The sequence below is a fragment of the Planctomycetota bacterium genome (assembly GCA_039819165.1).
In the GTDB taxonomy this organism is placed as follows: domain Bacteria; phylum Planctomycetota; class Phycisphaerae; order Phycisphaerales; family UBA1924; genus JAHCJI01.
On sequence record JBCBSM010000001.1, the window covers coordinates 749,731 to 807,401 of the forward strand.

Below are 57,671 nucleotides of genomic sequence, written 5' to 3' on the forward strand. Positions count from 1 at the left end.
CCAATACCGGCGGCATGGGCGCCTTCTGCCCCAGCCCGCTGGTCGACGAGGCGCTGCTCGATCGGGTGCAGGCCGAGGTCCTGCTGCCGGTCATCGATTCGCTGAAGCGGCGGGAGATCGAGTACCGCGGCGTGCTATACGCCGGGCTGATGCTCACCCCCGCCGGCCCCAAGGTGCTCGAGTTCAATGTCCGCTTTGGTGATCCGGAGTGCCAGGTGCTGCTGCCCAGGCTCGCGAGCGACCCGCTAGAGATGCTCCACGCGACGGCGATGGGCGGGGTCGAGGACCTCGATCTCGGCTGGCATCCGGGCGCGGCGGTCTGCGTCGTGCTCGCCAGCCCGGGCTACCCGGAGAAGCCGGTCGTCGGACGGCCGATCACCGGCGTGGACGACGCCGCAGCGATGGACGGCGTGCACGTCTACCACGCGGGGACGAAGCTGGATCGCGACGGCCGGCTCATCACCGCCGGCGGCCGCGTGCTGGGCGTCACGGCCCTCGGCGGTTCGCTGGCCGAGGCCCGCGACCGCGCGTACGCGGCGATCGATCGCATCCACTTCGATGGCATGCAGGTTCGGCGTGACATCGGTGCGAGCGTCGCGGTCGAGTCGAGCGCGACCGGCTAGAAGAAGTCGAAGCCGACGGCCCGGCCTCCGCCGAAGGCCGCGTCAGCGAGCGCGATCTGCGATTCGGATCCCCGCAGATGGCCCGCGTGGGCGAGCTGGCTGGCGGTCAGCATGCCCGTGTACAGCGGTGCGAATTCCCGCACGCCGATGTCGATGGCGTCGCTTGTACCGTCCTTGGTCACCTCGCCGACCCCGTCTCGGATGCGCAGTGCGATGCCGCCGTCGTTCTGGGGAAGCAGATCGTCCGACACCCGAAAACGAATCGTGGCGTCGAGCCCCGCGGGGTAGCCCCGCTCGGCGAGGGCCCCCGGCACGTCGACCAGGCGGAGCATCCACATGTCCCGCAGCTCGATCCAATACCGGCGATCGAGGAGGGCCATGATGAACGGCGAGCCGGGGAAGTCGTGCAGCTCGATCTCCCCCACCACCGATGCGAAGCCCCGCAGAAAGCCCAGCAGCCGCTGCAGTCCCCGGGCAGACGCATACCCGACGTCGGTGCACACCATGAGCATGCCGGCGCTCGTGCCGGTCTGCGGCCCCAGATCGCCCCGCCGCTCGACGCGATAGGCCGCGTAGGCCTCGATGCCGCCGTCCCCGTCCTCGGCGACGAAGACCTCGCTGTCGCCCTGCCGCGGCGTGAACACGCGCCGCCAGCAATACGGACCGCGCTCCATCGCGCCGTTGACGAGCCGGCCGCGGGCCCGGGCGCACGCCGCGATGGCGGGCAGGTCGCCGTCGCGCATCGGTCGCCAGTCGCCGCCGCGGTCGGTCGCCTCGATCATGCCGGCCGGCACGCGGACGTCCCAGAGCTCACCGGCGTCCTGGTAGCCAACGCCGCGGTACAGCCGGTGCATGGCCGAGTACAGCGCGCTGATCGCGACGCCCTCCGCCTGCAGTTCCTTGAGCACGTGCGTCATGATCCGGCGGGCCAGCCCCCGGCCCCGCGCCTCGGGCGCAACAGCGACGCCCGCGATACCGACATGCGACACCGTGCGGCCGCCCATCCAGGCGTCCATCGGCACGCAGACCGCCGTCGCCAGCGGCGCCCCGTCCTCGCACAGCACCCGCACGTGCTCGAGCCCGGTCTCGTTGCGGATCCACCGCTCTGACGCGCTGGCATCGCCCCCGCCGAACGCCCGGGACAGGATCGCCGCCGCGGCCCCGACCTCCGAGGGTCGCAGGGCGTGGTAATCCGCCGCGCCGCTCATGCCCCCGCCTGCGGCTCGGTGGCGAGGTCGTCGTTGGCTGCGGAGTCGTGATGGGCGGCCGGCCGCACGAAGCCCAGATGCAGCGCGCAGTGCTTGAGCTGCATGATGAGCCACTCCTCGTGCTCCAGCTTGCCGATGAGCGGGCTGGGATGTTCCATCCGCTCGCCACCCTCCACGCGGGCGATCTGTAGCCGCAGCTTCTCGAGGCCATCGGCGTCCGAGATGCCGGGCTGCGGGAACAAAGCGCTGGCCGACTTGGGCAGCTTGAAGCCCGCCGGGAATGGCTCGTCGCTGGCCGTGGCCCGGTCCTTGAGCAGCATCCGCGCGATGAACCGCACGGGTGCGGGAGCGGAGCGGTCGAATCCGTCGAGCGCACCGATGAAGAACCGCGCGAGGTGGTCGAAGATCTGGCCCGGCGTCCAGTTGCCGGTGTGCTCCAGGCCGCCCGCATGCATTGCCGCCTCCAGCCCGTCGAGGTCGGCGGAGACCTCATCGAGCGAGGCGAACTGCAGCGATCGCTTCGGGGCGGACTTGGTGTCGACAGAGTGGGTCGTCGATGGCACGGGTCCCTCCAGACCTCCCCATTGGTGGGACGATAGGCCGTCGGGTTTCCCGCGATCGCACGTCCCGCCATCCGCGCCGGATCCGTCCATTGCGGCGGAGGATCGATGCGGAACGGCACGAATTGTGCGGCGGCCGCGTACGCTGCTCACACCGCCGCCAGCGGTGCAGCGCCGGCGATCCGCCGGCCGATGAAGCACCGTAGCGCACCGGGAGGGTCCGCCATGTCGACCGCACGCACGCTGCTGATGCTCTGCCTCGCATGGACCGCCGCGCTCGCGGGCTGCGGCGGCACATCATTCCAGACCGACCTCGCCGCGCTATACGAGCAGGCCGGCCAGAATATCGGTCCCGAACGCAATCCGGTGGTCGTCATCCCGGGCGTGCTGGGCTCGAAGCTCGAGGCCTTCGACGGCCGGTCGGTCTGGGGCGCCTTCGTGTACGGCGCGGCCGACGCGGACAAGCCCGACGGCGCCCGCCTGGTCGCCGTGCCCATGCGGCGCGGCGTGCCGCTCTCGCAGCTGACCGACGACGTCGAGGCCACCGACGTGCTCGACCAGCTCACGCTGGACGTCGGGCTGCTGCGGGGCCTCAAGCTGAGCGCCTACGTCGACATCCTCATGACGCTGGCGGCGGGGCAGTATCGCGACCAGTCGCTCGGCCGATCGGGCGCGATCAACTACGGCGGCGCGCACTACACCTGCTTCCAATTTCCCTATGACTGGCGGCGGGACGTCTCCGAGCAGGTCGTCGAGTTCCACGAGCTGATCCAGGCATCCAAAGCCGCCCACCGGGCGGGCTACGGGCTGCCCGACGACGCTCCAGTCAAGGTCGACGTCGTGGCCCACTCCATGGGAGGCCTCGTGCTCCGCTACTACCTGCGGTACGGCCCCAACCCGCTGCCCGAGGACGGCTCGCTGCCCGCGCTGACCTGGGAGGGCGCCGAACACGTCGAACGGGCGATCCTCGTCGGCACGCCGAACGCGGGATCGGTGCTGAGCCTCAAGCAGCTGGTTAACGGCTGGGACCTGCACCCCATCGCGCCCAACTACCGTCCGTCGGTGCTGGGCACCATGCCGGCGATCTACCAGCTGCTGCCCCGCGCACGCCACAACCGTGTCGTGCATGCCGCGACCGGCCGGCCGATCGATGTCCTCGACATCGAGACCTGGGACCGCTTCGGCTGGGGCTTGGCCAGCGACGAGCCGGATCGAGCGCTGGCCTGGCTGCTCGAGGACGTGCCCGAGGAGGAGCGCGCCGCCGTCGCCCGGGACCACCTGGAGAAGTGCCTCGCGCGCGCCGAGCAGTTGCACGCCGCTCTGGACATCCCCGCCGCCCCGCCGCCGGGGCTGGTCATCCACCTCTTTGCGGGCGACGCCGCCGACACGCCGACCCTCGTCACCGTGGACGAAGCGGGCCGGCTGGCCATCGCCGAGATGGGCCCGGGCGACGACACGGTGACGCGGGCCAGCGCGTTGATGGACGAACGCGTCGGCGCCCCCTACATCCCCCGCCTCCGCAGCCCGATCTACTTCACCAGCGTGCGCTTCCTGGAGGCCAACCACCTGGGGCTGACCAAGTCGCCGAACTTCACCAACAACCTGCTATATCTGCTACTCGAGGACGACGTCCGCGGCTCGGCTCCGCTGGGCGGCTGAGCGCGCGGAGCCCCCCACCCCCAAAGAAAGGCGACGGGCCCGAAGGGCTATCCCTCCGGGCCCGCCATCGGGTCGCGTGCGGCCTGTAAGCCGAGTTCTGTGCCCCGCACCGGCGCGAATGGCCCTCCGGCGCGGGCGACGGCCATTTCTCTCGCCGCGCCGTTGCCGACGCGGTCGGGACCAACCCACGGGGGGCGCATCCCAGCGGTCTACCCGCCGCCCAAACGCCCGGGCCGGGCGCCGGCGGTTGCCCGCCGGGGCGGCTGCTTGACCTTGCACGCGGTGGGGTTTGCCGTGCCCCGGCCGTCGCCGACCGGGCGGTGCGCTCTTACCGCACCCTTTCACCCTTGCCTGTGCGCGGGCCGGATCGGCCCATGCCATCGGCGGTTTGCTTTCTGTGGCACTTTCCCTCGCCGGCTCGCGACCCGTGCCCAGGATCTGGGCGCACGCTCCGACGGGTGGGCGTTACCCACCACCGTTGCCCTGCCGTGCTCGGACTTTCCTCGGACGACGAGATCTCGCGATCCCACCGCCCGCGGCCGCCCGGCCGCACTGCCTGCGTGATAATGATAGGGACTGACCCCGTGGGAGCCGCCGTGGAGCAGACGCTCGGCATCTGGGCCGCCGCCTCGCAGGTGGAACTGATCGCCGCCCTGGCGCGCACGCTGGGCGTCCGGGTCGTCGCCGCAGGGGCACCGGTGCGGGCGCAGGGGCCCGGCGTGGCGGACGCCTTCGGCGCGTCGTACGCCGCCGACCTGCACGACCTGCTCGCCGACGACCGCGCCGGGTGCGTGCTGCTGGCCTGCCTGGACGGAGAGGCCTCGCGATCGTCGGGTCTGCCGCGGGCGATCGTCCGGGCCGCAGCGGAGGGTCGCGCGATCGCGACGCTCGCCCCCATTCCTCTGCCCACCGCCGACGGCGCGGAGGACTGGTACACCCCGGCCGACGGCCGCGTGCCCGCCGAGGCCATCCGCTTCGGCCCGCTGCTGCGGCGCGCCCCCGCCGCCCAAGAGGCGGCCGAGGTGCTCGAGGCCTTCGGCGATGTCCGCAGCGCGTTGATCGCCGGCCATCGCGGCGGCGAGGCGCCGGCCGCGGGCGCCCAGCTGGTCGACGCCCTCGACGTGCTCGTGGCGTACATGGGCGAGCCCGAGCGGGTCGACGCGGCGCACCTCGCGGTCGGGCGGCCGACGAGGACCGGGCGGCAGGCTCCCGCGCTCGACGCCCTGCATGGCGACGTGACGGCTCACTATCGCTTTGCGGATGGCAAGGCCGCCGTCGTGGCCATCAGCGACCAGGCCGGCGGCTGGTCCCGCCGCGCCACGCTCCTGGGGCCGGCGGGGCGGCTGGACCTGGGCGACGGCGGCCACCGCTGGGTCGATGCCAGCGGCCGGCTCGTCGATGGCACCGAGCGACGCGACCGCGGCGACGCGGCCCTGGCCGAGGTCGACGCCCTCGCCGACTTCCTCTCGCCCATCCTGCAGGGCCGCGCCACGCCGCCACTCGACGCCGAGACCCTGGGCCCGCTGGTATCCGCCACGCTGCTGAGCACCCGGACGGGCCAGGCCGAGAGCCCCGCGACCATCCGCGCGATGGCCTGAGGGCCAAGCCGCCCGCTCAGGCCATCGCGCCGGAGAGCTCCGGAAACTTCTCGCCCGCCCACAGCACCCCCGCCGCCCGCCGCTCGGCCCACAGCTGGTCGTCGTGGCCCTTCTTGAGGCGGGCCCGCACGAACGTCTCGTCGGGCGGCAGCCCGGTCGCGGCCGGGTGGTCGTGCTCGAGTGTCGCGCGCGGCTCGAACACCCAGCGGCCCCACGCCTTGACGGTCTCGCCCAGCTCGGCGTCGTTGAACTGGTGGTAGTAGCCCGGGTAGAACAGGTCACCCGGGTGGAAACGCTCGAGGAATGCCCGCCCCATGAGCGGGAAGGCGAGGTCGTAGCCCTGCGGAAGATTCGATTGGGCGAGCCCGACGACGCCGTCGCCATCCGGGAAGCGCTCGTGCAGCGTCCGCATGGCAACGGAGATGGCGTCGGGCGCAAAGCGGACGTCGTCGGTGCAGAAGATCGCGTTGCCCCGCACGAGTTCGCGGAACACCAGGTTGAGCGGCGCGGTGCAGCCCGGACGCGCGTTGGCGCGTGAGGAGTAGACGCACTGGCACATGTCGGCGTTCGCCTCGCACGCCTCGATGGTGGCTGCGTCGCCCGCGGCCACCAGCACCCGGGCCGGCTGCGAGCAGCGTCGCACGCTCTCGATCATGGCCTTGAGTGCGCCGGGGCGTCCGATGGACGCGCAGAAGACATCGACAACGCGGTCGTCGGCGTGGGTCATCTAGTGCTCCATCGCCGTGCGGGGCCGCGCCGCCCGGCGAGCGCGGATGAGATCGGCAGAGTGCTCCGGCGGCGGGCCCCGCCGGCCGCCCGAGACCGAGGCCTTGTGCCGCCGCGACGCCTGGTGGTGCACCAGCACGGGATCACCGGCCGTCTCGTCCTCTTTGGCGGCGTCGACGATCTTGGTGTAGGCGCCCGGCAGCCACAGCGTCCGCAGCGGTGCGCGCCGCACGTGCGATTCCCACGCGACGTCGAGGCTCAGCTGGTCCCAGCGATCGGGCCGCTCGGCGCATTGCGCGCACCACGCGTCCAGCAATTGGCCCGCCGCGGGCGTCGCGCCGAAGAGGGCGGTGCCGCTTGCGAACTGCCAGCCGCCGTAGCGGTGGATCGCAAAGTCGACTTCCGTGGCCCCGAACAGAAGAGGCCTGCACGCGAACCGGGCGTCGATGTCGACCCAGGCGACGCCGGCCTTGCTCTCCCGCCAGCGCGAGCGGACGAATTCGGCCTTCATCGCGCAGTTGGCCTCCCACGTGCCCCGCGGCGGCAGCGATGCAACGTGATGCTCGAGCCCAAGGGCGTTGCAGGACTCCCGGAAGTCCGCCGCCTCGTCTTCGTAGGGGGTGCCGGCGGTGTAGAAGCTCACGATGGGCGGCAGCGCGTCGCCGGTGCGGACGGCTTCACCCGCCGGCGTGCGGGCCCCGAACCACCACGAGGCCGCACCCGCCCCGCCCGCACAGTGCAGCCAGGCGTGCAGCCCGTGCTTGGCGGCATCGGCCAGCGGCCGGTCGGCGTCCCGGATCGCCAGCAGTTCGCCCCGATCGATCGGGGCATCGGACGGCACCGATCCCCCGGCATCGATCTCGATCACGCGATCAATGCGCGAAACATCGATCGTGCCACCAAGGGCGTTGACAAAATCCTCGCGTATCGCCAGGGCGGGCATGCCGAGGTCATCGGGCCGGCCGTTCCCGGTTCTTGAAGCGCGGCTGGTCCCGCGTCGGCGTCCGGGCCGATGACTCCGGATCGACCCCAATCGGGACAAATCGCCGCTCGTGATCTCGCTGCCGCAGGGGCTTGTGGCCAGCGGCGTCGCATCGTGGGCCGTGCGGCTGGCCAACGCCATGGCGGAACGCGGGCGGCCGGTGGCGCTGGTCACCCACGCTGAGGCCCCCACGCAGCGACGTCTCGACCTCGACCTCGGGCCAGCCGTCCGCCATTTGGAACTCACTCGGCTCGGCCCCCTCGATGGGCCCGCCGCCCGCCTTGGCCCGTTGGTGGCGGCGTACCGGGACGTGCTGGAATCGCTGGGCGGGTCCGCCGATCGTCCCGCGATCCTGCTGCCCAACCTCGAAGCGGGTAGCTATGCCATCGCCGCGACGCTGGCGGCAAGCCACGGTGATCGGCTCCGGGTCCTGGGGTGGCAGCACAGCGACACCGCGTTCGATGCCGCCCTGCTCGCCTTCTACGAGCCCATGCTTGCGGGCCTCGTGGGCGTGAGCGCGCACATCGAGGGCACGCTGCGGAAGCGGCTGCCGGCGCGCGCGGGCGACGTACATCGCATCCCCTATGGAGTCGAGATCGCGCCCGCGATGCCCGCGGAGCCAACCGGCCCCCTCCGGCTCGTCTACGCCGGTCGCATCGAGCACGAGCAGAAGCGCGTGGGCGTTCTGTGCGAGCTGGCGGCGGAACTGGATCGACGCGGCATCGAGCACGTGCTGACGCTCGTGGGTGATGGGCCGGCAGCCAAAGAAGTTGATCACCGCCTCTCCCACCGGCCCAATGCCTCGCGGATGCCCGCCAAGGGCCGAGCAGAACTCGCCGAGCTTCTCGAATCGCAGCACGCCTTCGTGCTCGCGTCCCGGTACGAAGGGCTGAGCGTCTCGATGCTCGAAGCGATGGGCCACGGCCTGGCGCCGGTGGTGACCCGCGTTGCGTCCGGCGCCGCAGAAGCGATCGTCGACGGCGACAACGGCTTGCTGGTCGAAGCCGAACGCGACGAGGACGAGGCGACGATCGCGAGCCGGCTCGCCGATGCCATCGAGCTCCTGGCCGGCGACCCCGGGGCGCTGCATCGGATGCGGCGGAGGGCCCATGAGACGGTGCGAGATCGCTTCGGCATCGACGTGCACGCGGACACGTGCGATCGCCTGTTCGAGGCCGTTTGCACGCAGCCGCACCGCTGGTGGCCGCCCGAGCGCAGCGTCGTGTTCGGGGCATCCGCGGACCTGGTGGGCTCGGGCGGCGTGCCCCATGACGCCGTCGAGCGGGCCGCGGCCACGCTGCGGGAACTCCGCGGCCCGGTGGGCGTCTATGGAAGCGGGCGGCACACGCGGGCGATCGCCGCGGCCCTGGCCGACGCGCCGGCGGAGATCGCCTGCGTCATCGACGACGACCAGGCCCGCCACGGCCGCTCGTTGTGGGGCTGGCCGATCGTCTCGCTGCGAGACGCCGCCGCCATGGGAGTGCGTGACGTGCTGATCTCGTCGCACATGCACCGGGGCGTGATGGCCGAGCGCTGCGCGGCCGCGGGACTGCGGCCGATCGAGCTCTACGGCGAGGCGATAGTCGGCGATGGCTGATCTCGTGTTCGCCGTTGGCGTGTGGGCGCTGCTGGCAACCGCCGCGGTTCTGCTGGCGTGGGCGACGTTGTGGGACCGCCCGCGTGGACGCCGCCGCTGCCCGAAGTGCTGGTACGAACTCGTCGGCATCACCGCCTCCGAGGGCGGCACGGCCTGTCCCGAGTGCGGCCGCGTGACCAGGCGAGACCGTGCTCTCCGGAAGACGCGTCGCCACTGGTGGTCGGCCGCGCTCGCGTGCGTGCTGCTCGTGGGCTCGTACGCGAGCTGGGCCTACCCCATCGTCCGCGACCATGGCTGGTGGCGAATCGCACCGGACCTCGTGCTGGTCGCGATGCTGCCGTGGATGGACGAATTCACGGAAGGCTACAGCACCTCCGATGTTGTTGGCAACGACATGTGGCACGAAGTGCTGGAACGTCGCTACGGCCGATGGGATGACGACCGGGGTGGCCACTGGCCGGACGGACTCTGGCTGCACGAACGGTTGTTGCTCCGCGTCACCAGTCGATCGCTCTTGGAGCGTACCGATGAATGGCAATTCCGCAAGCAGGCGGCGTATCTGCTCGCTGGATCGGGTGCAACCTTCCCGAATGACATCGACCGTGGTCTTATGCCGTGGGTCATAACCGAGTACGCCCGGCACGCGTATGTGGCGTCCGATGCATGGATCGTGTACGGCGCGGAATACGTACCGCACGATGCCGAGTACCACAACCAGCCGACGTTCGACGTTGCGTTGTTCTTCGCCGCGTTCGAGGATGGCACATGCGTTCGCAGCGAGCAGGATGCCTATGGCGCCCGAATCGTGTGGATGCCTGGCAGGGCTGGCGGTGGCAGGCAGTGGACGATTCCGGTGAAACCAACCACGAACGGAGCCCCGGTTGGCATTCATGGAGCACCTTGGTGGAGATACGCCATCGACCCTCATCCCGGAACCCTGATCCCGGACGAAGACGGCCTTTCGTCGTTCGGCCCGATCGGCGAGTGGCGGATGGACTTCGCCACGTACGTGGGGTTTGAGCAGGTCAATGGCCGGCCATGCCACGTCGTTCGTAGTGGCGATTTCGGCGACTTCGAGCTCTGGATCGACGCCGAGACCTATCGCATCCGCAAGTACTGCCGCGGCGACGCAATCTACCTTTACGAGGGGAGTGACGATTCTGTGATCGACCCCGCATGGTCCCGATTCGATCCGAGCGATCCCACGCCAACACCCCTCGAGGAACGCCTAGACGAAGTCAACGCGTTGAAGCCCGAGGTTGATTTGCTGGAGTACTTCGAGCCGCGGCCCACCGTCTTTGACGATCCGGGAAAAGGCGGGTAGACGCTACGGCCGCTTCAGGTGCTCCGCAAAGAACGCCAGCAACGCCGGGAACGCCTCCTTCCGCACCCGCGCGTCTGCCTCGCTCAGCGGCGTGTAGGCGTGCCCCGAGAGCGCATGGCCGGCCTCGGCATCGACGATGAGCACGGTGTTAAGGCCCGCGGACTCGCGGCGTTCGGCGATGTTGCGGGCCATGCCGCCCGAGTCCCAGGTGTTGTCCTCGTCGCCGCCAACGACGAATACCGGCTCGTCGATGTCCTCGACGCGGATGCGGGCGGCCTCGACGCGTTCGGGGTTAGCCAGCCGGCCGGCATCGTGCGGCAGGCGGATCCGCACCGCCTGGCCCCGCCGGCCCTTGGCGAACTCCGCACCCATGCCGAGGTAGGGCACGTAGTCCATGGGCGTGCCCTCCCACGAGAAGCTGCTGGGCCCGGGCATGTTGGATCCCCATCCTTCCCAGATCACGTCACTGGGCACGATGGCGGCGACCGCGGCGAAGCCGTCGATCCGGCTGGCGGCAGCGAGCGCGAACTCCGCGCCCTTCGACACGCCCCAGACGCCGATGGCGTCCTCGATGACATCTTCGCGGGCCCGCACCGCGTCCAGCACGTCCGCGAGGCGGTCCACCGGGATGCCGGCGAAGCCCCGAGGCAGATCGGGGAACTGCTGCTCCTGCGTGCCCCACGCGGGGGAGTAGTACGGCACCCCCACCGCGAGGTAGCCCCTGGACGCCAGCAGCGGCGCCATGCCGCGGGAGGCCCGATCGCCCCCCTCGGATCCGCCCAGCAGGATGATCGCCGGCAGCGGCTCGTCGCCCGGCGGGCGCAGCACGAAGGCGCCCTGGAAGGCCTCGCCCAGCGACGTCTCGACCAGGACGTCGGCGCCGTCGTCCAGCCGCAGCCGGGTCGAGGCGTCCACCGTGCCATCGCCGTCGGCATCAACATGCAGCTGGATGGTCCGCCACGGTGTGGTCTCCTCGGAGTACGCCGCGCCGTCGATGGTCTGCATGGTCCAGAAGAAGCCCGCGACGTCGACCCCCGACCAGGGGGCCGCCACGGGCTCGTCGTTGATGGGATCGATCTGGCCTGCGTCGTCGGCCCGGAACACGGCTGTAGATCGGTACCACGACTGCGATCGGCCGCTGTACCGCTCGGCCGCGATGGTCGCCAGCGAGCCGGGATCGAGCCCGGTGACCCGGACGTCGGCGACGTCGCCGAGCAGCACGGACGGCTCGGTCGGTTCGAAGGCGGGCTGGGCGATGGCCGAAGCCGCGGCGAACGCCGCAACCACGGCGGGGATCCCGTAGCACATGTCCAAATCCTCCTCGAACGTCTGGGTGCACCGGATTACCGCGATGCGCCCGGCCCCGCCGTCCTGCCACGATCCGGCGAGTTGGTTGGCTCGCCTCGTCAGGGCGTCGGTGCGTGCACCCCTCCGGCGCGGCGACTCCCGTGGTCGTAGGACCGCCGCGCTACCCAGGGAGGCGACGACCCCGGACAGAGTCCCTTCACGGTCCGTCGTCGTCCTGGAGCACCGCGGCCAGCGTTCGCCTGGCGAGCCGTTCGATCTTCTCGTGACGATCTCGGTAATACGGCAGCTGGATGGCGGCCACGCTGACCGCCCAGCCTCGAGCACGGGTCCAGCTGGCCTCGCTGGGATCGATGACCGACCGGAACGCCCGCCGCGCTCGCGGACCGAGTTCGTACCACGCGCACGCCAGGTCGCAGGCGGGGTCCCCAACCGCAAGGCCCCCGAAATCGATCACCCCGGCGAGCCGGCCGTCGCGCACGATTAGGTTGCCGCCGTGCAGATCGCCGTGGATCCACCTGGGTTCGGCCGACGGCTCGGCGTCGAGCGCCCGCTCCCATAGCGCCAGGAGCCGCCGAACGGGCGCGTCATCGACGATCTGCCGGAGCGCAGCCCGTGTCGCCTCGTCGCGTTCGTCGAGGGCGATGCCGCGACCGAAGTTGTGATTGCCCGGTGCGGGGCCACCCGCGGTTGGCGCCGCCGATAGTTCGGCGATGAATGTTGCCAGATCGCCGGCGAGCGCATCGGGGTGTACGTGCATCGCGGACCAGGCGGCCTCGCCCTCGATCCACGGCACGACCGACCACGGTGCCGCGAACAGCGCGCTCGGACGGCCCGCGAAGATCGGCGTCGGCACCGCGATGGACAGCTCTGGCGCGATCCGCGGCAGCCAGGCCTGCTCTTTGGCGCACTGCGGCACGGCGCGGGGCGATCCGGGAAATCGGATCGCCAGGTCCGAGCCCAGGCGGAACAGCACGTGCGTCGTGCCCCCGTCGGGCTGCGGCACGATCGGGTGGCCCGCGAGCGTGGGGCGCTGCTCGCGTAGCAGGGAGCGCGCCAGTTCGGCATCAATCGGGAATCGATCCGCATTGGTCATCGGCGTGTCCGAGGCGAACGAGGGCTCGAACGCAGCACTGGTGGCGGTGCCGAATGCCGGAGGGGGGACTCGAACCCCCACTCTGTTTCCAGAAGCGGATTTTGAATCCGCCGCGTCTGCCAATTCCGCCACTCCGGCCGGGCATCCATGGTAGCTTGGGGCTCGGACGACCCGAGTCGTTGGGAAACCACGAGACTCCCGCATCTTGCGGCCCACCGGGAATACTCCCTGGCTCGCGAGGTTGGAAGAGCATGCGGTTGTTCCCCTCCAACCCACCTTCGACCCGCTGCGACCGCCGCGATCCGATGCAGGCGGCGCTGAACGGCACGGGACTGGCCCTCTTCTAGCCAGCCGGGCGTCTGGCCCATCCTGCCCCCGCGACCGCGCGCCGCAACCTCTTTCTCGCCCCCAGCCGAGTGCTGCGCAGCGACGTCGCCGCGCGAGCCCGGCCCCCGCTCACCAATTGCAGCGCGAGCGATCGCTTTCGCTGCCGGAGCTATGCCATGGACCCCCGCTTTGTGACCAAGACCGTCCACGCGTTCCTCGACTACCCCGTCGCAATCCTGCTCGTCGGCGCACCCTTCGTGCTGCGACTCGGAGAATCCAGCCCGCTCGCGCTCTGGCTTTCCGTCGCCACCGGAGCGGCGGCCTTCGTCTTGACGCTGCTCACGAACCACAAGCTGGGCGTCGTCCGGGTGCTGCCCTATCGAGTGCACCTGCTGGTCGATGCCCTGGTCGGCGTCGCGTTCGTCGTGGCCCCGTTTGCACTCTCATTCTCGGGACTCGATGCCTGGTATTACTGGGCGAACGGCGCGGCGGTGCTGACGGTCGTGGCGTTGCACAAGCCGGCGGCCAGCTCCGATCTGGCTGCCATCGCCGCATAGCGTTCGATCGAGACGATTCCCAAGAACAAGGATCGGGGGCGCGGACGCAGCACGCGGCCCGCGCCTCACCCTCATGGAGTTCGTCATGCGATTGCCCCAAGCCCTTCGCGAGGCCCGCGGTTGCACGCTCTGCGAGCCCGATCTGCCGCTAGGCGCTAGGCCGCTTCTGCAGGGTTCGGGGCGATCGAGGCTGCTGATCATTGGCCAGGCGCCCGGCGCCGCTGCCCACGAGAGCGGCACGCCCTGGGACGACCGCAGCGGGCAGCGGCTCCGCGAGTGGCTGGGCCTCACGAGCGAGCGGTTCTACGACCCATCCTTCGTGGCACTCATGCCGATGGGCTTCTGCTATCCGGGCACGGGCGCATCGGGCGATCTGCCCCCGAGGCCCGAGTGCGCCCCGCTCTGGCACGATCGCCTGCTCCGCGCATTCCGGGGCGTCTGCCTGACGCTCTACCTGGGCAAGCACGCCCATGCGCGGTACCTGGGGGACCGGTACGCCACGCTGACCCAGGCCGTCGCGGCCTACGACGACCTGCTGCCCGAGGCGATGGTCCTCCCCCATCCGTCGCCGCGCAACAACATCTGGCTCAAGAAGAACGCCTGGTTCCTCGAACTGGCCGTGCCCCGGCTCCGCCAGGCCGTAGGAGAACTGCTGCGCGCCTCATGAACGGACACGAGAAGGACCCGCCAGCACCGGCCGACGGGTCCATAGAAGCTCGACGGTAGATGTCAGGAGGCGGGTTGCGGCTCAGCGGCGGCGCCGGGCCATGGCGCCGAGGCTCAGCAGGCCAAAGACGGCGGCGGTCGCCGGTGCGGGCACGATGGTGATCCGGCCGATCAGTTCGCCCTCGGTAAAGACGTCGGTGATGACGTCACCAGGCGCGGTGGTCACGCCGACGATGCTGTCGAGGTAGTCCGTGGCGCCCGGTCGGCTGAAGAAGAACTGCACGTTCTCGAACTCGTCGGTGCCACCCATTGCATCGATGCCGGCGACAAACGCGGGACCATCGGTGATGTCGTTGACCTCGGTGCCGTTGTCGTAGACGCTGCTGCCGAAGATCTCGATCGTCACCGGGCCGAGGAACGAGCCGGACGAATCGAACAACTCGATGGCGCTGTCGTTGCCGACGAACAGGTCGTTGGTCGGCACGACCATCGATGCGTAGTTGAAGAAGCGATTCACGCTGGTGTCGCCCAGGTCGTAGGTCATCGATGCCGACTCGCCCGGGCTGAACACCGGTGGGCCGCTCGGATCCAGGAACGTCGTATCGAAGCCGCCGGGCTGCTCGGAGGCGAAGCGGCCGCTGAGCACGCTGGTGTCGCCCAGCTCGGCGATCTCGGTGATGCCGGCCAGGTCGCGGGCCATGGTGCCCGACTCGAACACGTCGAACGAGCCATCATGGAATCCGAGCCAGAAAGGGGTAAACGCCATGCCGCCGCTGGGCTGGACGTTCTCGATCAGGACCTGAACATCCTGGGCCATGGCGGGGGCGGCCACAGCGGCCGCGACGCCCATCAGGGCGACGCGCGAACACGTGGTGCGGGTCATTTCTGTGCCTCCTCAAACCGGTGGGACGCACCCCTCCGGTGCGTTCGACGCGTGAGTCGAGGATGGCACAACGGCCTTGCACGCCGCGTGCGAAATTTACCGCAGGCCGCCGCTACTCTCGTCCGCATCCGCCGACCGGAGCCGCGCGGCGATCCGGGCCCGGGCGTCGGCCGGCATGGGTTCGCCCGTGGGCTCCGCGGAGCCGCCGGACGCGAGGTCCGACAGGGCATCCTGGATCTGCTCGGCCTGCCTCCGGGCGTTGCGGCACGACGAGCACAGCGTGCTGTGCACACGCTCGGCGAAGCGGTCGGCGCGGGTCACGGCGGGGTCGCCCAGGTTGGCGCGGATGCGGTCCGCCTGCTCGCACTGGAGCGTGACGACGAACCAGATCGTCCTGGCGAGGCTACCCAAGCGGCTCAACGGCGGCGTCCTCATGGCTGGTGCGCATCCCCGGCATCGCGAAGATGTTCGCCGAGGCGGGTTCGGAGCCGCGCCTTGGCGCGATGCACCAGCGTCCACAGGTTAGTCGGAGTCACCGACAAAACCTCGCAGATTTCTTGCGTGCCGAGGCCATCGAGTTCTCGGAGCACCAGCGCCGTCCGCATGGCATCGGGCAGCCGGTCGATTTCTCGGGCCAGGATTGCGCGGAACTCGGCCCGCTCCGCGGGCATTTTGCCGGCTCCGGGCCACGGATCCTGGTGCTCACGCCAGAACCCATTCTCGAATTCATCGGTCTCCGCCGCCAGCATGTCGGCCAGGGCGCGGGCGTGCCGCGCGTCCCGATATCGGTGCCGCAGCCGATCGAGCACCTTGTGCTTGAGGATGCCGGTGAGCCACGTCCGCTCGCGGGAGCGGCCCTCGAATCCGGCCGCCGACAGCGCCGCCAGCAGGCATTCCTGAACCGCGTCCTCGGCGTCCTCGGGGGCTCCCAGGCGTCGGAGGGCAAAGGCGTACAGCGCATCGCCGTGCTCGTCGAGCCACCGGGTTGGATCCGCCTCGCCCGCCACCTGGGCCTCCCTCGCGGCCGACCGCGGAGGGCAGGGTACAGCCCATCTACACTCGGCGGGTGAGGACCCCGCGGATTGCCCCACGCCTGCTTCGGCCACTGCCCTTCGTGGTGCTCGGCGCCATTGTGGTCGCGTGGATCGTCGGCACCGTGCCCACGGGCAGCATGGCCGCGGCGGTCGAGGCCGGCGAGAGCGTCAAGCGGGCGGGCGACTTCCCCCACTTCTACTTCGCGGCCGACGCGGCCCTCGAGGGGCGGAGCATCTTCGGCGGCTTCGCGAACTTCCGCGAGGGTGGCTACCTGTACCCGCCGTTCCTGGCCGCGGCATTGACGCCGCTGGTGCCGCTCGGGCTGGACACGGCGGCGTTCGTCTGGTGGGTGCTGATCGCGGGGCTGCTCGGCGTGCTGTGGTACGCGAGCGTCCGGGAGATGGCGCGGCGATGGGCGCTGCCGGGCGGTGCGCAGGCGCTTGCCGGCGCGTCCGCGATCGTGGCGGTGGTCTTCGCCGACCCGATCCGGGCCTTCCTGGCGCTCGGCCAGACCGATTCGCTCGTGCTGCTGGGCTTCGCGGCGCCACTCGTGTACCTCGCCCGAGGTGCGCGGCGGGACCGCCCGACACTGGCAGCCATCGGGCTGGCGATCTCAGCGAGCATCAAGTTCCTGCCGCTGGCGCTGCTGCCGTACTTTGTTGCCACGCAACGCTGGGGCGTGCTGTGGCGGTCGATCGCCGGGCTCATCGTGATCGCGCTGCTGCCCGCCCTTGTGCTGGGCTGGTCGGCCAACCTGCGGTACCTGGGGGCGTCGCTGGCCGGGCTGGGGCAGGTGGTCGGCCTGAGCCCGCCGGACATCGATATGCCCGAGCCGCCGACGCTGGCGTGGAGCCGCAGCAGGTCGATCCTCAGCGGCTTCGCGCGGCTGGCCGATTGGTTCGAGCAGCCGCACGCCTACGCCTACGCGGGCGCCGCCCTGCTGCTCTGCGTGTGGGCCGCGCTCGCCGCGTGGCTCTACCGACGCCACGGTCTTGGATTTCTCGGGAGGCTCCTGCGACCGAGCGCCCTGCCCGAGCAAGTCTCCTCTCGGATCGTCGCGCTCGAGATCTGCAGCATCATCGCAGCCATCCTGGCGCTAGGGCCGCAGACCGCCAAGCGGCACGCGATCATCCTGCTGCCGGCGATGCTGCTGGCCGCCCTGTTCCTCGTCGCCGGGCGTTCGCGGCTCTCCCGAGTGCAGTGCGGCATTGGGCTCGGGCTGCTGCTGGTGACGTCGGTGCTGCCGGCGCGCTCCGGCTTCGAGATCGGCTCGATCGGCGCCCTGTGGGACGTCGCCGGCGCCATCGGCGGCTTCGGCTGGGCGATCGCCGCATTCTCGCTGCTGTTGCTCGATGCCGGCCTGCGCGAAGCACGGCTCGCCGAGGATTCGTTGAGCCACTAGGTCCCGAACTCCGGCAGCACGCCGAGCATCAGCCCGCAACGGACGCCACCGCTATCCGAGCGACGACCCCCGCCGCACGGCTCCCGAGCCGTACCGCGCGCGGATCTCGTCGGCGACGGCGTCCACCGCCCCGCTCTGCTGCCGCTCGCGCCCGTCGAAGAGGCCCGGCTGCGCGGCGGCATCCGACGCCAGGGCCTCGACGCCCACGCCCAGGAGCCGCACGGGCGAGAACGGCCACTCGTCGAACAGTTCCCGGCTGATCGCGAGCAGGTCGGAGGTCGCCGTCGTGGTCTCGGTGAGCGTGCGGGACCGGGTGACCGTCGCGAAGTCGGGCGTGCGGATCTTGACCGTGACCACCCGGCTGGACCGGCCCGCGCGGCGGAGCCGCCAGGCGACCCGTTCGCTGAGATCAACGAGCACCGCGTGGCACGCCTCTCTCGTCGTGAGATCGTCGCCGAAGGTCTGCTCGTGGCTGATGGTCTTGACGCCGCGGTCGGTCGAGACCCGCCGGTCGTCGATGCCGCGGCAGCGCCGCCACAGCGAGCCGCCCATCGATCCGAACATAGTCTCGAGCGTCGCGAGATCCAGGCGCCGCAGGTCTGCGAAGGTCCGCACGCCGTGCCGCGCGAGCCGGGCTTCGCCGGCCGACCCAACGCCCCAGAGTCTCGAGATCGGCAGTGGGTCGAGGCGTGCCTGCACCTCGCCCGGTCGGATGACCGTGAGCCCATCGGGCTTGTCCAGGTCGCTTGCGATCTTGGCGACGAGCATGGTTGGCGCCACGCCGACGGATGCGGCCAGACCCAGCTCACCTCGGATGCGCGCACGGATCGACCGCGCGATCCGCACGCCGTCGCCGAGGAGTCGCCGCGAGCCCGTCACGTCCAGGAAGGCCTCGTCGATGCTCAGCGGCTGCACGAGCGGCGTGTGGTCGTGCAGGATCGCGAAGACGCGGTCGCTGAGCTCCCGGTACCGCGCGTAGTTGCCGCGGACGACGATGGCCTGTGGGCACAGGCGCCGCGCGATCGCCGTGGGCATCGCCGATCGACAGCCGAAGGCCCGGGCCTCGTAGCTCGCCGCGGCGACCACGCCACGCCGACCGCCGCCGCCTACCAGCACCGGCTTGCCCCGCAGCGACGGATCGTCCAGCTGCTCGACCGACGCGAAGAAGGCGTCCATGTCGACGTGCAGGATCGTGCGATCGGCAGGATCCGGGCTCGGCTCACCCTCGGCCATGCCTAGATGCTAGAGCGTCCTCATCGTAGTTGGGCCTTATGCGTCAGCTCAGGCCCGCCGGATTCACTCCGGCGCGGCGGTACGAGAGCGAGTGTGCGGCCGGACGGCCGCTACGGAGCGCTCAAAGGAGCTCTAGACGAAGGCCCGCGAATCCCGCACGCCCAGCGCGCGGTAGATCTCCCGGGTCGCCGTCGAGCGGTTGAGCGTATAGAAGTGCAGGCCGGCGACCTTGTGGTCCAGCAGGTCGCGGCACTGCTCGGTCGCCCAGTGCACGCCCACGCGACGGACGGCCTCGGCGTCGTCGCCCGCCCGCCGCAGCGCCCGCAGCAGCGACGCCGGGAAGCGGGCGCCCGCCGCGAGTTCGGCCATCCGACGCATGCCCTTGACGCTCGTGACGGGCATGATGCCCGCGACGATGGGGACGCGGACGCCCGCCAGCTCGCACCGCTCGCGGAAGTCGTAGAAGTCGCGATTCTCGAAGAAAAGCTGCGTGGCGATGAAGTCGGCGCCCGCATCGACCTTGGCCTTGAGGTGGTCCATCTCCTCGAGACGGTTGGGTGTTGCGGGGTGGCCCTCCGGGTAGCCGCCCACGCCGATGCCGAGCTGCGTGCCCCGCTCGAGGTGCCGCTCCGAGAACCCCCGGATCGCCCGTACGACGTCGATGCCATGGCGGAAGTGCTCGAAGGGGTCGCCGCTCGACTGGTCGTAGTTGCCCGGCGGATCGCCGCCCAGCGCCATGATGTTCCGCACGCCCGCGGCCGCGTAGCCCTCGAGCATCTGCTCGACCTCCGCGGGCGTGTGGCAGACGCCGGTCAGGTGCGGGATGGGCGTCAGCGGGCTCTCGCGGCGGATGCGATGCACGAGGTCCCGCGTCAATTCCCGGGTCGAGCCACCCGCGCCGTAGGTCACCGAGACGAACGACGGCCGCAGCGGCACCAGCTCGTGCACGGCGTCGAACAGGCCCTCGGCGGCCTCGGCGGAACGCGGCGGGAAGAACTCGAAGCTCGCCGTCGTACCGTCGCGCTCGAAGATGTCTCGGATGTGGTCGGCCGTCGCGGTCACGCCGGATGATATATCGGCCGGGGCGAGCGCCCGCTTGCCGCGGGGATGATCCGCGGCGGGCACGCAAGGCGTCGGATCGGTGCTCCGGCGGCCTATCGGCTCTGCTGGTGGAAGGCGTAATCGACCCAGGCGTCGATCTTGGCCGACTCCTCGCGGATCAGCTGCCACCGCCGCGTGGCCGCCCGCTGGGCGAGCACCACGAGCAACCTCGCCAGCGGTGACCGCAGCGGCTCGGGGCAAGCCCTCGCCAGCCAGCGGAGGGGCGGCGGTCCGTAGCGGCGGACCATCTCGTCGTCCAGGGCCACGTAGGCCCTCGCCTCGCCCGGATCGCCCTGGCGTCCGCTGCGGCCGAAGAGCTGGCGATCGACGCGGCGCTCGTGGTGGCGGTCGGTGGCCAGCACGAGCAGGCCGCCGGCGTCCCGCGCCGCGCCGTCGATCTTGATGTCGGTGCCGCGGCCGGCCATGTTGGTGGCAACGGTGATCGCACCCGCCTCGCCCGCCTGCTCGATGATGGACGCCTCCGCCGCCTCGTGCCGCGCATTCAGCACTCGGCACGACAGCCCGCGGTCGCGGAGCAGCGTGGCGACCCGCTCCGAATCGCGGATCGATCGCGTGCCCACCAGCACCGGCTGGCCGGCCGCGTGGGCGCGCTGGGCGTCGCTCGCAATGGTCTCGAACTTGTGCGCCCCGCCGGAGGATACGCGATCCGGCCGCTCCTTGCGGATCACCGGCCGGTGCGTGGGCACGCGGACGACCCGGACGCCGTAGGTCCGCCATAGCTCGGGCGCGACCTCCCACGCCGTCCCGCTCATGCCGCTGAGCATCCGATAGCGGCCGAAGTACCGCTGGTAGCTAACGCGGGCGGCGGTGTGTCGCTGCTCGGTGGGCTCGAGGCCCTCCTTCGCCTCGATCGCCTGGTGCAAGCCGAGCTGCCACTGGCGGCCCTCCAGCACGCGGCCGGTCGATCGATCGACGATCGCGATCTCTCGCTGTGCCTCGCCCGCGTCGTCGGCCTTCTCGCGGACCATGTAGTCGTCGTCGCGGGCGTAGAGCTCAACGGCCGTGAGCGCCTGGTTGACGAGCTCCTCGCGGCGCCTGGGCCCGGACCAGAAGGGCGGCAATCGCTCGGCCAGCTCGGCCAGCCGCTCGCGGCCGGCGCGAGTGAAGTGCACCTTGTGCATCCGCTTGTCGACGCGGTAGTCCCGGCCGCGTTCGAGGGCCCGCGCGAGCTCGACGCCGACGCGGTAGTGGTCGTGGGCGGCCTCGCCGTGGCCGCCCGGTGCCGGCAGAGAGATGATCGCGGGCGTCGCGGCCTCGTCGATCAGCACGCTGTCGGCCTCGTCGACGATCGCCACGTGCAGCCCCCGCTGCACCACGGCGCTCGGCCACCGGCTGCGCTGCGGGTCGTCCTCTTCGGGGAAGAGGTCGTCCAGCACCGAGGTGGTCACGCTCGGAGCCAGCGGCGAGGAGAGGCGATCCCGCAGGAAGTCGAAGATGAACTGCTTGTCGGCCCCGTAGGTGACGTCCGCGTCGTAGGCCGAGCGGCGTTCGGGCTTCTTCAGCGATTCGCCCAGCACGCCCACCCGCAGCCCTAGCCGTCGATAGACGGGGCCGCAGATCTCCGCGTCGCGCTTGGCCAGGTAGTCGTTGACCGTGGCAACGTGCACGCCGCGTCCGGTCCATCCCGCCAGCGCCGCCGGCAGGATGGCGGTCACCGTCTTGCCCTCGCCGGTGGCCATCTCGGCGATGGCGCCCTGCGAGAGCACGAGCGCCCCGGTCACCTGCTCGGGATACAGCGTGAGCCCTAGGCATCGCCGCACCGCCTCGACCGCGATGGCGAATGCGGCGTGCACGCCGTCCGTGCCGGGTGCGAGCGCAGGCAGCCCGCGCACGGTTGCACGCATCTCCTCGATCTCGCGGTCGAACGCGGCCTCGGAGTGGTCCCGCAGCGCGCGGGCGGCCGCCAAGATGGCCGCGGCCCGCTGCGCCTCGCTCCGCGACGACCGCCTCCGGATCGCCCGGCCCTGCAAACCGGCCGCGACGCGATCGAGCCCCTTCAGCGGCTCCTCGGAGGCGTCACGAAGCGCGAGGGCCGACCACAGCCGCTCGCTGGCGGCGACTTGCGGGGCCCGAGCTGGCACGGTTGGTGTGCGCACGCTACGTCGCCTGTCGGATCGCTAGAGCCACGTCCTGCTCTCGAAGAACTGCCGCACACGCCGCCACCACTGGCGGCCCAGGGGCATCTCCGGGCCCTCCAGCCGCACCCGCGCCCGGACGCCCGCCGCGGCCGCGACCGAGGCGTCGCCCTCGAGCTTGAGATCGATCAGGAAGCTCGGTTCGAGGGCTACCAGCCCGTCGGTCACGCGGGGGTCGGTCACCACGCTGCCGCCGGCCTGCGCGGCGAGCGAATCGCTCGGTAGCGTGCGGGACGCCACCGCCGCGACGCGAACCACCGCGGCATCGAAGGTCTCCGAGGGCCGGCTGGCGAGCCGCACCTGCGCCGGGGGCGAGTCGCCCTCGCCACCGAAGACCAGCGCGTGGTCGCGATCGGGCACGAGCGCGCGGACGACGAGGTCGTCATCGCTGACGACCAGCGCCAGGGCCGTTCCGCGAGGGATGAACGCACCCACGCGGGACTCGAGGTCTGCCCGCGTCTCGGCGCTTAGCGGCGACAGCCGGCCCGACACCTCCGCAATGAGCTCCAGGTCGGCGATCCGCTGGTCGAGCGTGGCGAGCTGGTCGGCCAGCACCCGCTCGGCCCGCTCGAATTGGTCTCGCTCGGGGGACCGGGCGGTCATCGTGTTGCGCACCTGCACGCGGGCCTGCCGCAGCCGGGCGTCGAGCGCATCTCTCTGCGCGCGCAGCCGCGGGTTCTCGAGGCGGGCGATGAGCTGGCCCCGCTCGACCCGCTCGCCCGGGCGGACGAGGAACTCGCTGAGGAAGCCCTCCTCGAGCGCCCGGACGCCCGCGATGCGGACGGGCTCAACCGTCGCCGCCGCGTACGCGGGCGTGGGCACCGGGTACAGCGCCAGCGGCGCGATGAGCAGCGCGAGCCCGCCGAGCGTGACCGCCCAGGCCTTGCCGCGGCGGCCCTCGAGCTTGGGATCGCTCAGCAGGAAGCCCGCCGTCTTGAGCACGGGCCACACCATCCAGACGACGCCCGCGACCACCGCCAGCACCACGCCGAGCGTCAGGTACTGGCTGGCGATGACCAGGAGGATCGCGAAGGCGATCACGATCCGATACGGAACCGAAAGCGCGCCGTAGACGGCTAGGAGCACCGCCTCTCCCGTCGACGAATAGCTCGGCCCGCGCGACCCGCGGACGCCCAGCAGGTACCGCTGGGCGAGATGCTTGAGCATCTCCCTGGATCGCTGCGCCAGGTTGGGCGCACCGGCGACATCGCTGAGGATGTAGTACCCGTCGTAGCGGAGCAGCGGGTTGAGGTTGAACAGCAACGTGGTCACGCTCGAGACCAGCATGGTCTGGTACGCAATAGAGACCAGCAGCGGATCGCTGCCCAGCGCCCAGTAGATCGCGGCGACGGCGGCGATGACCGTCTCGGCCAGGATGCCGCCCAGCGAGACGATGACCCGCGGCGTGATGTTCGCGAACCGCCACGCGCTCGTCGCGTCGCAGTACGGCAGCGGCAACACGTAGGCGATCAGGATTAGCCCGATCTCGGTGCAGCGGCCGCCGAACGCCTTGCACGCGATCGCGTGGCCTGCCTCGTGGACCGCACGCAGCGCCATAAAGATCACGCCGAGCGTCGCGAGGGTCTGCGGGTTGAGGGCCGCGAGCTGGTTGAGCGAGTCGCCGAAGCGATCCATGCTTAGGAACACGAGCACGAGCGCCACGAGCACGAGCAGCGTCCACGCGACACCCATGGCCGGCGAGAACAACGCCCGGCACAGCCATGCGTGCCGACGCAGCAGCGGCTCGGGGTTGATCAGCGGCACGTGCGGGAACATCCACTTGCCCGTGCGGCGCTGCAGCTTCTGGTGCTTGGCCTTGCTCAGGCGTCGGTGCAGCAGCTCGGGATCGAGCGCGCCATCGCCCGTGAGCAACCCAAAGAGCTGCAGCCGGCTGAGCAGCTCGATGACCTCCCGCTGCGTGGGGGCGGCGTCGCCCAGCTGCACGTTGCAGGCCTGCCAGGCTTCGTCGACCGTGGTGCGGCCATCGAGCATGCCCAGGAAGAAGTGGGCGCTCTCGCTGATGCGATAGAACTGTCCGCTCGCGGGATCCTCGACGATGTACGAGACGGTCGGGCCGAAGTGCTGGCGGACAACGTCCGCGTGCACGCTCAGCCGCGGCCGCGTCTGTGCCACGCGGTACCACAGGTCGCTGAAGGTGGTGCCGATGTCCCGCCCGCGCACGCCCGCCTCCCTACCACCACCAGGCCATGCGGGCCCGGTCGAGCAGGGGATCGACGACCCGGTAGAGGATCGTGGTCCAGCCGTTGTCGATGCGGGCGCGGCCGGTCATGCCCGGGCGGAGCCACGCGGGGCGATCGCCGACGAGCTGGGCTTCCACCAAATAGACGTTGCCGCCCGCGATGGCGTCGGCCTGCGGGTTGATCCGCAGCACGCGGATCGGCAGGCGATCATCGGGCCGGGCCCGCGCCGCAAAGGTGCCGTCGGCCTCGCCCCGCTCGTCGGCGGGACGGGCCAGGATCTGCTGGACGGCGTCGACGTTGTTCTCGCCGACCTTGATGACGATCACGCTGTCGATCCCAACGATCTGGCCGAGCGGCATATCGGGCGAGATCGGGGCATTGATGAACGGCTCGAGGTCGCTGCCCGACAGCCGCCCGTCGATGGACGCGCGGATCTCCGCGCGCTCCAGCTCGCGGGCGAGGATGGCACGCTGGGGCTCCAGCTCGCGGATCCGCTGCTCGCTGACCGAGGCCGCATCGACCTCGCGGCGGGCGAGCTGGGACTCCCGCTCGGTGCGGGCGGCGGCGAGCTGGGCATCCAGGGCGGCGAGCTGCAGCTGCCGCTCGGTCGTCGCCATCCGCGCAACAACGTCGCCCTCCGACACCCGATCGCCCGGCTTGAAGCCCACCCACTCCAGGTAGCCCTGGAACGGAGCCGTGAGCGACCGCATCGCATCGGCCTTGGTCTCCGCTTCGGACGAGATCGTCGCGGGCACGGGCACGAAGGCCATGGCCGCGAACACCGCGAGCACCAGGATCCCGACCACCTTGGCGAGCGTGTGCCGCGGCCCGACGATGGCCGACCCCAGGTCGCGGATGCGGTCCCGCACGACCCGCAGGATGCCGCGGTCCGCGAGGCGACGGGTCCACACGGCCGGCCCGATGAACTCGGCCACCAGCCTCATGAGCGGGATGGAGCCGGGCGGGAAGGGATCGTCGGCGGCTCGCTCGAGCACGGCGACGCCCACCAGGTCGCCGTCCACGCGGAGCGGCAGCGAGAGGATGGCGGAGGGCCCGAAGCCCTGGCTCAGGTCGCCGTGGGCTCGCACGACGCGGCGATCGGCGGCGGCGAGGCCCTCGGGCTGGGGGAACACGACCTCGATGTCCTGGTCGGCGCACTCCTCCATCGCCGCCTCGAGCGACTCGACCGCCGGGCTGCGTCGCTCGACGGTGTCCGCCCCGCTGACGGCGACCACGCGGATGTCATGCCCCTGCACCAGGCCCACGCTGACCCGCGAGCAGGCGAACCGCCGCCGCAGCTCGTCGCAGAACAGCGCGGCCATGGCGGGCGCGGCCGGTCCCCGCTGGGCGGCATCGAGCAGCTCGAGCGTCTCGCGGAGCTTGGCGGCACGCTCGGCCTCGGCCAGGCACCGCTGGGACCACAGGAAGGCCTCGAAGCCGTCGGCGGCGAGCCGCAGCGACGTGCGCGCGAGCCCGCTCGAATCCCGCCGGGCCAGCGGCACGAGCAGCACGCAGGCGCCCTCGGTCCGGCCGTTGGCAACCAGCGGCACGCCGAGCGCCTCGTGCGTGGCCGCCGAGTCGTACATCAGCCCGTCGGCGGCAACGAGCCGTTCCGACACCACGCCGGACTCGTCGGACTCCATCGCCCGCTCGGCCACGCGGGCTAAGCGGGCGAGCATGCCGGGGTCGTTGCGCACGCGCTGTGCGAGCTGCTGCGCGCCGGGCCGCTCGTGCATGGCCGCCAGCCCGCCCTCGCGATCCGAGCCGCCGCCGATGTAGGCCGCGCCGAGGTCGGCGTTGGCCAGCTCGCTCATGCGATCGAGCAGGTTCGCGAGGAAGCGCGCAATGGCGTCGGCGCCCACCGCCCTCTCCGGCAGCCCGCCCGTCGCGGCTGGTGTGGCCGGCTGGGCGGCGTCGGAGCGAGACGTGGAGGCGGACGTGTGTGGACTCATGGCGATCAAGGGATGGGGCCGGGATGCCGGCCCGGGGCAACTTTGCTAGTAGGTGCTGCTACTCGGTGAGCTTGGGGCCGTCCTCGGCGGCGGGGCCGGCCTGGGGGCGCTGCAGCTGGATCTCGCCGTTGCGCTCCTCGTACTGGCGGACGAGCTGGCCCATGGAGATCGCCAGTCGCTTGGCGCCCGCCCAGTTCGTAATGACGCGGCTTCCGATGGAGAAGTTGAGCACCGGCTGGTTGTCGGGCCCCTGCATCGGGATGTTCAAGCCGAAGTCGAGCACGACCTCGTCGTTGGTCGTCGAGCTGCGGATGGTGTTCGCGTAGGTCGTGTGCATCTTCGACTCATCGATGCGGAGCTGGACCTGTTGCTGGGGCTGGTTCTCGGCCATCGGTAGACCCGATCCTTTCTGCGTTACGAATCTGAACGCGGTGGTGCGAACTCGCGGCGGGGGTGCTTTATGCCGGAGGGCCCGCATCCGCGGGCGGTGGGCCTAGGCGAGCCGCGTCCTGGTCCCGCCCGACCACCGGGCTGGGGCGGCAGTGTATTGGCTCCGGCGTGCGGCGTCTGCCCGCGGGGTTCGGCCCTCGCGTGGGGGCGGGCCGCCCTCGGATCGGGCGCCGCCGCGGGGCCTCGGCGTGGCCTGCACGCGCAAGCTCGTTCGCAACGCGGTCGCACCCGGTTGCACTCGCCCCCGCGGGACCGATATCCTCCTTCGAATTTCCGCCGATTCGGCCGTCTGGCCCGCGCGGCGGCGAGAGGAGGCCCCCATGAGCGCGTTTCCGACCATCAACCTGCGCCGCTGGGTCGACGAGCATCCCGAGGCGTTCACGCCGCCGGTGATGAACAAGCAGTTCGCCCACGAATCAGAGAACGCGATCATCTTCGTTTCGGTGGGCCCCAACACCCGCAACGACTACCACGTCAACCCGACCGAGGAGCTGTTCTACCAGCTCAAGGGCGACATCGCCGTGCGGGTGCGGCCGCTCGATGGCAGCCCGGCGCAGGACGTCGTGATCCGTGAGGGCGAGATGTTCCTGCTGCCCAGCTGGGTGCCCCACCGCCCGCAGCGGCCGGCCGACACCATCGGGCTCATCGTCGAGTTTCCGCGCGGCGTCGACGAGCACGGCAACCCACAGAAAGACCGCCTGCAGTGGTATTGCCCGAAGAACGATGAGCTCGTGCACGAGGCCCAGTTCGAACTCGAGCACATCGACCGCGACCTGCACAAGATCATGGACGACTTCTGGAACGGACCCGAGGAGACACGGACCTGCAAGAGCTGCGGCACCGTCATCCAGCGAGCCGGCTCGTTCGATCTGGAGAAGGACGCGCTGCCGAGCTAGCGGCTCGCTCGCGGCGCACCTCGAATCAGGGCGACTGGATTCGAACCAGCGACCTCCTGCTCCCAAAGCAGGCGCTCTACCAAGCTGAGCTACGCCCTGAGGGCACAACTGTAGTCGGTGCATGCCGCGGCGGCGGACGGCCCCAGGCAGCGCCACAGTGCTTCAAACACACGGCAGAGCCAGGGCTAGAACGGGATCTCCTTGAAGACCACGACCTCCGGCCGATCGCCCGCTCGCGTCACGCCGGTGCGATCGAGCACGAGCAGATATCGCCTCGCGATCGAGGGCACGATCGGATCGGTGGCGCGGAGCCCCTCGACATCCTCGCGGGCGTAGCCGTGGAGCACGAACCAGACCGCGAAGTAGTCGCTGCGGACGGAGGTCGAGTTGGCGACGGCGTTGAAGAGCGCGAACTGCTCGTCGTAGTCGTTCACGATCTCGTCATCGAGGGCGGCCGCCGCCTCCGAGACGCCGCCGTTGGGTCCGTAGCGCACGGCGTCTACGCCGCCGACGTCGAGCGATGCGCCATCCAACGCCATCCGCCGGATGTTGTCAGGACTGGCATAACCACCGATGGTGCCGAGGCCCGGAGCCGACGGCTTGTGCGCCGCCAGCATCTCGCCCGTCGACAACAGGCCTGCGTGCTCACGGATGGCCTCGATGTCGTTCTGCTCGAAGCGGCCTTCGAGATCGAATGCGTCGAGGTCGCCGCGTGCTGCAGCGCCCTGGAAGGCGATGTCTCCGCCGTTGCGAGTCGGCCAGTTGGCCTTGTCTCGGTAGGCCAGCACGCCCGCGGCGACGTCCGACCGCGAATCGTGCAGCACGTTGCCGAGCGCATCGACCATCCAGGCCCGCGCCGGATCGACCGTGTCCTCCCAGTTGGGACTCAGGCCAGGCAGCACGCGGGCGACGGTCTCGGTCATCGTGGCCACGTTGACCGTGCCCAGGACGGGCGTGCGGGCATCGCCCACGCCGTCGGGCGTGGTCTTGATCGACGACAGCAGCGCCATCGCGTGCGGTATGCCCAGGCCCCGCCGCTCGTCGTCGCCATCGAAGATGCCCGGCATGTTGAAGTCCACGAACGGAGCGGCCGCGTCGAGGGGCAGGTGCCCGCGATCCAGCAGGTCCGCCATCGCCGGCGGGATGCCGGTCTGGCTGCTCGCGACGTCGTAGCCCAGCACCAGACCCATCATCTCGCCCGTGGTGTACCAGCCCTCTTCCGGATCGCCGCCGGGCACCGCGAAGTGCACCGGGCCGAAGGCCGGCACGCCCAGGAAGTCACCCGGCCGCAGCACGTCGATGTCGCTGCCCGACAGCGTGACCTCGCCGCTGTTGTCGTTGCGGAACGGCTCGATGTAGAGCGAGGGGCCGCCCGGCGTGACCGGATCGAATTGCAGACCCGGCACGCTGTTGATATCGGTAGCCAGCGGCCGCGCGATGTCGGCACCGGCGTACTGCATGTTGTCGGCAAAGGCGCTCGCCGGCAGATCGAACAAGAATTCGAGGCTCTGCGCTGCCGACGACTTGCGGGGCGACATCGGCAGCTGCGGCGGGGCCGCAAAGTCGCCCTGGCTCAGGCTGAACACGCCGAGATCGAACTCATCCGTAGCGATGCTGTTCAGTGGATTGATCGGATCATCGACCTCGACGACGTACGCCGGCAGGGCGCCACGCGGTGCGGCGACGCCCCCCTTGGGCCGCGTGATCGTTCCCCAGGTAACCATCGAGAAGCCGGTATTGTCGCCGGCCTCCGTCACCGTGCCATCCTCGCAGCCCGCCGTGCCCAGGGTCCCGCTGACGTCGAACTGCTGCGCCGGTGGCCGCCTGTCGAGGGTGGGCCGGACCGTGGAATCGGCGGGATCCGAGATGCGATCGAGCAGGATATCGGTCGTGAATCCGCCCGTCCGATTGACCCTGCGCCAGAGCGTCACGCGGCGATTCTCCGACTCGGCAACATCCCCCGGGTCGCCCGCCAGGAAATCCTCGCTGTTGGGCGTCGAGCCGAACGCCACACGCGGGACGCCCGAAAGCGTCGTGAACTGGTCGTCGAGCCAGTCGCTCACATCGCCGGCGCCAACCGCGAAGGTGCCACCAAAGCTCACGGCCGCGGCGCTCGCACGCGACACGAAGTCGGCCTCGCCACCCGTAATGGCGTAAAACGTCACGCTATCGCCGGGTCCGATGCTGCGCACCGGCAGATCGAATTGCTCGCCGCCGAAGCGGACAAAGAAGTCCGAGTTGACCTGCACCGGGGATGCGTACGGGTTGGTGACCTGCACCGCAAAGACCTGGCCGATGTAATCGGGGTTGCCGGCCTGCGTCGCGAGATCGATCGTGACTTCCTGGTCCTCGGAGGGTGCGAAGATGGGCCCCCCTCCCCCACCCATCGGCATGCAGATGCCGTCGTCGTCGCCCGGTCCGCCGGCACGATCGGACTCCGCATCGGTGAACACGCTGTAGAGCGCCACCTGGGTGATGAACGGGTGCCGCTCGAGGCCGTAGATGTTCATGGCCTCGACCGGAGCGGACAACGCCGGCGGCGGCGTATCCGGCAGGCGGGCATCACCGAAATCCAGCCGGCCACTCTCGTTGGGCTCGCTCCACCAGGGGAACGCGTCGATGAAGCCCGGGTCCGAGTCGAGGTCCGCACGGCTCTGCGCGTTGGTGAGCACGGTGAAACCGCTCGGCTCGTCGTCCTCGTCGTACGCGTCGATCATGTTGGCCGTCAGGTGGGCGGCCGTCCGCAGCGGGAAGAGCCAGTCACCCGTGTTGTTGGCGAAGTCGAAGCCGAAGAAGGTCGTATCCCAGGCCGCGTCGATCCAGGCGTTCTCCTCGGCCGCCGACGGCATGAGCGCGTTGGCGTAGGTGCGGAAGAGTGGATGGGGCTGCCGCTCATCCTCGGGCCCGAAGCCCGCCAGCAGGATCAACAGGTTGCCGTCCTGCACCAGGGTCGGATCGGGATCCTCCGGCGTGAGCGCGATGTCGACGTCTACCTGCCGCTGCAGCGTCTGGGCGACCTCGGCCGCCGTGGGCGAGCCGCCGCCCAGGTCCACGGGCGTTGAGAGCCGGGGCATGCCGCCGCTCAGGGTGGTCAGGTGCTGCCGCACGTCGATGGCGCGCAGCGCGAGCGCCGGCGACCACGACGGCGGACCGCCGTCGGCAATCCGCCGCTCCCACTGCAGCGAGCGATTGCTGCGGAGCGGCCCGAACTGGGCCACCGTCCCGCGGCCGTCCACCGCGCGCTCGAGGTCCGACGTGATCGCGGGGTCGTTCAATCCGCGGTAGGTCAGCAGCTCGGCCAGGTCGTCGGCGCCGAACACGCGATAGCGGGCCAGCCCGGCCGTCCGGCGGATGACCCGCGAGCCCTCGGATCGCACCTGCTGGAACAGGTTGCGGCGATCCTGGGCGGTGACATCGGGCAGGGCAACCAGTGGGCCGGGCGACACGGCCGCGGCGTCGAGCGCGGCGCGGAGCCCGTCGAAGCCCGCATCGCCGATGTCCACGGCCAGGCCGAAGTTGTCGTAGGCGCCATAATCCTGCGCGCCCGCGGGCGCCTGCTCCGCGGCGTCGTAGAACTCGCCGTAGAGCGCCTCGGCATTCTCCAGGATGAGCAGCCGCCGCAGATCGATGTCCGCCGGCGAGATGCCGAGCCGGTAGGGGTTGTTCGGCTGGGATTGCTCGTCGAGGGCGGCCACGGCCGTATTGGCCTCGATGGCGCCCGCCGTGTTCACGTTGACAAGGCCCGACAGGTCGACGCAGCGCACGGCGACGAACCAGCGGTACGGCCCCTCCCCGCGGACGACGCCGAAGGGGTTGTTCGGGTCGGTGGTGTCGACCAGTTCGATCCACCGGCTATCGAGGAAGCCGTCGCCATCGGTGTCGGCCCACTGCATGGGCGGGTAGTCCGGATCGTCGACCGCAGGGGGATTGTCCAGCAGCGTGGGATCCGCCGGCCGGTATGCGCGGATCTGCAAGCTGTCGAAGTGGGCCGGGATCCGCGGGTTGGCCACGCCGCCGTAGGCCAGCTGGTTGGTCGGCCGCCCGGCGTCGTCCAGCAGCGAGAGGTTCTCGCTCATGCGGTCGTCGCCGTCCGAATCGGTGCCCAGGCCGGGCTCGGCGTCGAAGTTGTTGCGGAGGTTCTGGATGTTGGAGAACAGCCCGCTCGGGCTGAAGTTGCTGATGCTGCCCCAGTCCCGCCGCTCGTCGTACAGCGGATCGGCGAGCGTGGCCTGGGAGATCGGCCGGATGTACCGCGGCTGGTGCTCGGCCAGGAAGGGATCGGAGGGGCCGAAGGGAAGCAGGTCCGCGTAGACGTCCCGGGCGGAATCGGTTGGATCGTCCGACGCCCGCAGCGGCGGCAGACCACCGGCGGGCGTGTGCTTCAGGCCGAAGTAGTCCGTCTGCGGCTCGGGCACGCCCGTGTTCACGGGCTGGCCGTCGATGGTGCGGTTCGGGTCGGTCCGCGGCAGGTCGACCGCCTCGCGGACGAAGATCGGCTCGCCCTGCGGATCGAAGCCCTGGAAGTAGACCGCGAGCACGTCGTCGCCGACGACGCGGCCGATGTAGTCGGCGGTCGCCTGCGCCTGGCGCTCCACCTCGGCGCTGCGGGTGTTGGCCCTCGCGATGCGGCGGTCGCCCCCGCCGATGCTGACGTAGGTCACCGTCAGCACCGCCAGCAGCGCAAGCGTGGCGACCACCAGGATCAGCGTGGATCCGCGGCGGTGGTGTCGCCTCGAACGGAAGGCGTGCAGGACCTCGGTGCGCAGCGTCGTGGATTGCATAGTGGAACTCCTCCCCTCTAGGACCATCCTCGCACTTACGGCGCCGGGCTCGCCGGCGTGGGGAAGACGAATTGGAACGTGCGCTCGGCCGCATCATCGGCGGGGTCGACGAGCGTCACGGTAACGCGAATCAGCTCGGGCCAGGGCCACTCCAGCGTGTCCTCGAGTGCGGCGTCGGTGTTGGCGCCGTCGCCGTCCGGATCGCCAGGATCAAAGTAGGGCGTCGTGTACCCGAAGTAGGAGACGAGTGACTCGTCGCCCGCGGTGCCCAGGCCGCTTCCGACCTGCACGCCGTGGATGAGCTCGGGCAGCACCGGGTAGCTGGAGAACTCGTCGCCCACGTCGGCGAACTGGCCCGAGAGCACGGGAGCAATCGGGCTGCCGATACGCAGTTCGTCCACGATCCGCCGCGCCGTCGTTCCGACGCCCGTTGTCATGGCATCGGGGATGGTGCGCAACCGATACGGCTGGAAGTATCCGCCCGCGAACTCCTGCGCGGTGCCGCGGACCTCCTCGTCGTACTGCGGGTAGGGCAGCACCGTCCGGTCGGGCGTGCCGTCGCGATCGAAGTCGATCTCCCGCTCGGCCCCGTGCCAGATCAGCTCGCCGTCGTCGTCGGTCTTGCCGAACGACCACTCGACGATGAACTCCGAGCACCGCGGGATGAACACCGACGAGGTCATCTGGTACTGGTCGGCCATGCGGATGGCGCGGCGGGTGACCACGGGCTCGGCCAGCGCGGTGTGCAGGTCGGGCGGCGTGTCCTCGTACCGCATCCGTGTCCGCTCGGCGACGGGCACCTCTACCTTCGAGTAGCCCGGCTCGTCGAACGCGCCAACGACCAAGCCCGTGTCGTCGAGCCGCAGCACCCGCTCGTGGCTCGAAGCCGGCAGGGCGTCCAGCATCCAGGCCTGCTGCACACCCACGGGCCCCACCACCGGCGACAGGTTGGTCTCGTAGTCGCCGCAATTCACGAGATCGATCGGCGTGAAGTAGCCGTACGGCGGCGCGATGATCTCGGGATCGGCGTTGCTATCGCGGAAGGCGGGCGAGGACTGCACGATCGCGCGGATCTCCTTGAGGTCCGTCGTCGCGATGTCCACCAAGCCCGACGAGAACCGCGGCCCGCCGGCGTTCGAGCCGCCCAGCGACGGGCCCAGGGCGGCCGCCCGTAGCTGCGGCACCGCCGGGAAGACCAAGGCGCAGCCGCCGGTATCCAGCCGATTGACCGACCGGAAGAGGCTGTCGGCGGCGGGCTGGAGCCCGATCTGCAGCCGGCTGTCCCCCGCGGAGGCCTGCAGCGAGGTCGGGATGGCCGGCACATCCGCGACGCCGCCGCCCGGCTGCACCAGCACGCGGGCGAATCGGAGCAGCGTCCAGTCGCCGGCGAAGCGGTTGGGGTTGGCGCCGTCGCCGGCACCCAGCCGCGTCTCGCCCATGGTCGTCGTGTTCTCGTCGGTGACATCGGGCAGCAGGTACGACCGCCGCGGGTTGGGGTCGGGCAGCGCCCGCTGGCCGATGCCGTAGTAGAGCGATGTCGCCGAGCCCTCCGCCTCCACGCCCGCCGCCAGCGGCTCGCGGGCCGATCGCGAGGGCCGCTCGGTGAAGAACACGATCTCGTCGGCCCGCCGCGGCCGCCAGGCGCCGATCGGCTGTTCGGCGGACAGCGGCACCGGCTCGCCCTCGTTGACGACCTCGTGGCGGATGAGCAGGAAGCCCTCGCGGGACATGGCCCCGAAGTCCTCCCGCATCTGCCGCTCCATGATCGCGGCGTAGGCCGTCAGGGCGCTCACGCTGCGGCCGCGCGAGACCGTCTCGCCAACGGCCGCGAACACCGAGGCGATGCCCACCGCCACGAACGCGACGGCGCCCACCGCCACGAGCAGTTCGATGAGCGTGAAGCCCGATGCCGACCGGATCGCCCGGGCCATCCAGGCGCGTGCACGCGTCATAGCGGCTGCCTCCCCGCTCCGGAACCCGAGGGCGACAGCACCGATCGCCCGGTCGGCCCGGTGCGGAACACCAGCACCGCCGCCGGCGGCTGGGGCACGAACACGACCTGACGGATGTGCGACCACGTCCGCTCGTCGAGCGGATCGCTCGCGCCGGTGTCGACTCGCGACTGGGGCACCCACGAGGGCACCGCCGGCCGCACGCGAACCTCCGCGCTGTTGGCGTCCAGCGACAGCAGCTCATCGACGACGAACACGTTGCCCAGGTTGTCCACCAGCTGCTGGCCGATCTGCGCCGCCAAGACCAGCCGCTGTTGCTCGGAGACGTTGCCGCCGGGGTCGCCAGTTCGCACCGTGTTGTCCTCTTCCAGCTCGAGCACGCCCGGCCGCGTGGGATCGAACTGCGCCTGCAGCGTCAGCGGCACCGCGTAGATCTCGTTCTCGGACGGATCTGCGCCCGTCCCGGTGGGACCGCCACCCTGGCTCAGCCCGACCGGCAGCACGGGGTTGGCATCCAGCAGCGTGCCGAAGAGCGTGGTCCCGGGCTGCACGCGGATGCCGGTATCCACCCGCCGCACGAAGACGGCGATCTCGACGCCCGCGCGGGCCTGCCCGGGGATCGTCGTGGGGAGCACCGGCAGCGTCGGATCGGCCAGCAGCGCGTAGCCGTCGGCCTCCACGGGCGGCAGCCGCCGCGCCACGAAGTCCCACACGAACTGCGGGCCGGTCAGCCCCGAAGACGGCCCGGGGTAGAGCCGCTCGGCCAGGCCGATGCGGGCCGGATCCACGCCCTGCACGGGGTCGCCCAGCCGGATCACGCCCTCGTCCTCGTACAGGGCCTTGTCGATGCTCAGGGCGTCCCAGAGGTAGGTCCGCGACCAGTCCGGATCGCGGAGCCAGACGCCCAGGCCGTAATCGAAGTCACCCGCCGGCATCGACGTGCCGAGCCCGGATCCGGAGGTGACCCGCGGCGGAATCGCCAGGCGGTTCAGATCAGCCCGCGTCCGCAGGTACGCCCGGGCGTCGTTGGCGACGATCACGCCGAGCGAGCGATCGGAGGCGATCCGCTGCTCGCGGATGATGCCGGGGATCAGCGCGCCGAGGCCCAGCAGCCCGAGCCCGAGCACGAAGATCGCCAGCAGCACCTCGACGAGCGAGAACGCCACCGCGACCCGAACGGCCCGGCGCCGGCGATGGAGGCAACCACGCCGCATGCTCATTGACCCTCCACCAGCCGCTCGACCTCGGTCGGCGAGCCCAGATACCGGGAAACCTGGAAGATGCGGGCGTCGGACGTCTCGGAGGCGGGCAGCGCCCCGGTCGTCAGCGAACTGCCCCGGATCCACTGCGAGATGCGCGCGTTGATGATGGCCGGGTCGGCCACGCCGCCGAACAGGCCGACGTCGTACTCCGGGTCGGTGACGCTGCCGTCGATGGCCCGGTAGAACGTATCGGTGCCGCGGTTGAGCCCGTCCGCCCCGATCGAATTCGCCAGCCGCTCTTCCTTGTACACCGCCACCTGGCCGACGGGGCCGACGAGGACGGTGTCGGCGGAGATATCGCCCAGCAGGTCGCGGCGGTCGTTCTGCGAGAGCGATGGATCGGCGAGCACCCGCCGCACGAAGCGGCCCAGATCCTCGGCGCGGTCCACGCGGAAGCGGTCGTAGATCGTGCCCGAGCGCCGGAACGCGATCGTCGGCGCGGGCTCTATGTACAACGCCTTGGCGGTCGCCGTGCTCTGGTAGCGTCCGGTGCCGCCCTCGAATCGAACCATGAACGTCTGCCGGGCGGCGCCGCTGTCGGGCTCGGCCCGCTCGTAGAACTCGGTCTCGGGGTAGACCCAGTGCCCGTCCTCGCGATCCGACGTGTAGGTCTGCTCGTACCACTCGGCGTTGTCGGCCAGCTCGGGCCTGGTGCCGGGCGTGCCCGACACGCTGCTGACCAGCGTCGCCGCGCGGGCGTAGCCGCGGGCCGACCAGCCGCGGGGCAACTGGATCGCCTCGGTCCCCGGCGCGGGCACGAAGATGTCACGCAGCACGTCGACGCCGCCCGCGTCATCGAGGATCTGCGCCTCGACCACGCCCGTGACCGCCCGCACCCGGCCGTCCTCGCCGCCCAGGAAGATCGCGGCGGCATCCCGACCCGGGCCCGCGCGTACGGCGGCGTCGCGGGCGCTCTCGAGGGCGTTCTGCACGGCGCTGGCCGATCCACTCCGGCCGCTGCTGTAGGTGAGCGAGCCGTACGCCGGGATGGCGATCGCCACCAGGATCAGGATGATGATGATCACCAGCGTCAGCTCGACCAGGGTGAAGCCCCGGTCCGCCCGCTCGCGATGCACGGCCCGGCTCACTTGCCCACCTCGATGATGTTGTCGGCGCGGCCGGCGGCCTCCGAGGCCTCGTCGCTGCCATCGCCCACGCGGCCGACTTCGCGGATCACGCGGTCCACCGTCTCGGTGTCCATCTCGCCGAACACCCGGTTGGGGCCCGCCGCGACGATCGCATACCCCGCGTCCCGCAGCTCGACGTTCTCGGCCGGATCACCGACCATCGCGGGCACGTTGAGCAGGTCGCCCACGCTCTTGCTGGGGTCGGGGCCGCCGATCTGCTCGTCGGGCAGCCAGCGGTAGAAGCGATAGGGCACGCCGCTGCGATCCCGCAGCTCGGCCCGCCCCTCTTCGGGGTTCACGATCACCAGGCGTTCGGAGTCGCCCCGAACGTCGAAGAGCGGATCGGTCAGCGTGCCGCCCAGCGTCCGGAAGGTGCCCGAGCGCGTCGGGGTTCGGAAGCCCGGCCCGGCCTTGCCATCCACCGGCGGGCCGCTCGAGCCGTCCACGGGAAAGTCCTGCACGCCGATGAGATAGGTCGGCAGGCTGTACACGCTGAACCGCAGGTCGGGCCCCATCGTGCCGGTGTCCCGGCGGAGGAACTCGACGTCCTCGGGCACGCCGGGGTCGTAGACCGACAGCTGCGCGCCCATGAGCGGCGGCGTGCCCGTCGGGTCCGGCGGGTTGCTCCGCGAATAGAGGATGCCGTCCTCCATGAGCGGCGGCAGGAACCCGAAATCGGCCTTGAACTGGTCGACGGCGATCCGCAGCGCCACGACGTTCTGCCGCTCGGCACCGGCCTGCGCCGTCCTGGAGATCTGCGCAACGCCGACGAGCAGCAGCCCGATCAGCGCGGCGACCACGAGGATCGCAACGCCCAGCTCGACGATGGTGAACGCGGTCCGGCTTGTAGTGCTGCGCGGCTTCATGCGGCTCCGTGGGCCTCCGGCGTGCGGCGTGCGAACTCGATCTCGGATCTCGGCGAGCCCGAGCAACCCGGGCGGCGTCGGCGCGAAGGCGTCCTCCCCAGTGCGCCCCGCGCCGACGCGTTGCCCCGGGCCGCTCAGACGCCTCCTCCGTTCAGCGACTCGATCATCGCGACCATCGGCAGGAACATCGCGATCACGATCGTGCCCACCATGACGCCGATCAGTACCACCATGACCGGCTCGAGCAGCTTGAGCGCCGCCTGCACCGCGACGTCAACCTCTTCGTCGTAGTTGTCGGCCACCTTCATCAGCATGACGTCCAGCTCGCCGGTCTCCTCGCCCACGTCCACCATGTTCACGACGATGGGCTCGCAGGTCTTGCTCTCGCGGAGGGGCACGGCGATCGACTCGCCCTCCCGGACCGAATCGTGCACCCGCATCAGTGCCTTCTCGAACACCGAGTTGCCCGACGTATCCGCGGTGATGCGGATGGCCTCCAGGATCGGCACGCCCGCGGTGATCAGCGTGCCCAGCGTGCGGGTGAACTTGGCCACCGTCGACTTGCGTGCGATGCCGCCGATCACCGGCGTCAGCAGCACCATGCGGTCGGTCAGCGCCCGGCCGGGCTTGGCCAGCCGCACCAGCTTCCACACGAACGGGATGGCGAACAGGCCGCCCACGAAGAGCACGGCGCCGGGGAAGGCCTGGCCCGGGTTGGTGCCCGCCATCCACTTGCTGGTGCCGATCAGCCAGATCGTCAGCCCCGGCAACTCGACGCCGAAGTCCTCGAAGATCGCCTGGAACTGCGGCACGATCACCAGCATGATCACCACGAGGATGACCACGGCCACGAAGAGCACCACGATCGGGTAGATCATCGCGCCCTTGATCTTCCGCTTGAGGGACTGCGCCTTCTCCATGAATTCGCTGAGCCGCTGCAGGATGACGTCCAGCACGCCGCCGACCTCGCCGGCGGCAATCATCTTGACGTACAGCCGGTTGAACGCCCGCGGGTGCTTGGCCATCGCCTCGGAGAGGCTCGCCCCGCCCTGGACCTCGTCGGTCACGTCGATCAGCACGTTCTTCAGCGGGCCGGGCTTAGCCTGGCTCTCGAGGATCTGCAGGCTGCGGAGCAGCGGCAAGCCGGCGTCCTGCAGCGTGGAGAGCTGCCGCGTGAACTGCGTCAGCTGCTTCTTCTTCACGCCGCCGATGCTGAAGCCGCCACCCTTACGCTTCTTCTTGGCCGCGACCTCGGGCCCGCCGGCCACGGCCGACTTCTTGACCTTCTGCTCGCGGACCGCGGTCGGGTAGAGGCTCTGGGACTTCAGCCGACCGATGGCCTCCTCGTCCGAGGTCGCCTCCAGCGTGCCCTTCTTGACCTTGCCCTCGGCATCGCGGGCTTCGTACGCAAAGGTTGGCATGCCACACAACTCCTGTTCGTCCGCCGCGGCCGAATCCGGCCCGGCGCGACCGCACCGCTATTCCTCGACGAGCGTCTCGCGGACCACCTCGTCGATGCTGGTCTGACCCTCGTAGATCGCCAGCAGCCCGCTCTCACGCAGCGTCCGCATCCCGCGGGTGCGGGCGTGCTCGCGCACGAGGCTCAGGCTCTCCTCGTTCATCACCATGTCCCGGATCGTGTCGTCCATGACCATGATCTCGAACAGCGCCATCCGGCCCCGGTACCCGCCGTGCTGCGCATCGCCCCGCGGCCGATGGAAGGTCTTGCCCGCCACGTCGGACATCCGCAGCCCCAGCTCCATCAACTCTTCTTCGGCCGGCTCGTACGCCTCCATCGCGTCCTTGGCGATCCGGCGGACCAGCCGCTGCGCCACGATGCCCTCGATCGTGGCCGTCAGCAGGAAGGGCTCGAGGCCGAGATCGACCAGGCGGACGATCGAGCTGGGCGCGTCGTTGGTGTGCAGCGTGCTCAGCACGAGGTGGCCCGTCAGCGACGCCTGCACCGCGATCTGCGCGGTCTCCAGGTCGCGGATCTCGCCGACGAGGATTACGTCGGGATCCTGACGCAGGAAGCTCCGCAGCGCCTTGGCGAACGTCAGGCCTACGTCCTCGTTGACCTGCACCTGGCACAGCCCGTCGATGTCGTACTCCACCGGATCCTCGGCGGTCAGCACCTTGGTCTCGATGTCGTTGAGCTCGGCTAGGGCCGCGTAGAGCGTGGTCGTCTTGCCCGAGCCCGTCGGCCCGGTCACCACGACGATGCCGTTGGGCTTGTTGATCAGGGCCCGGAAGCGCTCCAGGTCGTCCTCGCGGAAGCCGATGCGGTCGAGATTCAGCTCGACGTTCGAGCGATCCAGCACGCGCATCACGACGCTCTCGCCGTGCATCGTGGGCAACACCGCGATGCGGAGATCGACCGGACGGCCGCCCACCTGAAGCTCGATGCGGCCGTCCTGCGGCAGCCGCCGCTCGGCGATATCCAGGTCCGCCATGACCTTGACGCGGCTTGTGATCGCCGGCCCGAGGTGCTTGGGCGGCGGCACCATCTCGTAGAGGACGCCGTCGATGCGATACCGCATCTTGAACTCGTCCTCGAACGGCTCGAAGTGGATGTCGCTGGCCTTGTCCCGGATGGCCTGCAGCAGCACCAGGTTCAGCAGCTTGACGACCTGGTTGTCGCTGGCGGCCTCGGTGATGGCGTCGAGGTCGATCGACTCGCCCCGGCCCTCGAGCGCCATGAACTTCTCGTCGCTGGCCAGCCCGCTGACCACGTCGACCACCGACTCCTGCTCCGCGTAGTGCTTGCCCAGCAGCTCGTCGATCTGCGCCGGATCGGCCACGACCGCCTCCACGGTCATGCCCAGAAGCAGCCGCAGGTCGTCCACGGCGCGGAAGTTGTCGGCGCTCTTCATCGCGATCCGAAGCCGTTTGGCCGTCGCGTTGTATTCCAGCGGCACCACGCCGTAGGCCCGGGCGCTCTCGGCGGGGATCGCGGCGATGGCCTCGCCGGCGATTTCTCGCTCGGCCAGATCCACATAGGCCATGCCGGCCTGGCCCGCCAGCGCCGCCTGGACGTCCGTTTCGGTGCAGTACTCCAGCTCGACGAGCACCTCGCCGATGGGCCGCCGCCGCGTCTTCTGGATCGACAGCGCCTCGTGCACCTGCTCGCGCGTGACCTTGCCCATCTTGGTCAGCACGCGGCCGAGCTTGCGGCCCTTCAGTTCGTCGGTGTTGGTCGTCGCCATGGTGGAGTCCTCGAGGCCGAGGCGATCATGCCGCGATCGGATCCGGAGGAGTCTTCGGCCCCCGAACCCTCGATGATGCCGGCCTCCCGAAACAAAGTCGGCCTCGCGGAAACGAGGCACCTAGAAAAACGACTAATTCAGAGCAAAGAACGGCTGGAACGGCCTTTCGTGCTCATGCGACGTCGGTCTCATCCAATTCGGGCCGGCCAACCGTCCGCCCGGTCTGGTGCACCCGATCACGCACGGCACCTGGATCCTTGGCCTTGTCAACCATCTCCTCGGCGCTGATGATGCCGCTGGTGTACAGCGACCACAGGTGGTCGTCCAGCAGCTGCATGCCGAACTTGGCCCCCGTCTGGATCGACGAATCGATGCGGAAGGTCTTGCCCTCGCGGATCAGGTTCGAGATGGCCGGCGTGACGACGAGGAACTCGTAGGCGGCGATGCGGCCGGGCTTATCGACCCGCTTGAGCAGCGCCTGGCTGAGCACCGCCAGCAGGGCCGTCGACAGCTGCACCCGGATCTGGTTCTGCTGGCTGACCGGAAAGGCGTCCACCACGCGGTCGATGGTCTTGGCGGCCCCGGTGGTGTGCAGGGTGCCAAACACCAAGTGGCCCGTCTCGGCAGCTCGGATGGCCGCCTCGATGGTCTCGAGGTCGCGCATCTCGCCGACGAGGATCACGTCGGGGTCCGAACGCAGCACGCGGCGGAGGGCCTCGGCGAAGCTGGGCACGTCGTTGCCCACCTCGCGCTGGTTGACCACGCTCTTCTTGTGGTAGTGGAAGTACTCGATCGGGTCTTCCATGGTCACGATGTGGCGGTCGTAGTAGGTGTTGATGTAGTCCAGTACCGTCGCGAGGCTGGTGGTCTTGCCCGAGCCGGTCGGCCCGGTGACCAGGAAGAGCCCACGCGGGCGGCGCGACAGGTCCTGCACCACCTCGGGCAGGCCGATCTGTTCGAAGGTCAGCAGCTCGTTGGGGATCAGGCGGAGCACCATCGCCAGATCGCCGCGCTGCTTGAAGATCGACACGCGGAAGCGGGCGGCATCGCCGTAGCCAAAGCCGAAGTCGGTGCCACCGACCTCGCTGAGCTCCTGCTGGTTCCGCTCGGGGGTGATCGACTTCATCAGCGAGACCAGGTCGTCCGAATCGAGGACCTTGGTCTCCAGGTTCTTCAGGCCGCCGTGCAAGCGGACGGTGGGCTTGCGGCCCACGGTGAGGTGGAGGTCGCTGGCGCCCGTCCGCACGACGGTGTCGAGCAGGCGGTCGATCTGCACGGTGCCGCCGCCGGCGATGGTCCTGGACTGCTCGGATTCGGTTGAGGCCATGGCTGCTCCCTCGGGTTGCTGGTGGGTCTCGTGCTAGTGGCCGCCGCCCTCGACCTGGGTGACGCGGGCGACCTCCGCGGGCGTGGTCACGCCCTTGAGGATCTTCCGCTTGCCGTCCTCCACCAGCGTCTTCATGCCGCTCTGGATGGCCTTCTGGCGGATCTCGGCCACCGGCGTCTTGCGGAAGGCCATGTCCCGCAGGTCGCTGTTCATGATCATCATCTCGAAGATGGCCTTGCGGCCCTTATAGCCCGTCGGCGCCTCGGCGCTCGACCCGGGCTTGTAGATCCTTCCCTGCCACTCGCCGTCCTGCAGGCCGGTCAGGAAGAGGTGCTTGGGGTCGGGGTTGTCGTCCAGCTCCTTCGAGGGATCGTGCAGCATCCGGATCAGCCGCTGGGCCATGATCGCTTGGATCGAGCTGGCCACGAGGAAGGGCTTGATGCCCATGTCGATCAGGCGAGTGATGGCGCTCGGGGCGTCGTTGGTGTGCAGCGTGCTGAACACCAGGTGGCCCGTCAGCGCCGCCTGGATGGCGATCTCGCCGACTTCCCTATCGCGGATCTCGCCGACCAGGATGATGTTGGGCGCCTGGCGGAGCATGGAGCGGAGGATGGCCGGGAACGTCAGCCCGATGTCCTCGCGGACCTGGCACTGGTTGATGCCCTCGAAGTTGTACTCGACCGGATCCTCCGCGGTGATGATCTTGCGGTCGGGTCGGTTGAGCACGTCCAGCGCCGAGTAGAGCGTGGTCGTCTTGCCCGAGCCGGTGGGCCCGGTCACCAGGAAGATGCCGTTGGGCCGGCGGATGATGCGGTTGAACACCTCGAGGTTGTCGGACTCGAAGCCCAGGTTCTCCAGGCCGATCCGCACCGAATCGGGCCGCAGGATACGGAGCACCACGCTCTCGCCGTGGTAGGTCGGGCAGGCCGACACGCGGTAGTCGATGTCGGTCTGGTCGACGGGCAGCTTGATGCGGCCATCCTGGGGAATGCGCTTCTCGGCGATGTTCATGCCCGCCGACAGCTTGACGCGGCTGAGCAGCGAGGCCTGCATCCGCTTGGGCAGGTTGTCCCGCTCCACGCACACGCCGTCGACGCGGTACCGCAGCCGCACGCGGTCGTTCATGGGCTCGATGTGCACGTCGCTGGCCCGCATCCGCACGGCCTCGGACAGGATGCGGTTCACGAGTCGCACGATCGGCGCCGACTCATCGGCCGCAACATCGATGGACTTGTCCACCGAGCGGTCGACCGAGCGATCGATCGAGTCGGTCACCAGGCCCTGCTCGCCGGCCTTGAACTGGTCGGGCTGCTGCGCCGCGGCTCCGGGTTCGTCGCCCTCGAGGAACCCGCGGATGGCGCTCCTGGAGGCGAGCATGGGATCGATCTCGAGATTCAGGCGGAACCGCAGCATGTCCTGGAGTTCCAGGTCCATGGGGTCCGAGACGATCAGCTTGAGGCGGTTGCCCGATTTCTCGACGGGCAGCACCAGGTGCTTGCGGACGATCTCCTTGGGGATCAGATCCACCTGCACGCTCGACCGGACCTTCGGGTCGCTCGGATCGACGTAGGGCACGCCGAACTGCTCGGCCAGCGCCTCGGCCACCTGCTCCTCGGTGGCGAATCCCGCCTCGACGAGGGCCTGGCCGATGCGGCGGCGGGAGCCCTTGGCGATGCCGAGGGCCTTGTCGAGGTCGCCCTGGGAGACGACTCCCTTCGCGACGAGGATCTCACCGAGCTTCTTGCGATTGCGTGCCATAGACCAGTCGATCCCGCCGTCCGTCAGAGGTGTTGGTGGCCGGCCCCGAGGCAGGGCGAGCCGTCAGCGTACGCTTCCCGGAGTTCCTGTGGGCGTGCCGGCGAGATCCAAATCTGCCCTACAAGCACCGAATCCGCGGGCCTCCATCCGAGCCGCCGGACGCAACGCATGGCAAGCCACGACCAGCCCGACGCCGAAGCCTCGCGCACGCCGCGGGTCTTGGTGGCCGCGGGCCCCACGCACGAGCCCATCGACGACGTGCGGTACCTCGCGAATCGCTCGTCGGGTCGGCTCGGCGCAGCGCTCGCGGAGACCTCGTCCAAACGCGGCTGGCCGACCACGCTGCTGATGGGACCATGCACCGCCCGCGATCGCCTGGAGGAGCGGATCGCGGGACGTCGATCGGCACCAGGGCGCCCCCTGGCGGATGCTGCCTCGCACAACAACGAGCCTCCATCGGGCCAGAACGGCCCTGCTGAGCAACGCGTCGCTTCGCACCTCGACCTCGTCCGGTTCCGAACGGCCGCGGACCTGCAGGCCCTCCTACTCGAGCGCGTACCGGCGATCGACGTGCTGGTGATGGCGGCCGCGGTCGCCGATTTCCGGCCCGCCGGCCACGTCCATGGCAAGCTGGAGCGGGGCGAGACGATCACGCTCGCACTCGAGCCCGTACCCGATCTACTCGCCGAGGCCCGCCGGGGCATGACCGGCGGAGCGATCGCTATCGGCTTCGCCCTCGAGGCCGACGCCGCGAGCGATGAACGCGGACGCCGCAAGCTCGAGCGGAAGGGCTGCGACGCGATCGTGGTGAACCCCCTGGACACCATGGACTCGGCGGACATCGACGCCAGAATCCTGTTCGCCGATGCGGATCGGCCGCCCCGCCGCGTCGGCCCGATGGGCAAGGCCGCCTTCGCCTCGGTGCTGCTCGACGTCGCCGCCGAACTCTGGCGGGCGGCGGGCCGCCCTTCGCCTCGTTGACCTCCACGCCTCGACGACGGAGACCACAAGCATGCCCGACGCGACGCCCCGATCCAAACGCGAGCGCCAGCGGCGCTCCGGCGGCGCCGCTCCCCGGCCCAAGATGACCCCGCGCATCCTGGGCGAGCACGATGGGGTCATCGTGGTCGACAAGCCGGCGGGCATGACCACCGCGTCAAAGGACGCCCGCGACGACACGGTGCTCGCGCACGTCCGACGGTGGCTGCAGGCGGCGCGGCCCGACGCCCGCGTCTGGGTCGTGCATCGCCTCGACCGCGACGCCAGCGGGCTGGTGCTCTTCGCCTCGACGTCGGCGGCTTACGGCTGGCTCAAGGAGGATCTCCGCGCCAACCGGGTCCGGGCCGACTTCGCGGCCATCGTCCGCGGCACGCCCGCGTGGGAGGGCGAGCACACGCTCGTCGACGAGCTGCACGACGGCCCGCAGCGGCGAGTGGTCGCCGTCGCCAACGGCCGTGCGCCCGCCAGCGACGCGACGGCCACGGCGGTCACGCACGCCCGTGTCGAATGCACCGGCAAGGGGCGGGCGCTGCTCGCGCTCCGGATGGACACGAGCCGCCGCCACCAGCTGCGGGTGCAGCTCGCACACGCGGGACACGCCATCCTCGGCGATCGTCTCTACGGCCCCGAGCGCCAGAAACCCCGGCACGACGCCCGCATGCGGCTGTGCCTGCACGCGACGCGGCTGGAGCTTCGCCACCCCACCACGGGCCAGGCGATGACCTTCGAGTCGCCGCCACCCAAGCGATTCGCCACGCTCGTTGACGCCGGTCGGGACGCGCCCAAGCCGGCAACCGATTCCGAAGCCACGCCCCCAGGCACGACCGCGGCAGAGACGCCGAGCGAACCCGCGCCAAAGCCCGCCCGGCCGCAGCAGCGGGACGCCCGCGGATGGGATCACGTAGCCGCCTGGTACGACAAGCTCGTCGGCGAGGGCCGCAGCGACCACCACTCGGCCGTCATCGTGCCCGGCACGCTGCGGCTGCTGGGGCTGGAGCGCGGCGAGCGGCTGCTAGACGTTGCCTGCGGAGAGGGCGTGCTGGCACGCGCCGCCGCCGAACTGGGCGCGGCGGTCGTCGGCGTCGACGCCTCGGCGGGGCTGATCGATGCGGCGCGGCAGCGGGCGCGGGGACGGGAGACCTATCTCGTCGGGGACGCCCAGAACCTCGCACACGTCGAGGGGCTGCGCGACGCCGAGCCCTTCGACGCGGCCAGCTGCGTGATGGCGCTGATGAACATCGAGGCCATCGAGGCCGCCTTCCGGGGCATCCGAACGCGGCTCAGGCCCGGCGGCCGCTTCGTGGCGATCGTGCTGCACCCGGCGTTCCGCGCACCGGGGCGAACCGGCTGGGGCTGGGACGAAGAGGGCGCTTCCGACGGCATCCCGTCCGGCCCCGCCGCCCAGCGGCGCCGCCAGCCCGGAGCCATGCGGCAGTACCGCCGCGTGGACGCCTACCTCACGCCCCACGCCCAGCCCATCGTGATGAACCCCGGCGCTGCCGCGCACGGCCGCCGAGCGATCACCACCACCACCCACCACCGCCCGTTGCAGGACTACATCGCCGCGCTCGCCCGCTGCGGCTTCGCGATCGACGCCCTCGAGGAATGGCCGAGCCAGCGTACCAGCGAGCCCGGTCCCCGCGCCGATGCCGAGAACCGCGCACGCCGGGAGATACCGATGTTCCTGGGCCTGCGGGCGATCGCGTTCGCGGCAACATAAATCGTGCCCAGGAGCCCAATGCTAAGAAGACGTTAGCACAGCGCGAAGACGCCGCCGATGCACGCAATCCCGCGGGCCGCGCGACGCGACTCGAACTGCGAACGCCCGTATCCTCCGGCTTACCCCGCGGAGGATCCGAGATGCCCCGAACGCCGATCGTGCTCGCGTTGTCGCTGTGCCCGCTGGTCGCTCCTGCCCTCGCCCAGAACGGCGAGGTCGAGCCCGGCTACCAAGCCAAGGAGGAGACTCCCTTCCTGCTGCACGAGCGGCACCTCCACAGGCACAACGCCGACCATCCCACCGTGGCGCCCGACGGCACCCGGTTCTTCACCAACCGCCGAAGCGACGTCGATCTGCCGCTGCCCGAGGAGACCGACGCGTTCGTGTTCGCCGTCTTCGGCGATCGGACCGGCGGACCCGATAGCGGCGTCAACGTGCTGGCCGATGCGGTCCGCGACGTCAACCTGCTCGAGCCCGATCTGGTGATGACCGTGGGCGACATGATCGATGGGTACAACCAGACCGATGAGTGGATGACCGAGATGCGGGAGTACAAGGCGATCATGGGCGAACTGATCTGCCCGTGGTTCCCCGTCGCCGGCAACCACGACATCTACTGGCGGGGCCCCGATGCCGACCGCAACCGGCCCGAGGGCGAGCACGAGAAGAGCTACGAGATGCACTTTGGCCCGCTGTGGTACAGCTTCACGCACAAGGGCAGCCACTTCATCGTGCTCTACTCCGATGAGGGCAACCCAGAGACCGGCGAGAAGAGCATCTCCCGCGCCGACACCCAGGTCATGAGCGACGAGCAGAAGCAATTCCTGGCCGAGGCGCTCGAGCGCGGCAGGGCGGCGCAGCACCAGTTCCTCTTCCTGCATCACCCCCGCTGGCTCGGCGGCCGCTACGGCGAGGACTGGAACGACAACGTCCACCCGATGCTCGCCGACGCCGGCAATGTCCGCGCCGTCTTCGCGGGCCACATCCACCGCATGCGGCACGACTTCGGCCCCAACGGCGACGACGGCATCGAGTACGTCACGCTCGCCACCGTCGGCGGCGGCCAGCGTGGCGCCATTCCCGAGGCCGGCAACCTGCACCACTACCACCTGGTCACCGTACGGCCCCAGCAAATCGCCCTGACGGCCTATCCCGTCGGACAGGCCATGAACGTCCGCGAGATCAGCGGTCCCATGCTCGAGCAGATCAACGCCCTCCGCGAGAGCGGTACGACGGTCGAGAGCTTCGTGAAGTTCACCCCCGAGGGCGCCGCCCGCGGCGAGGTCAGCGTCACCGTCACCAACCCCAGCGATCGCCCGGTCGAGTTCGCGCTGTCGCCGGCCTCCGCCGACAACCGTTGGATGTTCCGCCCCGACCACACCCACGACGTGCTGCAGCCCGGCGAGTCCGCCGAGATCGGCTTCCTCGTGGGCCGGCCCGAGGACAGCGCGGACGCGTCGCTCGATCGCCTGTCGATCGACGTCGACTACGACTACATGGCCCCGAGCTTCCGCTACAGCATCCCCACGCAGAGCGTGAGCGTGCCGGTGGACCTCAGCAGCCTGCCGCTGGAGACCGCCGACGCCGAGAACAAGGCGATGCGCTTCGACGGCGACGACGCCATCCGCGTCGACACGGAGGTCGCCAGCTTCGCGCCGCAGGGCTCGTTCACCATCGAGTGCTGGTTCAACGCCGAAACCTTCCAGGGTCGCACGGGCCTGCTGGCGAAGACCGAGAGCAGCGAGTACGGCATCTTCGTGAGCAACGGCGAGCTGTGGTTCGCCGCGCACCTCGGCGGCGCGTACCGCGAGCGGCGGATCGAGGGTGTCCTGGAGACCGATCGGTGGCACCACATCGCCGGCGTCTACGACGAGCGGGCCGAGGAGCTGCGCACCTATCTCGACGGACGGCTGATCGCATCGGTCGCGGTCGACCCCAGCTGGAGCCGCACCATCAACGACCTGCCGTTCTACATCGGCGCCGACGTCAACCGCGGCGGCCAGCCGACGTCGTTCTTCCGCGGGCTGATCGACGAGGTCCGCCTCTCGCCGCGGGCTCGCTACCGGGGCGACTCGTTCGTGCCCGAGCGCCGCTTGACCGCCGATCGCCGGACGACCGCGTTGTACAGCTTCGACACCCTGCTGGGTGCGTACATCATCGATAGCTCGGGCAACGGCCACCATGCCGAGGCCTTCGGCGACCCCGAGCCGGTGGCGGTCAGCAACTAGGGGAACTGCCCCCACGCGGCGAAACTACCCGCCGAACGACTCGATCCCGAGTTGCAGGTCGCGGCGAGCCTTGGGCGTCCTGGCCCGCGTGAGCACCCTGCGCAGCAGCGCGATCCCTTCCTCCCGCTCGCCGCTGGCCGCCAGCGCGCCGGCGAGTTCTAGGGCGTCCGTTGCGAGCCGCTGCGGACGCACGTGGCCCGAGAGCACCCGGGCGATCGTGGCGGCGGCGCGATCGTCCAGCAGCAGCGGCCGCAGCGCATGCCAGGCGAGGTCGCGAACCGCCGGATCCTCCGCGGCCTCGGGATCCAGCCGCGCGAAGGCGGCGGCGAAGCCGGTGCGCTCTCCCATTGCGAACAGGGCCCCGAGCCCGGCGGCGGCGACCCCCGAATCCACCGAATCGGGCGCGACCCGCAGCGCATCGAGCACGACCTCGGCGGCCCGCGCATCGTCGCCCGACATCCGCAGGCCCCAGATGCCGTCCGCAACGCCCGGCCCCACCGCCTGCGGGAACGTGCGGAGATTCGCGAGTGGCGGGACGGCGTCGATGCGCTGCGGCGGCTGGGCGTCCAGCATCCACAGCGGGTCGCCGAAGAACGCCAGCTTGCGATTCTCGAGCAAGCCGTCCTCGCGGACCGCCGCCGCGAAGGGATAGAGCGAGCCCAGCCGCGCGGCCAGCGTGACCTGCGGCACGAAGCTCTGCAGCCCCGGCTCATCAACCGAGCCGAAGTATGCGAATGCGCCGCGGTCGAGCCACGCGCCCGCCACGCTCGTCCGAATGCCGGGCCGCTGCGCCGAGAACGAGTGCACGACGTACACCGCGGCCGGCGTGGCGAGGACGGGCACGTCGCGGGCCGACGCGGTTCCGGGCTCGAGGTGGAACTCGGTCACCCGCCCCTTGGTGTTGAAGGCGATCAGCTGGGCGTCGACAGGCGACGCGGCCCGCTCGAGCAGGTCGGCCACGCCCTGCCGCGGCGCGTCGTCGATGGCCAGCCCGAGGCCGATCTGGCGGTAGATCCCCGCCGCCGGCTGCACGTCGTAGTTGGTCCAGGGCGGCGTCTGCGGGTAGCCGTCGAAGAGCCACGCCCGCCGCGGCGTCAGGAAGAGCGAGGACATCGCCGCGTACGCCGAGCGGGCGCTCGACCCGAAGATCTGGCCCGTCCACGCCCAGCGTCCCGCCTCGCGGGAGGCCGACCCCATCCGCCCGAGGCGGGCCGTGAGCGCGATGGTGCCGTGCGGCGGCCCCTCGATCCGCGCGGGAGCGTTGGCGCAGAGCGTGATGGCGTCGACGTCGTCGCCCAGGCCCCGCCAGGCGACGCCCAGGCCATCGAGCCGCGCCTCGATGGCCGCGCACAGCAGTTCGGCGTCGGCCGCCTCGATCGCCTGGTTCGCGCCGCCGGCGACGGGCATCCAGACGATGGGCTGCGCCCGCCCCGCCGCGAGTGCGAGCGCGGCGGGCCAGGCCGCGTCGCCCGGATCGGCCACGATTGCACCCGCCGGCGTGAGGCCCAGCGACCGCCACTGCTCGATCGCGCCCGCCATGCCGGCCGACGCGTCGCCGGAAACGCCCCACACGCGGCGTACCGCGCCCTCGATGGCCTCCCGCCGCTCGTCCGCGGACCAATCCTCCGCGCCGCCTTCCGCGGACCAGCCGAAGACGGCCTCGGGCTCGAAGGCACGGACGAACCGCGCGATACCCTCCCGAGCGAGCCATGTGCCGTCGTCGAGCAGCACCGGGTAGCGGGCGGCGGCGGTCCAGCTGGCCACCGCCTCGACGAAGCTCCGCTCGTCCCGTACCACGACCACGAAGGGCGAGACGCGGACCGCCCGATCGAGGGCCCGCACGCGCGCGCCCAGCCGCTGGGGTGGCCGAAGCTCGTCGAAGCTCCGCGTCTGCTGTTCGGGGGCATCCTGGCCGGCCACCGGCACGCCCGCCGCCAGCACCGCCGCGAGCACGCCCAACCCAAGCACGATCCGTCGCATGCGGCACTCTACGCGACGCGTCGATACGATCGATCGGCCGGACAAGGGCCACGCGGGCGTGGCGGAATTGGCAGACGCGCGGGATTTAGGTTCCCGTGGCCGAAAGGCCGTGCAGGTTCGATCCCTGTCGCCCGCATTACGTGCCGCCCGGCGGGCCCCGCCGCGGGCGTAACATGGCCGCAGCCAAGGACGGACCAGCGTGACCAGCACCCCGCACACCGGAACCCACGTCGACGCCGTCAAGGAGGCCGCCGCCGCCCTGGATCGCGGCGGACTGGCCATCCTGCGGACCGAGACCGTGTACGGCGTCTTCGCCCGGGGCGACAATCCCGAGGCGATCGACCGCATCCGCGCGCTGCCGCGGCTGGAGGCCGCCGGCCCGTGGGGCCTGCTGGCATGGCACGCGGGTGCCGCCGCCGCCGTGCTCGACGCGCTCGACCGCGCGGGCGTCGAGCCCTCGCCGACCTACCGCCGCGTGATCAATCGGGCGTGGCCCGGCCCCGTCACCCTGCGGCTGCGGACGCCCCGTGCGGCCGATATTGCGGCGGCTGGCGGCCTGCACCCCGGTGTCGCCAATGACGCCGACCGGCTCTCCGTCCGTGTGCCCGACGACACCTGGGCCCAGATGACGCTGCAGCGCGTCGGCGGCCCGGTCGTTGCGTCCTCGGCCGAAGCGCTGGACCTCTCGCCACCCGCGCGCCCGGGCCAATGCCCGCCGGCCGTCGATGGCGTGGACTTCATCCACGACGCCGGGGCCACGCGCCTCGCGAGGCACAGCACCGTGGTCGACCTCGCCGACGACGGCTCCTGGACCGTGGCGTCGGAGGGTGCGCTGACGGGCGACCAGGTCCGCGATCGGCTCGCCACCGTGGTGCTCTTCGTGTGCACGGGCAACACCTGCCGCAGCCCGATGGCCGAGGCCATCGCGCGGGGCATCCTCGAATCCCGGGGCCGCGGGCAGCACGCGATCGTGCTCTCCGCGGGCGTGTCGGCCGTCGATGGCGCCACCGCCACGCCGGAGGCCGTCCGCGCCGTCGAGGCCGTCGGCGGTGACCTCACGACGCACCGCAGCCAGCCGCTGACCGATCGGCTTGTCGAGCGGGCCGACGCCGTCTTCGCGATGACCGAGAGCCACCTGGAGACCGCACGCAGCCTGACGCCGCCCGCCCAGCAGCACAAGCTGGTGCGGCTGGACGCCGACGCCGACACGCCCGATCCAATCGGCGGGCCCCAGAAGCTCTATGATCAACTGGCGCGGCGGCTCAGCGACGTGATCCGCCGCCGGCTCGAGGAGCTGGACCTATGAAGATCGCCATCGGCGCGGACCATCGGGGACGAGACGCCGCGCGCTCCCTCATGCGGGCGCTGCAGGCCATCGGCCACGACGTCGACCTCTACAAGGACGCCGAGGAGGGCCAGGCCTGCGACTACCCCGACCGGGCCTACGGCGTCGGGCGGCTCATCGCGGCGGGTGAGGCCGACCGCGGCGTGCTGCTCTGCGGCTCGGGCATCGGCATGTGCATCGCCGCCAACAAGGTCGACGGCGTACGGGCCGCCCTCGTGCACGACGAGTTCACCGCCCAGATGGCCATGAGCCACAACAACGCCAACGTGCTGTGCCTCTCGGCCGACATGATCGGCCAGCGGCTCATCGAGCGGATGGTCGAGTCCTGGCTCCGTACCGACTTCGAGGGCGGCCGCCACGCCCGGCGCGTCGCCAAGATCCACGCGATCGAGCGGGGCGAGGACCCGGCCGACGTCACCAGCGAGACCCTCGCCGGCGACTAGCCGCTCTCGAATCGACTACCCCCGCCGCGCCCGCGCCGCCCGAACCAGCGCAATGGCCTCGGCGATCGCATCTCCGAGCGATTCGTTCACGATGAAGTGGTCGTAGCAGCCGCTCTCGCGGGCCGTTGCGATCTCCCGCTTGGCCTCGGCGAAGCGCCGCTGGATGGCCGCCTCGTCCTCCCGCTTGCGGGCCCGCAGCCGCGCGAGCAGATCGTCCTCGCTCGGGGGCAGCACGAAGATCGCCATCGCGTCGGGCATCCGCGCCTTCACCTGCCGCGCCCCCTCGACGTCGATGTCCGCGATGACGACCCGTCCCCGCCGCAACTGCTCGTCGACCCAAGCCCGCGGCGTGCCGTAGTAGCGGCCGAACACCGTGGCCCACTCCAGCAGCGCATCGCGGTCGATCATGTCGCGGAAGGCGGCCTCGTCGACGAAGTGGTAGTCCACGCCGTCCACGTCGTCGGGCGTCTTGGCCCGCGTGGTCACCGACACGCTGAAGAGCGCCGCGGGGATGTCGCGCTCGACCGCCCGGGCGATCGTGGTCTTGCCCACCCCCGACGGCCCGCTGAACACGACGAGCACGCCGTCGTCGGTATCGGTCGCCAGGCGGTGCGTGGGCTCGCTCATGGGGGCGAGTCTAGAGACCGTGCCGGCACGCGTCGCGTCAGCCGCCGAGCACCCTGGGCACCCGGATGAACCGCCCGTCCATCGCCGGCGCGATGCGCACGAGCGCCGCATGATCGAGCTCCCCACCGGCCTCGTCCTCGGCCAACGGAGCATCGAGGTCCGCGGCGTGGGCCAGCGGCTCGACGCCCTGGAGATCCAGCTCGCCCAGACGCTGCGCGTAGCCGCAGATGCCGCTCAGCTGGCCCGCGAGTTCCGCGGCCTTGCCGGGCTCGATCTCGAGCTTCGACAGCCGCGCGAGCTTCTCGACCTGCTCTCGGGTGACCTCATCCGCCATGCAGCATGCTAGTCGGACCTAGGCCAGCTTGGTGACCCCGCGTTCGGCCAGCGTCGCCGCATCGCGGCCGCTCAGCTCCTCGGTGCGTGCGATGTCGTCCTCGGACATCCACGGCAGCAGCCGCATGTTCTCGCGCAGCCTGTCGGGGAACGGCCGACCCAGCCGCTCGTGCCGCGGCCGGCTCTTCCAGATTCGGTGCATCCACAGGTACTGCTCGGGAGCGTCGCGAACGGCCATCTCCAGGGCACGGCGATACCTCGCCGTCAGGTAGAACAGCGGATCGGGGTGCGTGTTCCAGTCCTCGGGGCCGTAGGTATCGAAGATGCGGAAGCGGTACCGCAGCGTGCCGTCCACGCACGGCAGCCGGTAGGCCGCCCCCACGACCAGCTGGGCCTGGAACTGCATCGCCAGCAGCCCGATCGACTTGTAGCTGCTCGCTAGCCGCCCGAAGTAGGGCACGAACAAGCCGCGGTCGCCCGCGTTCTGGTCGGCGACGAAGGCCGGGCACGCGCCATCCGCGACCAGGCTCGGCATCTGCGTGACGGCACCGAACTTGTCGACGAGCGTGAGCCCGGGCCTCGACCGCGTCTCGCGGACCCAGCGATCCAGCGGCTTGAGATCGAGCGGACGATACACCGCGTGCAGCGGCAGCCCCAGCAGGCCCGAGGTGCTCGCAAGCACCTCCCAGTTGCCGCAATGGCCGGTCATCACGATGCATGGCCGGCCGCCCACGATCGTCCGCAGGCCCTTTGCCACGTCGCACAGCTCGACGTGTCCCAGCAGGCTGTCGACGTTCAGCGTCCGGGGACAGCGGGCGATCTCCGCGGCAAGCACGAACAGGTGCTGATATGCGGCGATCGCCAGCTCGCGTCGTGCGTCGACATCCAGATCCGGGAAGGCGACGCCGAGGTGCTCCTGGGCGCGTGCGAGCCGCGATCGATTGCTGGGCAGCAACGCGAACCGCCGGCCGGCGGCGCGCGCGAAGGCAAACGTCGGTCCCGGCGGCGGCGAGGACAGCGCCGCCGAGGCGATCTTCACCCCGAGCGCCGCCGCGACGCCGAGCGGGGCCGCGAATTGCGTCTTGGACCGTGCGCGGGCCGTCGGTCGCCCCCGGGTTCCGCCGATGGCCGCCGCTAGCGGATGTCGCCGAAGGGCTTGCCGATCAGCGTGTACAGGCGGTTCTGGTTGAGCACCGGCAGGTTGGCGGCAATGGCGTCCTCGAACAGGCGGTCGTACCGCTCGGCGCGATCGAGCGCCGCCTGGTACCGCTGGATCTCCTCGATCGTCGCGTTGATGTCCGGCTCGGGCGGCAGGCCCGGCTTGGACCCGAGCACCAGGAAGTCAACGTCGCCGGCCAGATCGGGCACCACCCGACCGTTCCAGCCGCGGATGGTGGCCTCGATGCCGCGGGCCTCGAGGTCGCTTTCGATGCCGTCCCCGTTGGCGTCGAAGTTGCCGAAGACGACGAACTTGTAGACCTTGTTGGGGTCGTACGCGGCGTTGGCGATGACGTCGCCACGAATCAGCGGCCGTCCCGCCTGCGCGCTGGTGATCCGCGCCGTCGACTGGTTGGCCTCGCGGCGGATGATCTCGATGGTGGCCTTGGAGCGCTGGTAGTTGCCGTTGGGCCCGACGCGGATATCGCCCTGCGAGCCAAAGACCGCGAAGGTCATCCCCAGCGTGACCTTGTCCTGCGAGCCCAGATTGATCGTGACCTCCCGGCTCAGGTCGTTGACCGCGATGATCGCGCCGTCGACCAGCGATTCCTCGGCCTGCGGACGCACGCCGCTGTCGGGCCCCGAGCCGCGGAGCTGGCGGACCTGGTCCTCCAGCCGGCGGTTCTCGGCGAGCGCCTCGTCGAGCTGGTCGCGGAGGATGGACGCCTGGTCGTCGGTCCGCCGGCGGATGTCCTCGACGCGGCGGTCCATCGACTGCCGCGCGTCGATGTACTCGCCGCGGAGATCCTCGACCTCGCCGCGGTACTCCTCGACCTCGCCGGTCAGCCGCTCGGTGGTGGCGTTCATGCTGGTCTGGATGGACTCGACGCGGGCGACCTCGTTGGCCAGGTCCTCGCGGGCGGTCGCCAGCGCGTCCTCGGCCTGCCGCAGCCGGGTGCCGAGCGCCGCCACCTCGTTCTGCGCCTCGCGGGCGACCTGCAGCAGCGGCCGCGAGCCGGTGGAATCCAGAGCGTCGATCTTGGTGTTGAGTTGCTCGAGCGAGTCGCCGCCCACCCCGGTCACCCGCTGCATGACGTCGCGGCGGGTGTCGACGAGGTAGCCCGCCAGGCTCTTGCGGTCCCTGGAGGCCGCCTGCACCAGCAGCCGGATGTCGTCGCGCTGCCGCTCATCGGACCGCACGAACTCGGCCAGGTCCTCGTTGAGCTCCTGGTAGTCGCGGTCGGCCGCCTGCGCCTGGAAGAAGAACACCACGCTGACCACGAAGAGCACCACCACGAGGATGCTCGTGACCGCGGCGTAAAAGACCATTCCGCCACTACGTCCGGCCATGCCTGCGGCCCCTTTCCCTTCGAGCGCTCGATGCCGCGGGCCACGCTCGGCCCGGCTGTGCTGCCCGCGGCGGGTCCAGATCTGGAGCGATCCGGAGCGGAGCCGCCCGGCGATTCCAATACGTACGACCGGGCGCGGCTGTTGCCCGGCCTCGGGGTGCCAAGTGTGGGCGGTGCGGGCCGCCTGGTCAAGTCCAGCACGCGATGCGGGCGGTGATATCCGCCTTTTGGTAGGATCGATCCATCTCCGCCACGCACGCCCCTGCTCCGCAACCGCGGGGCCGCCGGCAAGCCGCCGGACGCCTCCGCGTTAGCCCCTTCGAAACGCCGGGCCGTTCTCGCCGATCAAGGGGGCAGTCCGCGAGGCAATCAAGGAGGACGCCGCGATGCCCAGCACGGGACACAGCCCCGACACCCGCACGCCGACGTGGCTGAGCATCGCCGCGATGCTGATGGCCGCCTGCCCCGCGCTCGCCCAGGAGGGGACGGAACCGAAGGAGGGAGCCGCCCCGATCCTGGGCGGGCCGAGCGTCGAGGCCGCCGCGACCCGGGCCACGCTCGTCTCGCGGACCTATGCCGGCGAACTCGAGCGGCTGTCCCGCCATCCCGCGGAGGCCGCTCTCGACTTCGTCGAGCCTCCCGAGGCCACGAGGCCCGCCATCGAGGCCATCCTCGCCGAGCGGCGGGCGGTGCTCGACGGGCTGGTGATCGATCGCCTGGACCTGCTGATCAAGCTGGGCAACGGCGGCGGCGCGAGCGACCGCCGCGAGGCCATCGCCGAGCTGGCCCGGGCGATGGCGCCGCTCGCCCGCAAGGGCGCCCTGGGCGACCGCATCCGCGCCGAGCTGCCGCCCGAGGCCGCCGCAGAACACGAGCGGCTCGAGCAGGAGTACAACGAGGCCGCGCTGGCCGATCGCGTACGGCTGCTCAGCGAGGAGCGTCGCGGCGGCGAGCGGGGCCTGCGATTCCGGGCCCGCGCCATCGAGCGGCTGGTGGGACTGGGGGCCGAGGTCCGCAGCGCCTACGAACGCACGCTGCTGCAGCGGGCCCAGGAGCTCGACGAGCTGATCGCCAAGCTCGACCTCACGCCCGATCAGGAGAGCAACGTCCGCCGCATCATCCAGCGGTACGGCGAGAAGACGCTCCTGAACCCCGACAAGCGATCGCAGACCGAGCGGGACCGCCTCGGCGTGTTCCTCGAGGTGGCAAAGGAACTGACACCCGAACAGCGGCGGACGCTCATCCGCATCTCGCGGGGCGAGGCCTGAACGACTGCAAATTGGCTGGATCCGAATAAGCCCGGACCCAAGCCATCACCGCATGACGGTGTCGACCTGCCGCCGCTCCTCGTCGGACATGCCGTCGGCGGGGATGTGTTCGAGCAGGTTGTCGACGATGGCATCGGTCGTGACCTGGTCCGCCTCGGCGTTGAAGTTCGTCAGGATGCGGTGCCGCAGCACGGGTCGCGCGACCGTGCGGACGTGCTCGATGGTCGTATGCCCGTCGCCCTTGAGCAGCGACTCGGCCTTGGCCGCAAGCACGAGGTACTCGCTCGCCCGCGGACCTGCGCCCCACGCGAGGTACTCCCGCGCCAGCGGCGGGCGCTCCAGCTCGTTGTCCATGGGCTCGTTGATCCGCGTCGCCCGCACCAGCCGCAGGGCGTAGGCGATCAC

At 70.6% G+C, this 57,671-nt stretch carries 45 protein-coding genes, 3 tRNA genes and 1 other RNA gene (2 of these 49 only partly in view); 16 read left to right on the plus strand and 33 right to left on the minus strand.

Annotated features, from left to right (window positions below; translation table 11 throughout):
* Positions 1 to 623, plus strand: the 3' end of a protein-coding gene (gene purD, locus AAFX79_03340) for a phosphoribosylamine--glycine ligase (protein ID MEO1007576.1). The gene continues 697 nt to the left of window position 1, outside the view; the window shows 623 of its 1,320 coding nt (coding positions 698-1,320); the start codon falls outside the window, past its left edge; its stop codon occupies positions 621 to 623.
* On the opposite strand, the gene AAFX79_03345 is transcribed toward purD, so the two are convergent.
* Positions 620 to 1,831, minus strand: a complete 1,212-nt coding sequence (locus AAFX79_03345; protein ID MEO1007577.1) for a GNAT family N-acetyltransferase — start codon at positions 1,829 to 1,831, stop codon at positions 620 to 622. The genes purD and AAFX79_03345 overlap by 4 nt on opposite strands.
* Positions 1,828 to 2,394 (minus strand): DUF1569 domain-containing protein, encoded by a 567-nt coding sequence (locus AAFX79_03350; protein ID MEO1007578.1) that lies wholly within the window; start codon positions 2,392 to 2,394, stop codon positions 1,828 to 1,830. The genes AAFX79_03345 and AAFX79_03350 overlap by 4 nt, the downstream gene beginning before the upstream one ends.
* Positions 2,395 to 2,616: 222 nt before the next feature.
* On the opposite strand from AAFX79_03350, the gene AAFX79_03355 reads away from it, so the two are divergent.
* Positions 2,617 to 4,050 (plus strand): hypothetical protein, encoded by a 1,434-nt coding sequence (locus AAFX79_03355; protein MEO1007579.1) that lies wholly within the window; start codon positions 2,617 to 2,619, stop codon positions 4,048 to 4,050.
* A gap of 70 nt (positions 4,051 to 4,120) precedes the next feature.
* On the opposite strand, the gene rnpB is transcribed toward AAFX79_03355, so the two are convergent.
* Positions 4,121 to 4,605, minus strand: an RNA gene (gene rnpB, locus AAFX79_03360) — RNase P RNA component class A.
* Between the two features lie 41 nt (positions 4,606 to 4,646).
* Here rnpB and AAFX79_03365 point away from each other — a divergent pair.
* On the plus strand, positions 4,647 to 5,648 hold the full coding sequence (locus tag AAFX79_03365) for a hypothetical protein (GenBank protein MEO1007580.1): 1,002 nt from the start codon (positions 4,647 to 4,649) through the stop codon (positions 5,646 to 5,648).
* A 16-nt stretch (positions 5,649 to 5,664) separates the two neighbouring features.
* On the opposite strand, the gene AAFX79_03370 is transcribed toward AAFX79_03365, so the two are convergent.
* Both AAFX79_03370 and AAFX79_03375 read right to left on the minus strand, forming a co-directional pair.
* Positions 5,665 to 6,375 carry a hypothetical protein gene (locus AAFX79_03370; GenBank protein MEO1007581.1) on the minus strand — a complete coding sequence of 237 codons (711 nt, stop codon included), beginning with the start codon at positions 6,373 to 6,375 and terminating at the stop codon, positions 5,665 to 5,667.
* Positions 6,376 to 7,317 (minus strand): hypothetical protein, encoded by a 942-nt coding sequence (locus AAFX79_03375; protein ID MEO1007582.1) that lies wholly within the window; start codon positions 7,315 to 7,317, stop codon positions 6,376 to 6,378.
* A 109-nt stretch (positions 7,318 to 7,426) separates the two neighbouring features.
* On the opposite strand from AAFX79_03375, the gene AAFX79_03380 reads away from it, so the two are divergent.
* Together AAFX79_03380 and AAFX79_03385 are read left to right on the plus strand one after the other, a co-directional pair.
* Positions 7,427 to 8,953, plus strand: a complete 1,527-nt coding sequence (locus AAFX79_03380; protein MEO1007583.1) for a glycosyltransferase family 4 protein — start codon at positions 7,427 to 7,429, stop codon at positions 8,951 to 8,953.
* Entirely contained in the window at positions 8,946 to 10,277 is a 1,332-nt protein-coding gene (locus tag AAFX79_03385) for a hypothetical protein (GenBank protein ID MEO1007584.1), read from the plus strand. The genes AAFX79_03380 and AAFX79_03385 overlap by 8 nt, the downstream gene beginning before the upstream one ends.
* A 3-nt stretch (positions 10,278 to 10,280) precedes the next feature.
* On the opposite strand, the gene AAFX79_03390 is transcribed toward AAFX79_03385, so the two are convergent.
* The 3 genes from AAFX79_03390 to AAFX79_03400 form a co-directional block, all read right to left on the minus strand.
* Positions 10,281 to 11,585 carry an acyl-CoA thioesterase/bile acid-CoA:amino acid N-acyltransferase family protein gene (locus AAFX79_03390; protein ID MEO1007585.1) on the minus strand — a complete coding sequence of 435 codons (1,305 nt, stop codon included), beginning with the start codon at positions 11,583 to 11,585 and terminating at the stop codon, positions 10,281 to 10,283.
* A gap of 196 nt (positions 11,586 to 11,781) precedes the next feature.
* A complete protein-coding gene (locus tag AAFX79_03395; protein MEO1007586.1) occupies positions 11,782 to 12,678 on the minus strand; it encodes an aminoglycoside phosphotransferase family protein in 897 nt (298 codons plus the stop codon).
* Between the two features lie 54 nt (positions 12,679 to 12,732).
* Positions 12,733 to 12,816: transfer RNA gene (locus tag AAFX79_03400), tRNA-Leu, on the minus strand.
* Between the two features lie 365 nt (positions 12,817 to 13,181).
* On the opposite strand from AAFX79_03400, the gene AAFX79_03405 reads away from it, so the two are divergent.
* Entirely contained in the window at positions 13,182 to 13,562 is a 381-nt protein-coding gene (locus tag AAFX79_03405) for a hypothetical protein (GenBank protein ID MEO1007587.1), read from the plus strand.
* Between the two features lie 85 nt (positions 13,563 to 13,647).
* The gene (locus AAFX79_03410; protein ID MEO1007588.1) at positions 13,648 to 14,229 is read left to right on the plus strand and encodes a uracil-DNA glycosylase family protein; all 582 of its coding nucleotides are present in this window, start codon (positions 13,648 to 13,650) and stop codon (positions 14,227 to 14,229) included.
* A gap of 81 nt (positions 14,230 to 14,310) precedes the next feature.
* Here AAFX79_03410 and AAFX79_03415 read toward each other — a convergent pair whose 3' ends face one another.
* The 3 genes from AAFX79_03415 to AAFX79_03425 form a co-directional block, all read right to left on the minus strand.
* Entirely contained in the window at positions 14,311 to 15,111 is an 801-nt protein-coding gene (locus AAFX79_03415) for a spondin domain-containing protein (protein MEO1007589.1), read from the minus strand.
* 96 nt (positions 15,112 to 15,207) lie between these two features.
* Positions 15,208 to 15,531 carry a hypothetical protein gene (locus tag AAFX79_03420; GenBank protein ID MEO1007590.1) on the minus strand — a complete coding sequence of 108 codons (324 nt, stop codon included), beginning with the start codon at positions 15,529 to 15,531 and terminating at the stop codon, positions 15,208 to 15,210.
* Between the two features lie 11 nt (positions 15,532 to 15,542).
* The gene (locus AAFX79_03425) at positions 15,543 to 16,118 is read right to left on the minus strand and encodes a sigma-70 family RNA polymerase sigma factor (protein MEO1007591.1); all 576 of its coding nucleotides are present in this window, start codon (positions 16,116 to 16,118) and stop codon (positions 15,543 to 15,545) included.
* 59 nt (positions 16,119 to 16,177) lie between these two features.
* Between AAFX79_03425 and AAFX79_03430 the strand changes: the two genes are divergently transcribed.
* The gene (locus AAFX79_03430) at positions 16,178 to 17,548 is read left to right on the plus strand and encodes a glycosyltransferase family 87 protein (GenBank protein MEO1007592.1); all 1,371 of its coding nucleotides are present in this window, start codon (positions 16,178 to 16,180) and stop codon (positions 17,546 to 17,548) included.
* 51 nt (positions 17,549 to 17,599) lie between these two features.
* Here the strand turns inward: AAFX79_03430 and AAFX79_03435 are convergent, their stop codons facing one another.
* From AAFX79_03435 to AAFX79_03460, 6 genes are all read right to left on the minus strand, one after another.
* Positions 17,600 to 18,781, minus strand: coding sequence for a DNA polymerase IV (locus AAFX79_03435; protein MEO1007593.1), 1,182 nt, complete (start codon positions 18,779 to 18,781; stop codon positions 17,600 to 17,602).
* Positions 18,782 to 18,913: 132 nt separating this feature from the next.
* Positions 18,914 to 19,843, minus strand: coding sequence for a methylenetetrahydrofolate reductase [NAD(P)H] (gene metF / locus AAFX79_03440; protein ID MEO1007594.1), 930 nt, complete (start codon positions 19,841 to 19,843; stop codon positions 18,914 to 18,916).
* A 92-nt stretch (positions 19,844 to 19,935) separates the two neighbouring features.
* The gene (locus tag AAFX79_03445) at positions 19,936 to 21,984 is read right to left on the minus strand and encodes a hypothetical protein (GenBank protein MEO1007595.1); all 2,049 of its coding nucleotides are present in this window, start codon (positions 21,982 to 21,984) and stop codon (positions 19,936 to 19,938) included.
* Between the two features lie 36 nt (positions 21,985 to 22,020).
* Entirely contained in the window at positions 22,021 to 24,219 is a 2,199-nt protein-coding gene (locus AAFX79_03450) for a PqqD family peptide modification chaperone (GenBank protein MEO1007596.1), read from the minus strand.
* 10 nt (positions 24,220 to 24,229) lie between these two features.
* Positions 24,230 to 26,101, minus strand: coding sequence for a GAF domain-containing protein (locus AAFX79_03455; GenBank protein MEO1007597.1), 1,872 nt, complete (start codon positions 26,099 to 26,101; stop codon positions 24,230 to 24,232).
* A gap of 148 nt (positions 26,102 to 26,249) precedes the next feature.
* Complete coding sequence (locus AAFX79_03460) at positions 26,250 to 26,582, minus strand: DUF3467 domain-containing protein (protein MEO1007598.1); 333 nt, start codon at positions 26,580 to 26,582, stop codon at positions 26,250 to 26,252.
* Positions 26,583 to 26,961: 379 nt separating this feature from the next.
* Here AAFX79_03460 and nbaC point away from each other — a divergent pair, with 379 nt between their 5' ends.
* The gene (gene nbaC / locus AAFX79_03465) at positions 26,962 to 27,537 is read left to right on the plus strand and encodes a 3-hydroxyanthranilate 3,4-dioxygenase (protein MEO1007599.1); all 576 of its coding nucleotides are present in this window, start codon (positions 26,962 to 26,964) and stop codon (positions 27,535 to 27,537) included.
* A 25-nt stretch (positions 27,538 to 27,562) separates the two neighbouring features.
* Here nbaC and AAFX79_03470 read toward each other — a convergent pair.
* From AAFX79_03470 to AAFX79_03515, 10 genes are all read right to left on the minus strand, one after another.
* Positions 27,563 to 27,636: transfer RNA gene (locus AAFX79_03470), tRNA-Pro, on the minus strand.
* A gap of 86 nt (positions 27,637 to 27,722) precedes the next feature.
* Positions 27,723 to 32,318 carry a hypothetical protein gene (locus tag AAFX79_03475; protein MEO1007600.1) on the minus strand — a complete coding sequence of 1,532 codons (4,596 nt, stop codon included), beginning with the start codon at positions 32,316 to 32,318 and terminating at the stop codon, positions 27,723 to 27,725.
* A 35-nt stretch (positions 32,319 to 32,353) separates the two neighbouring features.
* On the minus strand, positions 32,354 to 34,270 hold the full coding sequence (locus AAFX79_03480) for a hypothetical protein (protein ID MEO1007601.1): 1,917 nt from the start codon (positions 34,268 to 34,270) through the stop codon (positions 32,354 to 32,356).
* A complete protein-coding gene (locus AAFX79_03485; protein ID MEO1007602.1) occupies positions 34,267 to 35,490 on the minus strand; it encodes a hypothetical protein in 1,224 nt (407 codons plus the stop codon). The genes AAFX79_03480 and AAFX79_03485 overlap by 4 nt, the downstream gene beginning before the upstream one ends.
* Complete coding sequence (locus AAFX79_03490; protein MEO1007603.1) at positions 35,487 to 36,620, minus strand: prepilin-type N-terminal cleavage/methylation domain-containing protein; 1,134 nt, start codon at positions 36,618 to 36,620, stop codon at positions 35,487 to 35,489. The genes AAFX79_03485 and AAFX79_03490 overlap by 4 nt, the downstream gene beginning before the upstream one ends.
* Complete coding sequence (locus AAFX79_03495) at positions 36,617 to 37,525, minus strand: type II secretion system protein (GenBank protein ID MEO1007604.1); 909 nt, start codon at positions 37,523 to 37,525, stop codon at positions 36,617 to 36,619. Before AAFX79_03495 ends, AAFX79_03490 begins: the two co-directional genes overlap by 4 nt.
* A gap of 134 nt (positions 37,526 to 37,659) precedes the next feature.
* Entirely contained in the window at positions 37,660 to 38,946 is a 1,287-nt protein-coding gene (locus AAFX79_03500; protein ID MEO1007605.1) for a type II secretion system F family protein, read from the minus strand.
* Positions 38,947 to 39,003: 57 nt separating this feature from the next.
* Entirely contained in the window at positions 39,004 to 40,731 is a 1,728-nt protein-coding gene (locus tag AAFX79_03505; protein ID MEO1007606.1) for an ATPase, T2SS/T4P/T4SS family, read from the minus strand.
* Positions 40,732 to 40,903: 172 nt separating this feature from the next.
* A complete protein-coding gene (locus AAFX79_03510) occupies positions 40,904 to 42,058 on the minus strand; it encodes a type IV pilus twitching motility protein PilT (protein ID MEO1007607.1) in 1,155 nt (384 codons plus the stop codon).
* Between the two features lie 33 nt (positions 42,059 to 42,091).
* On the minus strand, positions 42,092 to 43,816 hold the full coding sequence (locus AAFX79_03515; protein ID MEO1007608.1) for an ATPase, T2SS/T4P/T4SS family: 1,725 nt from the start codon (positions 43,814 to 43,816) through the stop codon (positions 42,092 to 42,094).
* A gap of 168 nt (positions 43,817 to 43,984) precedes the next feature.
* Here AAFX79_03515 and AAFX79_03520 point away from each other — a divergent pair, with 168 nt between their 5' ends.
* The 3 genes from AAFX79_03520 (at position 43,985) to AAFX79_03530 (ending at position 48,763) form a co-directional block, all read left to right on the plus strand.
* The gene (locus AAFX79_03520) at positions 43,985 to 44,797 is read left to right on the plus strand and encodes a phosphopantothenoylcysteine decarboxylase (protein MEO1007609.1); all 813 of its coding nucleotides are present in this window, start codon (positions 43,985 to 43,987) and stop codon (positions 44,795 to 44,797) included.
* Between the two features lie 31 nt (positions 44,798 to 44,828).
* Complete coding sequence (locus tag AAFX79_03525) at positions 44,829 to 46,535, plus strand: pseudouridine synthase (GenBank protein ID MEO1007610.1); 1,707 nt, start codon at positions 44,829 to 44,831, stop codon at positions 46,533 to 46,535.
* 140 nt (positions 46,536 to 46,675) lie between these two features.
* Positions 46,676 to 48,763: a LamG-like jellyroll fold domain-containing protein gene (locus AAFX79_03530; protein ID MEO1007611.1), complete on the plus strand. Its 2,088-nt coding sequence runs from the start codon at positions 46,676 to 46,678 to the stop codon at positions 48,761 to 48,763.
* 24 nt (positions 48,764 to 48,787) lie between these two features.
* On the opposite strand, the gene AAFX79_03535 is transcribed toward AAFX79_03530, so the two are convergent.
* Positions 48,788 to 50,743 (minus strand): hypothetical protein, encoded by a 1,956-nt coding sequence (locus AAFX79_03535; GenBank protein MEO1007612.1) that lies wholly within the window; start codon positions 50,741 to 50,743, stop codon positions 48,788 to 48,790.
* 52 nt (positions 50,744 to 50,795) lie between these two features.
* Here AAFX79_03535 and AAFX79_03540 point away from each other — a divergent pair.
* From AAFX79_03540 to AAFX79_03550, 3 genes are all read left to right on the plus strand, one after another.
* Positions 50,796 to 50,879, plus strand: a tRNA-Leu gene (locus AAFX79_03540).
* A 63-nt stretch (positions 50,880 to 50,942) separates the two neighbouring features.
* Entirely contained in the window at positions 50,943 to 52,049 is a 1,107-nt protein-coding gene (locus AAFX79_03545) for a Sua5/YciO/YrdC/YwlC family protein (GenBank protein ID MEO1007613.1), read from the plus strand.
* Positions 52,046 to 52,531 carry an RpiB/LacA/LacB family sugar-phosphate isomerase gene (locus AAFX79_03550; protein ID MEO1007614.1) on the plus strand — a complete coding sequence of 162 codons (486 nt, stop codon included), beginning with the start codon at positions 52,046 to 52,048 and terminating at the stop codon, positions 52,529 to 52,531. The genes AAFX79_03545 and AAFX79_03550 overlap by 4 nt, the downstream gene beginning before the upstream one ends.
* A gap of 15 nt (positions 52,532 to 52,546) precedes the next feature.
* Here AAFX79_03550 and gmk read toward each other — a convergent pair whose 3' ends face one another.
* From gmk to AAFX79_03570, 4 genes are all read right to left on the minus strand, one after another.
* Positions 52,547 to 53,158 (minus strand): guanylate kinase, encoded by a 612-nt coding sequence (gene gmk, locus AAFX79_03555; GenBank protein ID MEO1007615.1) that lies wholly within the window; start codon positions 53,156 to 53,158, stop codon positions 52,547 to 52,549.
* A 37-nt stretch (positions 53,159 to 53,195) separates the two neighbouring features.
* Entirely contained in the window at positions 53,196 to 53,492 is a 297-nt protein-coding gene (gene gatC, locus AAFX79_03560; GenBank protein MEO1007616.1) for an Asp-tRNA(Asn)/Glu-tRNA(Gln) amidotransferase subunit GatC, read from the minus strand.
* A gap of 18 nt (positions 53,493 to 53,510) precedes the next feature.
* The gene (locus AAFX79_03565; GenBank protein ID MEO1007617.1) at positions 53,511 to 54,530 is read right to left on the minus strand and encodes a lysophospholipid acyltransferase family protein; all 1,020 of its coding nucleotides are present in this window, start codon (positions 54,528 to 54,530) and stop codon (positions 53,511 to 53,513) included.
* 95 nt (positions 54,531 to 54,625) lie between these two features.
* A complete protein-coding gene (locus tag AAFX79_03570; GenBank protein MEO1007618.1) occupies positions 54,626 to 55,978 on the minus strand; it encodes a hypothetical protein in 1,353 nt (450 codons plus the stop codon).
* Positions 55,979 to 56,384: 406 nt separating this feature from the next.
* Between AAFX79_03570 and AAFX79_03575 the strand changes: the two genes are divergently transcribed.
* Positions 56,385 to 57,266 (plus strand): hypothetical protein, encoded by an 882-nt coding sequence (locus tag AAFX79_03575; GenBank protein MEO1007619.1) that lies wholly within the window; start codon positions 56,385 to 56,387, stop codon positions 57,264 to 57,266.
* Between the two features lie 45 nt (positions 57,267 to 57,311).
* Here the strand turns inward: AAFX79_03575 and AAFX79_03580 are convergent, their stop codons facing one another.
* Positions 57,312 to 57,671 carry the 3' end of an AAA family ATPase gene (locus AAFX79_03580; GenBank protein ID MEO1007620.1) on the minus strand. 690 nt of this gene lie beyond the right edge of the window, so only the last 360 of its 1,050 coding nucleotides appear in the window; its start codon lies off the right edge, out of view — the gene reads right to left on this strand; the stop codon is at positions 57,312 to 57,314.

What these genes read in the sequence shown, in the direction of transcription:
- AAFX79_03345 (MEO1007577.1), bottom strand. Translation starts at nt 1,831, where the DNA reads ATGAGCGGCGCGGCGGATTACCACGCCCTGCGACCCTCGGAGGTCGGG.
- AAFX79_03355 (MEO1007579.1), top strand. Translation starts at nt 2,617, where the DNA reads ATGTCGACCGCACGCACGCTGCTGATGCTCTGCCTCGCATGGACCGCC.
- AAFX79_03370 (MEO1007581.1), bottom strand. Translation starts at nt 6,375, where the DNA reads ATGACCCACGCCGACGACCGCGTTGTCGATGTCTTCTGCGCGTCCATC.
- AAFX79_03375 (MEO1007582.1), bottom strand. Translation starts at nt 7,317, where the DNA reads ATGCCCGCCCTGGCGATACGCGAGGATTTTGTCAACGCCCTTGGTGGC.
- AAFX79_03385 (MEO1007584.1), top strand. Translation starts at nt 8,946, where the DNA reads ATGGCTGATCTCGTGTTCGCCGTTGGCGTGTGGGCGCTGCTGGCAACC.
- AAFX79_03390 (MEO1007585.1), bottom strand. Translation starts at nt 11,585, where the DNA reads ATGTGCTACGGGATCCCCGCCGTGGTTGCGGCGTTCGCCGCGGCTTCG.
- AAFX79_03395 (MEO1007586.1), bottom strand. Translation starts at nt 12,678, where the DNA reads ATGACCAATGCGGATCGATTCCCGATTGATGCCGAACTGGCGCGCTCC.
- AAFX79_03405 (MEO1007587.1), top strand. Translation starts at nt 13,182, where the DNA reads ATGGACCCCCGCTTTGTGACCAAGACCGTCCACGCGTTCCTCGACTAC.
- AAFX79_03410 (MEO1007588.1), top strand. Translation starts at nt 13,648, where the DNA reads ATGCGATTGCCCCAAGCCCTTCGCGAGGCCCGCGGTTGCACGCTCTGC.
- AAFX79_03415 (MEO1007589.1), bottom strand. Translation starts at nt 15,111, where the DNA reads ATGACCCGCACCACGTGTTCGCGCGTCGCCCTGATGGGCGTCGCGGCC.
- AAFX79_03435 (MEO1007593.1), bottom strand. Translation starts at nt 18,781, where the DNA reads ATGGCCGAGGGTGAGCCGAGCCCGGATCCTGCCGATCGCACGATCCTG.
- AAFX79_03460 (MEO1007598.1), bottom strand. Translation starts at nt 26,582, where the DNA reads ATGGCCGAGAACCAGCCCCAGCAACAGGTCCAGCTCCGCATCGATGAG.
- nbaC (MEO1007599.1), top strand. Translation starts at nt 26,962, where the DNA reads ATGAGCGCGTTTCCGACCATCAACCTGCGCCGCTGGGTCGACGAGCAT.
- AAFX79_03475 (MEO1007600.1), bottom strand. Translation starts at nt 32,318, where the DNA reads ATGCAATCCACGACGCTGCGCACCGAGGTCCTGCACGCCTTCCGTTCG.
- AAFX79_03480 (MEO1007601.1), bottom strand. Translation starts at nt 34,270, where the DNA reads ATGACGCGTGCACGCGCCTGGATGGCCCGGGCGATCCGGTCGGCATCG.
- AAFX79_03485 (MEO1007602.1), bottom strand. Translation starts at nt 35,490, where the DNA reads ATGAGCATGCGGCGTGGTTGCCTCCATCGCCGGCGCCGGGCCGTTCGG.
- AAFX79_03495 (MEO1007604.1), bottom strand. Translation starts at nt 37,525, where the DNA reads ATGAAGCCGCGCAGCACTACAAGCCGGACCGCGTTCACCATCGTCGAG.
- AAFX79_03500 (MEO1007605.1), bottom strand. Translation starts at nt 38,946, where the DNA reads ATGCCAACCTTTGCGTACGAAGCCCGCGATGCCGAGGGCAAGGTCAAG.
- AAFX79_03505 (MEO1007606.1), bottom strand. Translation starts at nt 40,731, where the DNA reads ATGGCGACGACCAACACCGACGAACTGAAGGGCCGCAAGCTCGGCCGC.
- AAFX79_03510 (MEO1007607.1), bottom strand. Translation starts at nt 42,058, where the DNA reads ATGGCCTCAACCGAATCCGAGCAGTCCAGGACCATCGCCGGCGGCGGC.
- AAFX79_03515 (MEO1007608.1), bottom strand. Translation starts at nt 43,816, where the DNA reads ATGGCACGCAATCGCAAGAAGCTCGGTGAGATCCTCGTCGCGAAGGGA.
- AAFX79_03520 (MEO1007609.1), top strand. Translation starts at nt 43,985, where the DNA reads ATGGCAAGCCACGACCAGCCCGACGCCGAAGCCTCGCGCACGCCGCGG.
- AAFX79_03525 (MEO1007610.1), top strand. Translation starts at nt 44,829, where the DNA reads ATGCCCGACGCGACGCCCCGATCCAAACGCGAGCGCCAGCGGCGCTCC.
- AAFX79_03530 (MEO1007611.1), top strand. Translation starts at nt 46,676, where the DNA reads ATGCCCCGAACGCCGATCGTGCTCGCGTTGTCGCTGTGCCCGCTGGTC.
- AAFX79_03535 (MEO1007612.1), bottom strand. Translation starts at nt 50,743, where the DNA reads ATGCGACGGATCGTGCTTGGGTTGGGCGTGCTCGCGGCGGTGCTGGCG.
- AAFX79_03550 (MEO1007614.1), top strand. Translation starts at nt 52,046, where the DNA reads ATGAAGATCGCCATCGGCGCGGACCATCGGGGACGAGACGCCGCGCGC.
- gmk (MEO1007615.1), bottom strand. Translation starts at nt 53,158, where the DNA reads ATGAGCGAGCCCACGCACCGCCTGGCGACCGATACCGACGACGGCGTG.
- gatC (MEO1007616.1), bottom strand. Translation starts at nt 53,492, where the DNA reads ATGGCGGATGAGGTCACCCGAGAGCAGGTCGAGAAGCTCGCGCGGCTG.
- AAFX79_03570 (MEO1007618.1), bottom strand. Translation starts at nt 55,978, where the DNA reads ATGGTCTTTTACGCCGCGGTCACGAGCATCCTCGTGGTGGTGCTCTTC.
- AAFX79_03575 (MEO1007619.1), top strand. Translation starts at nt 56,385, where the DNA reads ATGCCCAGCACGGGACACAGCCCCGACACCCGCACGCCGACGTGGCTG.